General features: G+C 51.5%; 52 protein-coding genes and 3 tRNA genes (2 of these 55 cut by a window edge). 44 read left to right on the top strand and 11 right to left on the bottom strand.

From position 1 onward, the window contains the following. Positions 1-84: the 3' portion of an ACT domain-containing protein gene (locus CCUR_RS05780; RefSeq protein ID WP_015778712.1), read on the top strand. Its footprint begins 186 nt before the window's first position; 84 of the gene's 270 nt are visible here — the last part of the coding sequence; its start codon lies beyond the left edge, outside the window; it ends in the stop codon at positions 82-84. A 277-nt stretch (positions 85-361) separates the two neighbouring features. Here CCUR_RS05780 and CCUR_RS07710 read toward each other — a convergent pair whose 3' ends face one another. Together CCUR_RS07710 and CCUR_RS07300 are read right to left on the bottom strand one after the other, a co-directional pair. Beyond that, positions 362-484 (bottom strand): kinase/pyrophosphorylase, encoded by a 123-nt coding sequence (locus tag CCUR_RS07710; protein WP_169302068.1) that lies wholly within the window; start codon positions 482-484, stop codon positions 362-364. Beyond that, positions 462-986: a hypothetical protein gene (locus CCUR_RS07300; RefSeq protein ID WP_015778711.1), complete on the bottom strand. Its 525-nt coding sequence runs from the start codon at positions 984-986 to the stop codon at positions 462-464. The genes CCUR_RS07710 and CCUR_RS07300 overlap by 23 nt, the downstream gene beginning before the upstream one ends. Positions 987-1302: 316 nt before the next feature. Between CCUR_RS07300 and CCUR_RS05770 the strand changes: the two genes are divergently transcribed. The 14 genes from CCUR_RS05770 to cydB all read left to right on the top strand — a co-directional run bounded on the left by CCUR_RS05770 (position 1303) and on the right by cydB (position 14453). Beyond that, positions 1303-2517 (top strand): peptidylprolyl isomerase, encoded by a 1215-nt coding sequence (locus CCUR_RS05770; protein WP_015778710.1) that lies wholly within the window; start codon positions 1303-1305, stop codon positions 2515-2517. 264 nt (positions 2518-2781) lie between these two features. Then, positions 2782-2873 (top strand) — tRNA-Ser (locus CCUR_RS05765). Between the two features lie 103 nt (positions 2874-2976). Next, positions 2977-3069, top strand: a tRNA-Ser gene (locus CCUR_RS05760). Between the two features lie 354 nt (positions 3070-3423). Beyond that, positions 3424-3957 carry a hypothetical protein gene (locus tag CCUR_RS05750; protein ID WP_015778709.1) on the top strand — a complete coding sequence of 178 codons (534 nt, stop codon included), beginning with the start codon at positions 3424-3426 and terminating at the stop codon, positions 3955-3957. Between the two features lie 249 nt (positions 3958-4206). Then, entirely contained in the window at positions 4207-4500 is a 294-nt protein-coding gene (rpsF, locus tag CCUR_RS05745; RefSeq protein WP_015778708.1) for a 30S ribosomal protein S6, read from the top strand. Between the two features lie 62 nt (positions 4501-4562). Next, a complete protein-coding gene (locus CCUR_RS05740) occupies positions 4563-5006 on the top strand; it encodes a single-stranded DNA-binding protein (protein ID WP_015778707.1) in 444 nt (147 codons plus the stop codon). A 19-nt stretch (positions 5007-5025) separates the two neighbouring features. Next, positions 5026-5289 carry a 30S ribosomal protein S18 gene (rpsR, locus tag CCUR_RS05735; protein WP_015778706.1) on the top strand — a complete coding sequence of 88 codons (264 nt, stop codon included), beginning with the start codon at positions 5026-5028 and terminating at the stop codon, positions 5287-5289. Positions 5290-5305: 16 nt separating this feature from the next. After that, complete coding sequence (gene rplI / locus CCUR_RS05730) at positions 5306-5881, top strand: 50S ribosomal protein L9 (RefSeq protein WP_015778705.1); 576 nt, start codon at positions 5306-5308, stop codon at positions 5879-5881. A 99-nt stretch (positions 5882-5980) separates the two neighbouring features. Next, positions 5981-7402 (top strand): replicative DNA helicase, encoded by a 1422-nt coding sequence (dnaB, locus tag CCUR_RS05725; protein ID WP_015778704.1) that lies wholly within the window; start codon positions 5981-5983, stop codon positions 7400-7402. A gap of 173 nt (positions 7403-7575) precedes the next feature. Then, positions 7576-8880: an adenylosuccinate synthase gene (locus CCUR_RS05720; protein WP_015778703.1), complete on the top strand. Its 1305-nt coding sequence runs from the start codon at positions 7576-7578 to the stop codon at positions 8878-8880. Between the two features lie 48 nt (positions 8881-8928). Further along, positions 8929-10221: a phosphoribosylamine--glycine ligase gene (gene purD / locus CCUR_RS05715; protein ID WP_015778702.1), complete on the top strand. Its 1293-nt coding sequence runs from the start codon at positions 8929-8931 to the stop codon at positions 10219-10221. A gap of 25 nt (positions 10222-10246) precedes the next feature. Then, positions 10247-11554 (top strand): coproporphyrinogen III oxidase family protein, encoded by a 1308-nt coding sequence (locus CCUR_RS05710; RefSeq protein ID WP_015778701.1) that lies wholly within the window; start codon positions 10247-10249, stop codon positions 11552-11554. Between the two features lie 458 nt (positions 11555-12012). Continuing rightward, positions 12013-13425: a cytochrome ubiquinol oxidase subunit I gene (locus tag CCUR_RS05705; RefSeq protein WP_041225281.1), complete on the top strand. Its 1413-nt coding sequence runs from the start codon at positions 12013-12015 to the stop codon at positions 13423-13425. A 2-nt stretch (positions 13426-13427) separates the two neighbouring features. Next, the gene (gene cydB, locus CCUR_RS05700; protein WP_015778699.1) at positions 13428-14453 is read left to right on the top strand and encodes a cytochrome d ubiquinol oxidase subunit II; all 1026 of its coding nucleotides are present in this window, start codon (positions 13428-13430) and stop codon (positions 14451-14453) included. Here the strand turns inward: cydB and CCUR_RS05695 are convergent. Further along, positions 14383-14850 carry a hypothetical protein gene (locus tag CCUR_RS05695; protein WP_041225277.1) on the bottom strand — a complete coding sequence of 156 codons (468 nt, stop codon included), beginning with the start codon at positions 14848-14850 and terminating at the stop codon, positions 14383-14385. The genes cydB and CCUR_RS05695 overlap by 71 nt on opposite strands. A gap of 143 nt (positions 14851-14993) precedes the next feature. Here CCUR_RS05695 and CCUR_RS05690 point away from each other — a divergent pair, with 143 nt between their 5' ends. Further along, positions 14994-15791, top strand: a complete 798-nt coding sequence (locus CCUR_RS05690; protein ID WP_041225641.1) for an ABC transporter ATP-binding protein — start codon at positions 14994-14996, stop codon at positions 15789-15791. A 139-nt stretch (positions 15792-15930) separates the two neighbouring features. Here CCUR_RS05690 and CCUR_RS05685 read toward each other — a convergent pair whose 3' ends face one another. The 3 genes from CCUR_RS05685 to CCUR_RS05675 all read right to left on the bottom strand — a co-directional run bounded on the left by CCUR_RS05685 (position 15931) and on the right by CCUR_RS05675 (position 19382). After that, the gene (locus CCUR_RS05685) at positions 15931-17409 is read right to left on the bottom strand and encodes a DUF1846 domain-containing protein (RefSeq protein WP_015778696.1); all 1479 of its coding nucleotides are present in this window, start codon (positions 17407-17409) and stop codon (positions 15931-15933) included. 288 nt (positions 17410-17697) lie between these two features. Continuing rightward, positions 17698-18636, bottom strand: a complete 939-nt coding sequence (locus CCUR_RS05680) for a nucleotidyl transferase AbiEii/AbiGii toxin family protein (protein ID WP_015778695.1) — start codon at positions 18634-18636, stop codon at positions 17698-17700. Continuing rightward, the gene (locus CCUR_RS05675; RefSeq protein WP_169302067.1) at positions 18618-19382 is read right to left on the bottom strand and encodes a type IV toxin-antitoxin system AbiEi family antitoxin domain-containing protein; all 765 of its coding nucleotides are present in this window, start codon (positions 19380-19382) and stop codon (positions 18618-18620) included. The genes CCUR_RS05680 and CCUR_RS05675 overlap by 19 nt, the downstream gene beginning before the upstream one ends. A 254-nt stretch (positions 19383-19636) precedes the next feature. Here CCUR_RS05675 and CCUR_RS05670 point away from each other — a divergent pair, with 254 nt between their 5' ends. Continuing rightward, complete coding sequence (locus tag CCUR_RS05670) at positions 19637-20146, top strand: flavodoxin family protein (protein WP_015778693.1); 510 nt, start codon at positions 19637-19639, stop codon at positions 20144-20146. 161 nt (positions 20147-20307) lie between these two features. Here the strand turns inward: CCUR_RS05670 and CCUR_RS07510 are convergent. From CCUR_RS07510 to selA, 3 genes are all read right to left on the bottom strand, one after another. Beyond that, positions 20308-20405, bottom strand: a tRNA-Sec gene (locus tag CCUR_RS07510). A gap of 61 nt (positions 20406-20466) precedes the next feature. Then, on the bottom strand, positions 20467-22509 hold the full coding sequence (selB, locus tag CCUR_RS05665; RefSeq protein ID WP_083771585.1) for a selenocysteine-specific translation elongation factor: 2043 nt from the start codon (positions 22507-22509) through the stop codon (positions 20467-20469). A 9-nt stretch (positions 22510-22518) separates the two neighbouring features. Then, on the bottom strand, positions 22519-24045 hold the full coding sequence (gene selA / locus CCUR_RS05660; RefSeq protein ID WP_015778691.1) for an L-seryl-tRNA(Sec) selenium transferase: 1527 nt from the start codon (positions 24043-24045) through the stop codon (positions 22519-22521). 112 nt (positions 24046-24157) lie between these two features. On the opposite strand from selA, the gene CCUR_RS07295 reads away from it, so the two are divergent. From CCUR_RS07295 to CCUR_RS05610, 9 genes are all read left to right on the top strand, one after another. Next, a complete protein-coding gene (locus CCUR_RS07295) occupies positions 24158-25600 on the top strand; it encodes a glycosyltransferase family 4 protein (protein WP_015778690.1) in 1443 nt (480 codons plus the stop codon). A 326-nt stretch (positions 25601-25926) separates the two neighbouring features. Continuing rightward, positions 25927-27207: a double-cubane-cluster-containing anaerobic reductase gene (locus CCUR_RS05640; RefSeq protein WP_015778688.1), complete on the top strand. Its 1281-nt coding sequence runs from the start codon at positions 25927-25929 to the stop codon at positions 27205-27207. Between the two features lie 32 nt (positions 27208-27239). After that, complete coding sequence (locus CCUR_RS05635; protein ID WP_083771611.1) at positions 27240-27566, top strand: putative Se/S carrier protein; 327 nt, start codon at positions 27240-27242, stop codon at positions 27564-27566. A gap of 142 nt (positions 27567-27708) precedes the next feature. Further along, positions 27709-28320 carry a sulfurtransferase-like selenium metabolism protein YedF gene (gene yedF / locus CCUR_RS05630; RefSeq protein WP_015778686.1) on the top strand — a complete coding sequence of 204 codons (612 nt, stop codon included), beginning with the start codon at positions 27709-27711 and terminating at the stop codon, positions 28318-28320. A 21-nt stretch (positions 28321-28341) separates the two neighbouring features. Further along, positions 28342-28473 (top strand): hypothetical protein, encoded by a 132-nt coding sequence (locus CCUR_RS07675; RefSeq protein ID WP_280985055.1) that lies wholly within the window; start codon positions 28342-28344, stop codon positions 28471-28473. After that, positions 28422-29501 carry an aminotransferase class V-fold PLP-dependent enzyme gene (locus tag CCUR_RS05625; RefSeq protein ID WP_342606833.1) on the top strand — a complete coding sequence of 360 codons (1080 nt, stop codon included), beginning with the start codon at positions 28422-28424 and terminating at the stop codon, positions 29499-29501. Before CCUR_RS07675 ends, CCUR_RS05625 begins: the two co-directional genes overlap by 52 nt. Beyond that, a complete protein-coding gene (locus CCUR_RS05620; protein ID WP_015778685.1) occupies positions 29498-29737 on the top strand; it encodes a putative Se/S carrier protein in 240 nt (79 codons plus the stop codon). Before CCUR_RS05625 ends, CCUR_RS05620 begins: the two co-directional genes overlap by 4 nt. A 118-nt stretch (positions 29738-29855) precedes the next feature. Next, positions 29856-30599, top strand: coding sequence for an acyl-CoA dehydratase activase (locus CCUR_RS05615; RefSeq protein WP_015778684.1), 744 nt, complete (start codon positions 29856-29858; stop codon positions 30597-30599). 217 nt (positions 30600-30816) lie between these two features. Further along, positions 30817-31410 (top strand): helix-turn-helix transcriptional regulator, encoded by a 594-nt coding sequence (locus tag CCUR_RS05610; RefSeq protein WP_015778683.1) that lies wholly within the window; start codon positions 30817-30819, stop codon positions 31408-31410. A 170-nt stretch (positions 31411-31580) separates the two neighbouring features. On the opposite strand, the gene selD is transcribed toward CCUR_RS05610, so the two are convergent. Then, positions 31581-32636, bottom strand: coding sequence for a selenide, water dikinase SelD (gene selD / locus CCUR_RS05605; protein WP_083771584.1), 1056 nt, complete (start codon positions 32634-32636; stop codon positions 31581-31583). A 426-nt stretch (positions 32637-33062) separates the two neighbouring features. Here selD and CCUR_RS05595 point away from each other — a divergent pair, with 426 nt between their 5' ends. From CCUR_RS05595 to CCUR_RS05550, 10 genes are all read left to right on the top strand, one after another. After that, complete coding sequence (locus CCUR_RS05595) at positions 33063-36239, top strand: molybdopterin-dependent oxidoreductase (RefSeq protein WP_015778681.1); 3177 nt, start codon at positions 33063-33065, stop codon at positions 36237-36239. A gap of 16 nt (positions 36240-36255) precedes the next feature. Further along, the gene (locus CCUR_RS05590) at positions 36256-37155 is read left to right on the top strand and encodes a 4Fe-4S dicluster domain-containing protein (RefSeq protein ID WP_015778680.1); all 900 of its coding nucleotides are present in this window, start codon (positions 36256-36258) and stop codon (positions 37153-37155) included. Further along, the gene (locus tag CCUR_RS05585; RefSeq protein ID WP_015778679.1) at positions 37155-37865 is read left to right on the top strand and encodes a cytochrome b/b6 domain-containing protein; all 711 of its coding nucleotides are present in this window, start codon (positions 37155-37157) and stop codon (positions 37863-37865) included. The genes CCUR_RS05590 and CCUR_RS05585 overlap by 1 nt, the downstream gene beginning before the upstream one ends. 2 nt (positions 37866-37867) lie before the next feature. Further along, positions 37868-38785: a formate dehydrogenase accessory protein FdhE gene (locus tag CCUR_RS05580; RefSeq protein WP_015778678.1), complete on the top strand. Its 918-nt coding sequence runs from the start codon at positions 37868-37870 to the stop codon at positions 38783-38785. 95 nt (positions 38786-38880) lie between these two features. After that, positions 38881-39753: a formate dehydrogenase accessory sulfurtransferase FdhD gene (fdhD, locus tag CCUR_RS05575; protein WP_015778677.1), complete on the top strand. Its 873-nt coding sequence runs from the start codon at positions 38881-38883 to the stop codon at positions 39751-39753. Between the two features lie 270 nt (positions 39754-40023). Then, positions 40024-40335, top strand: coding sequence for a metal-sensing transcriptional repressor (locus CCUR_RS05570; protein WP_015778676.1), 312 nt, complete (start codon positions 40024-40026; stop codon positions 40333-40335). A 9-nt stretch (positions 40336-40344) separates the two neighbouring features. Beyond that, on the top strand, positions 40345-43122 hold the full coding sequence (locus CCUR_RS05565; protein ID WP_015778675.1) for a heavy metal translocating P-type ATPase: 2778 nt from the start codon (positions 40345-40347) through the stop codon (positions 43120-43122). Positions 43123-43172: 50 nt separating this feature from the next. After that, on the top strand, positions 43173-43496 hold the full coding sequence (locus tag CCUR_RS05560) for a YhdT family protein (protein WP_015778674.1): 324 nt from the start codon (positions 43173-43175) through the stop codon (positions 43494-43496). Continuing rightward, on the top strand, positions 43489-45111 hold the full coding sequence (gene panF, locus CCUR_RS05555) for a sodium/pantothenate symporter (RefSeq protein WP_015778673.1): 1623 nt from the start codon (positions 43489-43491) through the stop codon (positions 45109-45111). The genes CCUR_RS05560 and panF overlap by 8 nt, the downstream gene beginning before the upstream one ends. Before the next feature lie 65 nt (positions 45112-45176). Beyond that, the gene (locus tag CCUR_RS05550) at positions 45177-46154 is read left to right on the top strand and encodes a DMT family transporter (RefSeq protein WP_015778672.1); all 978 of its coding nucleotides are present in this window, start codon (positions 45177-45179) and stop codon (positions 46152-46154) included. A 71-nt stretch (positions 46155-46225) separates the two neighbouring features. Here CCUR_RS05550 and CCUR_RS05545 read toward each other — a convergent pair whose 3' ends face one another. Then, positions 46226-47305, bottom strand: coding sequence for a 3-oxoacyl-ACP synthase III family protein (locus tag CCUR_RS05545; protein WP_015778671.1), 1080 nt, complete (start codon positions 47303-47305; stop codon positions 46226-46228). A gap of 157 nt (positions 47306-47462) precedes the next feature. On the opposite strand from CCUR_RS05545, the gene CCUR_RS05540 reads away from it, so the two are divergent. The 8 genes from CCUR_RS05540 to CCUR_RS05500 form a co-directional block, all read left to right on the top strand. Further along, complete coding sequence (locus CCUR_RS05540) at positions 47463-47948, top strand: MarR family winged helix-turn-helix transcriptional regulator (protein ID WP_015778670.1); 486 nt, start codon at positions 47463-47465, stop codon at positions 47946-47948. A 239-nt stretch (positions 47949-48187) separates the two neighbouring features. Beyond that, positions 48188-49159 carry a nitronate monooxygenase gene (locus CCUR_RS05530; RefSeq protein WP_015778668.1) on the top strand — a complete coding sequence of 324 codons (972 nt, stop codon included), beginning with the start codon at positions 48188-48190 and terminating at the stop codon, positions 49157-49159. A 55-nt stretch (positions 49160-49214) separates the two neighbouring features. Continuing rightward, positions 49215-50270, top strand: a complete 1056-nt coding sequence (locus CCUR_RS05525; protein ID WP_143711818.1) for an ACP S-malonyltransferase — start codon at positions 49215-49217, stop codon at positions 50268-50270. 19 nt (positions 50271-50289) lie between these two features. Beyond that, a complete protein-coding gene (fabG, locus tag CCUR_RS05520; RefSeq protein WP_015778666.1) occupies positions 50290-51057 on the top strand; it encodes a 3-oxoacyl-[acyl-carrier-protein] reductase in 768 nt (255 codons plus the stop codon). Next, a complete protein-coding gene (gene fabF, locus CCUR_RS05515; protein ID WP_015778665.1) occupies positions 51054-52325 on the top strand; it encodes a beta-ketoacyl-ACP synthase II in 1272 nt (423 codons plus the stop codon). Before fabG ends, fabF begins: the two co-directional genes overlap by 4 nt. Positions 52326-52333: 8 nt before the next feature. Next, a complete protein-coding gene (fabZ, locus tag CCUR_RS05510; protein WP_015778664.1) occupies positions 52334-52774 on the top strand; it encodes a 3-hydroxyacyl-ACP dehydratase FabZ in 441 nt (146 codons plus the stop codon). A gap of 120 nt (positions 52775-52894) precedes the next feature. Beyond that, positions 52895-55564 (top strand): acetyl-CoA carboxylase carboxyl transferase subunit, encoded by a 2670-nt coding sequence (locus CCUR_RS05505; RefSeq protein WP_015778663.1) that lies wholly within the window; start codon positions 52895-52897, stop codon positions 55562-55564. Positions 55565-55767: 203 nt separating this feature from the next. After that, positions 55768-57671: the 5' portion of an MDR family MFS transporter gene (locus CCUR_RS05500; RefSeq protein ID WP_015778662.1), read on the top strand. It continues 19 nt past the right edge of the window; the window shows 1904 of its 1923 coding nt (coding positions 1-1904); its start codon is at positions 55768-55770; its stop codon lies off the right edge, out of view.

The following is a 57671-nucleotide window of genomic DNA, read 5'->3' as shown; positions in this document are numbered from 1 at the left end:
AAGCTTGCCGAGGTAGCCGAAACGCTTGGTGTTCAATTAACCTTGCAGCGTCAGGATGTATTCGACTACATGTTCTCCATTTAAAAAAGCAGGGTATTTCTGCAGTTCAAACGCTTATAAGGCGAGGTAGGAAGAAAGAAATCTCAGTATTGTTATATTATTCTTTACTAAGAATAATATAACTCTTATAGTGAAGTCACTCTTCCGAAAGCTTTATGCTTTCCTCGTCTGACGCGGATGTCACCCTCCTCCAACGGTGGCATCCGCATTTCTGTAATAGAGCGGTCTTAAAGGCTTTATGACTAAGCCTGAAATCCTTAAACCACAACCCGTTTTATCCCGATTTGAGAGTTCTTGCGATCTATATCACTCCTTCGCGATGTAGCACGATGTCGGCAAGGGGAAGATCTTGCGGGTTGCGGCCGTCATCGTGAGCAATCGTGTACTCGATCTTAAAGTTCTTATCGTTTTGCCGAGTTTTCAATCCCAGAGAATGTTGGCAGTGTTTTCAAGAGCGCCCAGGCGTGCTGCTTACCTGCTTCGGTTGTCACCAGGGTATTGAAATCGTCGAATACCCGTGTCTCGCGTCCTGCAATTCGTCCGCTGTAACTGATGGCTTTCGTCTGTGAAGAAACATTCGTGTCGTATGCTGCACCGATACTGTTAGCGGCTCGTACATCTGTCGCTATAAGACAGAGTGGATCAAGGCCTTCAATAATTCGCTGTACGTTTTGATGGTCAGTTTGATTGGTTTGACTGGGCGTTTCTTCATTTGGTGAGGCAGGAAGCGTAAGGAATGTAGCACCATTGTTTCCATAGCCAAGCGCATCGGCTGTTTTCTGTAATGCATCATGCGCGATAGCAGAAATTTCTTGGGTACTCACTACCAGAAAGAGCGATTCGAGGCTTCCCGACAGATGATCATCCAACTCACGCGTCATCAGCGCACGTGAGTAGGCGTACGGATTGTGATTCTGGTTACTCATACACCCATTGTAGAGGAATTAACGGGCGGTGGGGCGTTAGAGCATGCGCGCAGGATTTTCTCTGGGAACTAGAATCAGGTTTAGAGCCGTTTAGCATTACGACACGTGTATGGAGACTTCCTTGGCATTTGGATACTTATTTGGCGTCCTTAGCCACAAAGCGGGAAGATTTTGGGATATCTAATACACAGGCAGCTTTCTCATAGTATTTGTCGCTGTTGATATGTGTCACACATGAACATCTTGTGCAATGCAAATCGCCTGTGTAGGGTTATGGGAAAATACCGCTATTCGATTAAAACGAAGGATGGTTTACATGAGATCTCATCGCATTATGCGTCTAGTGGTAACGGGCGCTCTTTCGGCAGCATGCATGCTTGGCATAGTGGCTTGCTCATCTTCTTCGTCCACTGCTTCTTCTGGAGTGGCTGCTACCGTCAATGGGACGGAAATATCCGAACAGACCGTTACCGATTTTGTTCAGAATTTCCGTGAAACACAGGGTCTCACCGATGAAGATACTTGGGGTAAATGGATGGCAAAATCGTCAATGACCCCCTCTCAGGTGCGCGATCAGATTATTGATTATTTTGTTGGCATCGACCTAACTCGTCAGGCTGCCGAAGAAAACGGCGTGTCGGTGAGCGATGAAGACGTCGATGCCCAAGTTGCTTCTATGAAGGCAAACTATTCCGACGATGATGCCTGGCAAAGCGCTCTCAAACAGGCGGGCACAACCGAAGAAGGTTATCGTGATAGCGTGCACAATGCGATGCTTGAGAATGCTCTGAAAGAAAAGGTAACTGCGGAAAGCACAGCTGGTGCAAGCGATGAAGAATTGCTTACGTATGCGCAGCAGTATGCGCGCTCGTTTAGCGGGGCGAAGAAATCTTCGCACATCTTATTCGCAAGTGACGACTCTGATACTGCCCAGAAGGTACTCGACCAGATTAACTCGGGACAGATTTCCTTCGAGGATGCCGCTAAAGAATATTCAATCGATACTGTCTCTGCTCAAGATGGCGGTAACGTGGGTTGGGATTTGCTGAATCGCTTTGTTCAGCCGTATACCGATGCGCTTACCAATCTTGATAAGGGCCAGGTAAGCGGCTTAGTAATGAGCGATTATGGCATTCACATTATCAAGTGCACCGATGTATATGAGGCGCCTGACGAGGTCACCGAAATCGATCAGGTTCCCGTTGAATTGATTGATTATATTCGTAAGATGGTTGAGTCGAACAACGAGACTCAGGCGTATAAGCAGTGGATGGCAGATTATAAAGAAAAGGCCACTATCGAAAAGACAGACATGCCGAGCGGTCTGCCGTACGATGTAGATATGTCCAAGTATCCCGCTTCTGATAGCACCACGTTGATGCCAGGCAATGGAACTTCCAGCTCTGGTGATCAGTCGTCGAGCCAATCAACCGATGGCGCTTCTTCTACTGACGATACAACGGGTACACAGGGTGAAGCTTCGAGCAGTTCATCTTCATCTGCGGATGCGAGTACGTCTAGCACTAACTAGCACTAACGAATCTTCGTTAGAGGATTTTTGTCCAGGTGCTGCCTTGTCGTTGCTCCCGTTGAGGACTTCTGATCAAACCCGGATAACGGGTAGCTTAGGCGTATTCGTTCCGTGGCGGTCAGAGGTTGACTGAGGCTGAAACGTACGAGGGCTTTTAGGTTGGAAACCCAAGGTGTGCTTCCCGTAAGGTAAGTTGCGTGCGTGGCGGCGAATGGAGTATACTGCCGTTTCGCTGCCACGCTTCTGCGCAGCATTTGGCTTGATGGAGAGATGTCCGAGCTGGTCGAAGGAGCACGATTGGAAATCGTGTATGCCCCAAAAGGGTATCTGGGGTTCGAATCCCCATCTCTCCGCCAGATCTTTTCCGCTTGCGTGCGGTTCAAAAGCAAAGCTTTGGTTTTGCGTTATAGAAGCCAGTAATCCGGCAATGCGACTACCGATGGGTGGTCGCCCACCCACGGAGGGGTGGCAGAGTGGTTGAATGCGGCGGTCTCGAAAACCGTTTTGCCCGTAATCCGGGTAACGAGGGTTCGAATCCCTCCTCCTCCGCCAGATAGTAACAAGCCGTTAATCTGTTTTTGCAGGTCAACGGCTTGTATTGATTTTATCTATTAGACGTGGTGTCTAACATCTCTATATGTCTTGATATATTTTTATATGAATTTGGACACAAATTGGACACCCGAATTAATGAGAGTTCGAGAAGCGAAACGGATTCGAACCCTGAGAAGGACGAACAAGCCACACGGCTTGTTCGTCGCGAGCAATGCGAGCGGGAGTTCTGCGAAGCAGAACGCGAATCTTACGACTCGAAGACATACCCCGTCATTGTCATAAAACATAGGCAGTATACTCTTTTTGAAGGATATTGCCGGACGAAGCTCCGGATGAATGAAAGGAACCACTATGGTTGATCGTGTTGTTGAAGGCGATCTGAACGACATTCCTGATATCGATGAACGCCTGCAAGCGGTGCTTCTGACCGCGCTAAAAGAAGCGAAGCAAAAACTTGAAGCGGGTGAGGAAGTTGTTCCTTTTACGGCATTGGCTGTGAAAGATAATCTGTTTTTAGAAACGCACCCAGGTGATAGTTCAGAAGAATACTATGCCGCTGCCCGTCATACCGTGCAGCATGTGCGCGGTGCTGATGCCTATGCGTTTTGCTACGACGGCTATGTCGAAACCGACGAGGGTACCGAAGATGTACTTATCGCTGAAGGCGGTTTGTCTGGGGAAGACGAAGGTGTTGCTATCGGTTTCTTCTATCAGATGCCCGAAGACGAAGCGGGTATTCCCGTGGTTAACGACGAACCCATCTATATCGGGCCGGCGCCGAATTTCATGGCATTTTTAGTCGATAGCAATGAGGATGACACGGGTGAAGATGACCCAGATACCTTTGACGACTTCGATGATGAAGTTGAATCGAGTAGGGAATAGTTTGGTCGGCAAATAGTCATCTTTTCGCCAGATTGAGACCAACTTTTTAGTTGTTTTGCGCCAGCTGTGATATCCATAATGGACAAGAGAATGGATGGGAACAGCAACTAGGGCGCAGCTTGCGCGTTTTATGGAACAGGGCAGGTTGTCTTGTTGCCAAGGCGTGCGTTTGCTAAGCTAGCTCACGCTATTCCTGCTTCGGGATTCGCTTTCATCTCCCGAAGCCGTCAGTCCAAAGGAGGTGACTTGATGAAGGCTTATGAGTTGCTGTATTTCGTCGCTCCGTCGATCGACGAGGAAACCCGTACCGCTGTCTCCACACGCATCAACACGGTTATTACTGATGACAAAGGTGTTGTCGATAATGTTGAGCAATGGGGTAAGCGCAAGCTGGCGTACGAGATCGAAGGCCTGAACGAAGGCGATTACACGCTCGTCGACTTCCATGCTGATCCCAATTCCATCGCTGAGCTCGATCGCGTTCTGCGTATTACTGACGCGGTCAAGCGTCATATGATCGTTCGTCGCACCGACCGCGACTAAACGATTGCTGGGAATCGGGTGCTTTATGTAAGATGCCCGATACGGAAGACAAGGAAGAGACCATGAGCATTAACCGAGTTGTTATTACCGGTAACCTCACACGCGAACCTGAACTGCGTCAGACTGCGGGCGGCCTGCCCGTGCTGGGATTCGGCGTGGCGGTTAACGACCGTCGCCGCAATCAGCAGACAGGTGAATGGGAGGATTATCCTAACTTCATCGACTGCACCATGTTCGGCGCTCGCGCTCAGAGCGTGGCAAATTTTCTGCACAAGGGCAGCAAAGTGGCCATTGAGGGTAAACTTCGCTGGAGCCAGTGGGAACGTGACGGACAGAAGCGCAGCAAGATCGAGGTCATCGTTGACGAGATAGAGTTCCTGTCTCCACGCGATGGCGGTGCCACTGGTAACGGCGGTTACAATTCGGCTCCGCAAATGCAGGCGGCTCAGTCGCAGCCTGCCCCAGCGGTGAATGCCTCGGTCTATGACGAAGACATCCCATTCTAGGGATTTGAAAGAGGTTTTCATGTCTGAATACGTAAAGCAGCCTCGTCGTAAGTACTGCCAATTCTGCAAAGAAGGCACCGAGTACATCGACTACAAAGACACTCAGATGCTGCGCAAGTATGTAACCGATCGAGGCAAAATCAAGCCTCGTCGCGTAACCGGTGCGTGTACTCAGCACCAGCGCGATATTGCCAACGCCGTAAAACGTGCCCGCGAGATGGCTCTTATGCCGTACTCCGTGCCGTCTATCAGCGGCCGTGGCGACCGCCGCAATCGCGGTTAGTTGAAAGGATTGCCACATGAAGATTATTTTGCTTCAAGAAGTGAAGGGGAAGGGCGTTGAAGGCGACGTTATCGACGTAGCTGATGGATTCGCTAACAATTATCTGCTTCCTCAGAAGATGGCCGTTAAGGCCACAGCGGGCAACCTCAAGCAGCTCGAGCAGCGTCGTCATATTATCGAAAAGCGCGAAGCTGATCGTACGGCTGCTGCAGCTGAGATGAAGAGCAAGCTTGATGGCTTGCGGCTTACTATCGACGCTCGTGTTGGCGAAGGTGGTCAGCTGTTCGGCTCGGTTACTTCTCAGATGATTGTTGATGCCCTGCGTGAGCAGGCTGGCATCGAGGTTGACCGTCGCCTCGTTGAGGTGCACAAGGCTATTAAGACCGTGGGCGAGCATCATGCTGTTGTATCGCTCCATGGCGATGCCAAGGCCGATTTGGTTTTGCTGGTTGGCGATGCTGAAGCTGTCGTAGAAGAGACTGCTGAAGAAGCTGCTGCAGAACCGCAGGGTGCAACTGAAGTTGCAGAAGAATCTACCGAGGCTGAGGTCTCAGGCGAAGATTCTGCTGACGACAATGAGTCTGCTGAGTAGCGAACACTGCTAAAATTATGAGCGCAGGTTTGTCTGCGCAGAACAGCCTCCGTAGCGGTATGCTGCGGAGGCTGATTTCGTCCCAAGGGAGTTCTGATAATGCCGCAGTTCAACACAGGGGAAAACGGGAATACGCTGCGCGACCCGAAGACGTCTGCTCAAGCGTCGAACAAACAGATACCTCATAACATCGAGGCAGAGCGGTCAGTTCTTGCTGCCTGTATGCTTAATCAGGATGCCATTGACGAAGTAGCAGCGAAGCTGGTTCCTGAGAACTTCTTTCGTCCGGCACATCAGATTATTTTTAGGAGCATGCTCGATTTGCATGCACGCAGTTTGCCTATCGATCAGATTTCGTTGGCTGAAAATCTGCGAGCAGTTGGACAGCTTGAAGCTATTGGCGACAAATCTTATTTGGTAGAACTTGCCGACAATACCTTTGCCCTGACCAACTGGATAACTCATGCCGATATTGTCAAGCGCACCTCTATTCTGCGCGATCTTATTTATGCTTCAGCGCAGATTACTGCCTTGGCGTACGATGCGCCCGATAGCTTAGCTGAAGTGGTGGAGACTGCCGAAAAAACCCTGTTTAGAGTAACTGAACAGCGTGTCTCTGCATCGTTTACCTCCATTACTGATCTATTAACTAATGCATTTGACGAAATCACAAAGCTGGCAGAGCAAAAGAATCACATGGCGGGTGTGCCCACTGGTTTTGCTGATGTCGATAACTTATTCCATGGTCTGCGTCCAGGTGACTTGGTAATTCTTGCCGCACGTCCTGGTGTCGGTAAGACATCGTTCGCTTTGAACTTAGCCGTAAATGCAGCGAAGGCGGGGTATCCCACAACCTTTTTCTCACTGGAAATGAGTTCGCTGCAACTGGTGCAACGTATCCTTTGCTCCGAAGCGCGCATTAGCCTTGAAAAGGTGCGTGGCGGCTTTTTGGGTGAAGCAGATTGGCAGGCTTTGGCAGATGCTATTACCAACTTGGCCAATACCGAACTTTTTATCGATGATACGCCGTCGCTTTCCATTCTTGAGGCGCGCGCTAAAGCACGTCGTGAATTGCGTGGTAGAGAAAACGGCCTGATCATCGTTGACTATTTACAGCTTATGCAGCCGGCACAAACACGCCGAGACGGTAATCGTGCGGTAGAAGTTGGCGAAATATCCCGTGGATTGAAGGTGCTCGCCAAAGAAATGGGCATGCCGGTTATCGCCCTATCGCAGTTGTCTCGTGCGATTGAGCAGCGCGGCAAAAGCAAGCGCCCGATGCTTTCTGACCTGCGTGAGTCTGGGTCTATCGAGCAAGACGCTGACATTGTCATGTTTATTGATCGCAGCATGGATGAACTTGAGGCTGAAAGCGACGAACGTCCCGACTTGGGTACCGCCAATCTTATTGTTGCGAAACACCGTAATGGCGCGACACGTGACATTACGCTGTCGTGGACACCTGAAAATACGACCTTCGGGGATTACTTTGATGATTCCCGCTATGCCGGCGCTTTTTAACTGATACCGACAAGTGGGTCATAAGGAAGTCATTTCGATTCTCTTTCTTATGCAGGATATGTTCAGCTGCATAGGCAGCGGGGCACTGTAATATAATTGGTTGTTCACGGGCGCGCTGCAGGCCTTTGGGCTGTAATGGTAGCCGCCAGATGCATTCGAAAGGAAGGCAGCGCATGCCAAGCACTGTGCTTGTCGGTGCCCAATGGGGCGATGAAGGCAAAGGAAAAATTACCGATCTGATTGCGCGTGACTACGATTACGTTGTGCGCTATCAAGGTGGTAACAATGCAGGTCACACTGTTATTCATGGAGATAAGAAGCTCGCGCTTCATTTAATTCCCTCGGGCGTGATGTACGAAACCATCACTCCTGTTATCGGAAACGGTGTCGTGGTCGATCCACGGGTGCTTGTTGATGAAATGGCCAAGCTTGAAGCGCAGGGTATCTCGTGTGAGCGACTGGTCATCAGCTGCGATGCGCATGTGATTATGCCCTATCACATCGATTTGGATGGGGCGAGCGAACGCCGCTTGGGTAGTAATGAAATTGGAACGACTCGGCGTGGTATCGGGCCAGCCTATCAGGATAAAGCGGCACGTATCGGCATTCGTATTCAGGATTTGCTCGACGAGCATATTTTCCGCCAGAAGCTTCAAACGGCACTCGAAACAAAAAATCAGATCCTCGAAAAGGTATATGGCCTTGCGCCCTATACGGTCGACCAGATTTGCGAGGAATATCTGCCTTACGCCGACATCATTCGTCCTCATATGGATGAAACGGCCAATGTGCTAAACACTGCTTTGCGTGCGGGAAGGAACATTCTGTTCGAAGGGGCACAGGCCACGCTTCTCGACATCGACCATGGTACGTATCCCTTCGTTACCAGTTCGTCGTGCTGCGCTGGTGGTGCGTGCATTGGTACAGGTGTGGGGCCGAAGGCAATCGATAAGGTCATTGGCATCTCGAAAGCGTATATAACGCGCGTGGGATCAGGACCGTTTCCCACCGAGCTATTCGATGAAGATGGTGACAAACTCTGCGAAATCGGCGGAGAGTTTGGCGTGACCACTGGACGCCGTCGCCGCTGTGGTTGGTTTGATGCTGTTATCGCGCGCTATGCAACCGATTGCAATAGCCTTACCGACATGGCATTAACCAAGCTTGACGTGCTGTCCTCTTTCGAGCGTATTAAAGTGTGCGTAGGTTATCGCGCTGACGGGAAAGTCTATGAGTATTTCCCGATGCAGCAAAGCGCGCTCTATCCTAAGCATGTTGAGCCTATTTACGAAGAACTGCCTGGTTGGCAAGGGCGCGATATTACTGGTTGTCGTTCGTTTGAAGAGCTTCCAGCAAACGCGCAGCGTTATGTTACCTACCTGGAAGAACTTTGTGGCGTTGCGATGAGCATCATTGCAGTTGGTCCCGATCGCGATCAGACGATTTTTCGCGGATGGGAATCGCCTACGGCGCAGTAACGAGAAGAGTAAGCCGAAGAAGTCAGACGTGGTAAGAAAGCAGGAAGCATGAATATTGCCGTATTGGGTTCAGGAGGTCGCGAGCACGCCATAGTTTGGGCACTTGCTGCTTCTGCCCGGTGCAATTCGTTGTATGCCATCCCCGGCAATGGGGGAAGTGAAGACGTCGCAGAAAATGTTTCTGGTCTTGATATTTGCGATGCGACCGCATTGGTTGGGTTTTGCCGTGACCATGCCATTGATCTAGTTGTTATTGGTCCAGAGGCGCCACTTGTTGCGGGTGTCGCTGATGTTTTGCGCGATGCGGGCGTGTTGGTGTTTGGACCCGACGCCTATGGTGCCCAGCTCGAAGGCAGCAAAGCTTTTAGCAAACGCTTTATGGAAGACAACAACATTCCAACAGCGGCTTATCGATCGTTTGATAACAAGAACGAAGCGCTTGCGTACGTACGCGAAATGGGCGCTCCCATCGTGGTAAAAGCCGACGGTCTCGCTGCTGGCAAGGGCGTTATCGTGGCTGACGATATCAAGACTGCCGAAGATGCGGTGGAAGAATGTTTCGCGGGGGCTTTTGGCGAAGCCGGCCAGCGGGTGGTTATTGAAGAGTGCTTATCTGGCCCTGAATGTTCGCTGCTTGCGTTTGTCTGTGGTGGACAGGCGCATTGCATGGTCACCGCGCAAGATCATAAGCGCGCCTTCGATGGCGATATGGGTCCTAATACGGGTGGTATGGGTGTGTATTCTCCCGTGCCATTTGTGACAGCCGACGACATGGCCGCAATGCGCCAGTCGATGGAGTTGGCTGCGGCAGCGTGTGCGCGTCCACCGTTTCCTCTGGATTATCGTGGCGTGCTGTATGGCGGATTTATGCTGACTGCTGCCGGTCCACGAATGCTTGAGTTTAATGCGCGCTTTGGTGATCCTGAAACGCAGGTTATCTTGCCGCGGCTTGAAACCGATCTTGTAGACATCATGGAAGCGGTGGCGAAGGGTAACCCCCACGCGATTGATCTTACCTGGTCGAATCAGCCGGCCGTGTGCGTGGTTCTGGCAAGCGAAGGTTATCCTGGCTCGTATGAAACGGGCAAGGTTATTCTTGGTGTCGACGACGCTGAAGCGCTTGAGGGCGTTCGCGTATTTCATGCTGGCACCAAGCGTAATACCGATGGGGAATTATTGACGGCAGGCGGTCGCGTACTCGACGTGGTGGCCTTAGGCGATACCCTTGAGGAAGCTCGTGCTCGTGCCTATGAAGCCTGTGAGCTTATCAATTTTGAGGGCAAACAATATCGCACTGATATCGGGGCTCAACTGACCGCCGATTGCATGCAATACAAGTAGCAATCAGAAAAGAAGCAACTAACTTATGTTTTCCGAACGTTTACTGTCACGGGTCGTTGGGGCCTGCACCGACAGTTATCTCAAACTTGAAACCTGTAACGACCAGCTTATGCCGCCGCCTGAGCCGGGTAAACATTACATGCTGTATATGCATGTTCCGTTTTGCGAGCGTCTGTGCCCCTACTGTTCGTTTAATCGCTTTCCGTTTTCTGAAGATCGTGCTCGTCCGTACTTCGATAGCTTGCGTCGCGAAATGCTCATGCTTGCCGAACTCGGATACGACTTCGATAGCCTCTATATTGGCGGTGGTACGCCGACGATTATGATTGACGAGTTGGTTCGTACCATCGATTTGGCGCGTAAGACATTTTCTATTAAAGAGGTTTCGAGCGAAACGAATCCGAACCACCTCATCGAACCGTATTTGGAACAGCTTGATGGTCGAGTGCAGCGCCTATCGGTTGGTGTGCAGAGCTTCGATAATGGCTTGCTTGACCAGATGGGCCGCCTGCAAAAATACGGCGATGCGGAAACAATCTTCGAACGCATTCGTACAGCTTCGCCCCATTTTTTGTCGATGAATGTGGACATGATCTTCAATTTCCCTGCTCAGACTGAAGACATACTGATTAACGATCTTGCTTGGGTGCTTGAAAGCGGGGCAACTCAGACAACGTTTTACCCGCTGATGGCTTCACCAGCGGTGGAATGCTCGCTGGCTGCGACGGTGGGGAAGGTTGACTACGCGCGCGAGGCCCATTTTTATGACATCATCTGGCGTACATTGCTTGATAACGGATTCACCCTTTCGAGTGCCTGGACGTTTGATAAATCAGCAAGTGGCATGATCGATGAATACGTGGTGGATTACGAGGAATACCCTGCTATCGGGTCGGGTGGCATTACCTATTTGGGGCACACGCTGTATGTGAATACCTTTTCGGTTAAGGAATATAACGAACGCATCGCGTCGGGTCGTATGTCTATGAGCGCGGCAACCCATTTTGATTTTCACCAGCGTATGCGTTATCGCTTCATGATGCAGTTATTTGGTTTGCGGCTCGATAAGCAACAGTTCAAGCGTGATTTTGGATGCTCGGTTGAGCGTGGCTTGCCGGGTGAGATGGCGTTTATGATCGCTGCGGGCGCTTTTGCAACAAACAATAGCGACGAGCTTACTCTTACTCCGAAAGGGCGCTATCTCATGGTTGCCATGATGCGTCAATTCTTTATTGGGGTGAATAACCTGCGTGACCAAGCACGTGCGGCACTGGTTGGTGAAGAGCACGAACTGCTCTTTGGCGAGGGTGGTGTCTACGCAGGTCGTAAATAGTGTCTGCAGATGAGTATTTACCAATTTGCTTGAGCGGAGTATGTCTACGCCGGCCGTAAGTAGGTTATGTGTTGGCGGTTCGCTAATCATGATTCACCAATCGTGACCGATCGTTGAAGTATTCAATCTGGCGCGTACTGCCTGCATTCACAACCAACTCGTTGAACATCTGCGGTTTAGCTTAAATCTAACTGGCGTCGGCCTCCTTCTGCTATTGCACGATATATTTCCTCTTGCAATAAAGATTTATACCTATGCGTGTAGGTTACATTTATCTGAGATATTACGCATAAAATATAGATATCATAGATCGGGTTGTTCAACAGCCCGATTTTTTGTTGACGCACTGAACTCTAATTGCTACATTGCTAGTATCAATTAAAGGGCGCAGGGGTGACCACGAGAAGGATGGCTCAAGGGGCGCACCTTTAATGCAATAGGGATATCAATACAAAGAGATGGGAGAAGGCATGCTCGATGTGGCAGTGTTGTCACGGTTTCAGTTTGCATTTACCGTGGCATATCACTTCTTGTTTGTGCCTCTGTCGATCGGCCTCGGCCTTATTATGGCGCTTGCGCAGACGCGCGCCTGGCGGTCGAAGTCGCCCGAAGATGAGGCTGCAGCACACTTTTGGGTGAAAGTTTTCACCGTTACATTTGCGGTAGGTGTCGCAACAGGCATCACGATGGAATTCGCCTTTGGTACCAACTGGGCTGATTATTCGCGCTTTGTAGGCGATATTTTTGGCGCTCCTTTAGCAGCCGAAGCGCTGTTTGCCTTCTTCTTGGAAAGCTCATTTTTGGGCGTGCTGTTGTTTGCGCGTAAGAAGGTTTCGCCTCGTTTTTACATGATAGCCTCGTGGTTGGTATGGGGTGGCTCGTGCTTAAGCGCGCTCTGGATTCTTATCGCCAATTCTTGGATGCAGACGCCTGCTGGCTATGAGATAGCTTCTGATGGGTCAAAGGCTCTACTGACCGATTTCTGGGCTGCCGCACTCAATCCCTCTATTGCAGCTCGATATACCCACACCGTTATTGCGCTCGTTATTATGGGTGCGTTTGTGGCTATTGCCATTGGTGCGTATCACGTGCGCAACAAAAATAAAGATTTCGGTAAAAAGACGATTGCTACGGCAACGGTGGTGGCTATTGTCGCGTGTGTTCTCATGATTCCTGCTATGCATCAACAAGCCGTGGTGGTGGCTGAACATCAGCCCGAAAAGCTGGCCGCTATGGAAGGCCAGTACGAAACAGGCGCTGCTGATATGTGGGTGTTCGGCTATGTTGATGAAGCCAACCAGACTGTTGTTGGCATTCAGGTGCCGATTAAAGGTGCAACATCGCTGTTGGCGTCGGGCGATACGTCCACGCCCTATATTGGTCTACATGAAGTTCAGCAGAAATACGGACAAACCGCACCTGTTCAAATAGTGTTTCAGTCCTATCACCTGATGGTGGCTATGTTTGGTGCTATTGCACTGTGGATTGTCTTTTCAGTTATTGTTACACGGCGCTTGCGAGCTGGACGGCCCGCAGGTCGGGGCTTAACAAAGGCTCTTATGTGGGGTCCCATTTTCCCGTTAATTGCTATTCAAGCAGGTTGGATTGTTACTGAGGTCGGTCGTCAGCCCTGGATTGTCTGGGAAGAACTGCGTACGGCTGATGCTATTTCGCAATCGGTTGATGCCGTACAGCTGCTAATTACTATTGCGCTGTTTGTCTTGGTATATGCGTTCATTCTGGTTATGTATTTGCGCATTGCCTTGCGCTTGATAAAGCAAGGACCTGCAGTAGATCAAACAGAGGATCAAGCGGCAGGGCACGCGGCGGAACAAACGACAGAACATGCGAAGATAGGGGAGGCGAAATAGCCATGACATTCCTGCAAATTCTTTGGTTCATTCTTATCTTCGTGCTAATCGCTGGCTATTTCGTGCTTGATGGGTTCGACTTGGGCGTGGGCAGCTTATACCCAGTGCTTGCAAAAAATAACAAGGAGCGGGCAGTCTTGCGTCGCGCTGTCGGACCAGTATGGGACGGCAACGAAGTGTGGCTGCTGACGGCTGGTGGTGCCTTATTTGCCGCCTTCGCTCCGGCGTACGCCACAACCTTTTCAGGGTTCTACCTTGCCATCATGCTTGTTTTATTTGGCCTAATTCTGCGTGCCGTATCGCTGGAAATGCATGCACACGACCCTGAATATGCTGAGGTATGGGACAAGGTATTTTTTGTTGGCAGTATTCTTCCGGCGCTTCTGTTTGGTGTCGCGGTTGGCAATGTGCTTGAAGGCATCCAGCTTAATACTCATGGAGATTATATTGGGGGCTTTTTCGCACTGTTGAACCCGTTTGCGCTGGTGTTTGGCTTGTTGGGTTTGGCCCAGTGTATGCTTCAAGGAGCCAGCTGGACGGCGGTCAAGGCGCTTCCTGGTGAATTACATGATCGCGCCGTTGTATTTCGTGGATGGCTGCAACGTATCGTGGCGGTACTCTTTGTTTTGGCGAGCGTTCTGTATTTTGTCTTGGTTGCTCCTACGGATCAGAGCACTATTCCCTTTGTCGTGCGAGCCGTGTTTGCGTTTGTCGTGGTAGCGGGTCTGGTAGCTTCCTTCCTTTTTGGCAAGAAGGAAGAAGAGGGAGATCTTCCCTCGTTTTTAGCGGTTAGTTGTGTTTGCCTTGGACTGGTGGGGCTTGCTGCAACAGGGTTATTCCCCAATATTGTGGCAGCTAGCGATCCAGCGCTGTCTATTTCGGTTGCAGCAGCGGCTTCAAGTGAGTATTCGCTTGCAGCCATGACGATTATTACCTGTATCGGTCTACCCTTGGTGCTTATGTATCATGTGGTGGTGTATCGCACGTTTGCTGGGAAGATTCGCGACGAAGATCTGGGTGAGTATTAGCGTTCTGTTCGATCTGGTTGAGCACAGCCTGATGTAGTGCTTCGACATCGCCGGCCATATCAAGCGAAAATTCAAAAAGCTTGCGTTCATCGCTGTATACCGAAATATCAGTACGGCGAAAGATTTTGAGGTAGGTGGCGTCTGAAAGGCTGCAGAGATGGCGTGCTCGACCAGAGATTCCGGTTCGATACACTTCGCCGTCGTCAACATCGAGTTGCCAGCGGGCATTATGAAGCAAAAACAGAAGCGAGGCAGCAAAGCAAGCAAGAATAAAAATAAGCCCAGCGACCTCGATACCAATACCGAGTTGCTGCATGAATGACGGCTGAGCGATAAGCGCTGCACTGTACGCAACAAGCAGCAGCGCATACACACCTGCGAGCAGCTTTTCCCGCATACAGGGCAAATCCCGCTCTTTCAGGTGTATATGGTAGGTCGGCGTTTTGGGCATCCGGAGTGCATCCAATTTCTTTTCGAGCTGCTGTGCGATGGCATGTCGTACACTGCATTGTACGAAACAGATACGGATTGGGCGGTGGCATGGCACAAATTCAACGGAACGCACCCCTTCTCGAGCTTGAAAATGCCACGGTGCGGCGCAGCGGGCGTGACATCCTTTCAATTGAAAAGTTGACGATTGAGCGTGGTGAACAGGTCGTGGTGCTCGGTCCGAATGGCGCCGGCAAGTCAACGCTCGTCAAATTGTTAACGCACGAGATACATCCGCTTTTTCGTGAAAAGCCACCCGTGCGGTTTTGTGGGAATCCGCGGCCGGTGACAGCCGATATTCGTCGCCTGGTTGGCGTGGTGTCTATGACAGCGCAGAGCCAGATAACGGTGCATTTGCCGGTTATCGAGATTGTGCTCGGCGGTCTATTTGGCAGTTTGGGGATTCCTGCGCGGTTTAAGCCAACGGAAGGTCAACGTGCAAAGGCGCACGAGTGTTTGTGCGAACTAGGCATTGAACAGCTCGAACAGCACGATATTCTCACCCTATCGACGGGGCAGGCGCGCCGCGTTTTAATTGCCCGCGCATTGGTGGGTGATCCATCGATTATGGTTCTCGATGAGCCTTCGTCGGGTCTCGACCCCGAAGGCGCCTGGCACGTGCGTCAATCGCTTGCAGCCATGGCACGTGCGGGACGTAGCATCATGCTGGTGACGCATTTGGTGGAAGATATACAGCCCGAAATGAATCGTGTCCTGTTGGTGAAGGATGGGCGACTTGTCGGCGATGGTGCGAAGGTTGACATGATTACCCAAGAATCACTTCAAACGCTCTTTGACGTTCCTTTGCAGGTGTTACGTACTGAAGATGGTATCTATCACGCCTGGTAGAGACGTTTACGTGCCAAGCAACGTTGATCAAAGTGCCACCTGTTTATTGGTTGTCTATGAGTCTGATGAATCCTTATAGAGAATAGCCGTTATAAGGGGCACCTTCTATAAGGCAGAGGTGTAAGCGCCTCTGCGCGGTTTACTTGTGATAGTAGCGGCGCTGTTCGTATTTTGGTTCGCAACACGCGTTAATGCCGAGTTTCTGATACAGGCGCGCATCGGTGTCAGAAATGATCACGCTAAAGAACGCATCGCATCCTTGCAGGTCGGGAATATGCTTAATAAGCTCGGCGGCCGTTGGATCGCTTGCGCTTGTTACCGAAAGAGCAAGTAGCGTTTCATCGGAATGCAAGCGCGGATTGCGGCTGTGGAGCGAATCGACTTTTAGATGACAGATGGGTGTGATGACATCGTCATTAATCACGTTAATATCCGGAATACCCGCTGCATACTTTAAGGCGTTCATTAAAAGTGATGAAGCGCAGCCAAGCAGGGTAGAAGTCTTGCCGGTAATAACAGTACCGTCAGGCATTTCAATAGCAGCAGCCGGCGCACCCGTTGTTTCTTCCTTAAGCAGGGCAGCACTGCGACACGGGGATTGCGACTGCGTGACCCCCACCTGGTTCATAAGCAGTTCCAGCTTGGCAATCTGTTCTTTTCCAACACCCGTTTTCTTTACTTCCACTGCTGTACGGAAGTAACGACGGATGATCTCCTGTTTGGCGGCTTCCTGGCACGCTTCATCATCGATAATCGCCTTGCCAGCCATATTGACGCCCATGTCGGTGGGGCTGGCGTACGGGCTTTCGCCAAGAATCTTGTCGAGCATGGCTTTAAGCACGGGGAATACTTCGATATCACGGTTGTAATTCACTGTGGTTTCGCCATGTGCTTCCAAATGGAATGGGTCGATGGCATTTGCATCGTCAAGGTCAACAGTGGCAGCCTCGTAAGCAATATTAACCGGATGGCGCAGTGGCAAATTCCACACCGGGAACGTCTCGTATTTAGCGTAGCCGGCCTTAATACCGCGCATGTTGTCTTGATAGAGCTGCGAAAGACAGGTAGCCATCTTGCCGCTGCCGGGTCCTGGAGCAGTTACTACTACAAGGGGGCGAGTGGTTTCGATGTAGTCGTTTTTGCCAAAGCCGTCTTCGGAAGCAATATGTTCGATATCAAAGGGGTATCCGGCAATTGGGTAGTGCAAATACGACGGAATACCGAGCTCTTTGAGGCGCTCATGGAAGATCGTTGCGTCAGGTTGGCCAGTAAAACGGGTGATAACCGCGCCCGACACGAGAAATCCCATGCCCCGAAAGATGTCCATCAGGCGTAGCAGATCTTCATCGTATGTGATGCCCAGATCGCTGCGGATTTTGCCCTTCTGAATATCGTTTGCGTTGATCGCAAGGATGATTTCAACATCGTCCTTCAAGCTTTGGAGCATGCGTATCTTGCTGTCGGGCGCAAACCCCGGGAGGACACGACTGGCATGATAGTCGTCGAACAATTTGCCGCCGAACTCGAGATACAATTTGCCGCCGAACTGATCGATACGCTCGCGGATATGCGAAGCTTGCAGGGCAATGTACTTCTCGTTGTCGAATCCGATACGCATGAAGCGCGCGACCTCCTTCAAAACGGTGCAACACCGCGCCGCGAACAGTAAGGGCTCTTCTTACTTTTAGGATGCCCTTGGAAACCGACAGCGATTATACCCGAGCACTCCTTGCCAATGCAGTCGGGGAATTGGTGTTTTGAGAAACCTTCAAAGGAACGGTCTGACCCTCAAGTTCCACCCTCAGCTGACTCTCAAACTTCAACTGCAGCTGGCTATAAAGCTGCGGCCTGAGTTGACACTTCCAGCATGTATCAATACAGGCTGCATTCAGTGCGGAATTATCGCTCACTCGTCATTTTGCTGCATCTTTTGAATGTTTTGCAATTTCCACTGAGCTTCGGGATTTACGAGCGCAGCGTGAGCCATTGATGTCTTACTGAAGAGCAAGGATGGATCAAACTGGCCGTGTGCAAAATACGTGAGATATTCGACTTCACTATCGTTTTTTGGCAGTACGTAAGCGGTTATGAACTCACGTGCTACGGTGACTAATTCCTCAAGGGTAGGCACCACTCCATCGCGTCTAAGCATGGGATAAAGCTGCCCTTTAAGCTCGATATACTTATCGGCAAAACGATCTGTTCGATTGCCGAATCCGTATGGGAATGTTGCAGACATCGATGCGTAGAACAGAATGATTTTATGTGCGATGACACGTTCTTTCTTACTGCGTTCGTCAAGTACGTGCTTAAGGTTAGCGATATCATAGAGATCTCGTACTTTCACACGGTCGAAGAATGCTTTGACCTTCCCACCGATTAATTCATTATCAGAGAAGACAGGCACAGTAAGTTCCGGTCTGATTTGAGAAACCTTATGCTCGATTGGAGTCAAAGGGGATCTGTTCATATAGATGCAGTCGATCTTGATATGATCTGCGCCCCATTGGGACCTGTAGTTAAGTATGAATGTCCTGCCAGCATGGCCGCCTTTCGCACCGGAAACGGTGTAGCCCTGTGATCTGGCAACTTCGTTGATGGATTGTTCAATAGTCGGTCTGTCAGCGAGCATTACATCTTTTTCTACCGAACCGATATATGAGAGATCAATGTCGACGGAAAGTCGAGGAATGTTGAGCATGAATAAGTTGATGGCAGTTCCGCCGTGGAGCGCAAGTTTATCTTTGAGCATCGAGTGTTCGTCAATTTCGGCAAGGAGATCAAGAAGTCGCTCGACTTTATCGAGCGTGCGTGGTGGGAACTTCCCTACAAGTGCGTTATCCATGATTCAACCTCCTCTTTATCTTCAGGCAATATGAGCTTCCATCGAGTGACCCATCCTGTTGACGACCTCTTAGTCATAGGCCCCAGACGATAAGGTCCCGACCCAAGCTTGCTTTCAAGTTGAGCGAGACTATTTTCACTTACGTGCCATTCATTTTTCTTTTCTGACAGTAGCCATCCAACTCGGGAGATTGCTGATACGCCTGCACTGACAGCAAGGTCAATTAGTTTTTCTACATCGAGGTATACAAAGGTAGTCAAGCTGCGTACTGCTTCCTCGACTCCTCCTGCCAAGATAGGTTTTTCCAGACAGTCAATAACTGTCTGCTGCTTGGTTGTGGCAAGATATGTGCTCGCAGATGACCGTATGATTTTTGATCTTGCATTTCCCACAGGACCACAGGGGCGGTAGGCGATACCACGGAAGTCGAATGGGGTCTTTACCGTGTTCGAACGAAAGTGACATACGAAGCCCTCGTTATGCGCAATGCCATGTGCTTCGAGAGCGGAATGATACGAAATAACTGCGCCAGCATCGAGCGCTGTGACTACCTCGAATTGGTCTATAGGAGCATCCTTGAATCGTCCATGGTTGGAGACAAGGAGTCCGCGGCGTACACGTTCTACCGTTTTGGATTTTACGGCAAGACGCAGCTGTTCTTCAGCCGCGGTCTTAGAATCCATAGCCTCAAGAAGGGTGGCAGTGGTGAACACATGGTGGCTATCTATGTAGTCAGAGAATTTCATACTGCTAATAATATCATAAAACCCCAATTTATAATTGGGGTATCCATTAATGATTAGCAGTAAATCCTATGGAAAAGTCTATAGAGTAGAGGGCACTGTATGTGCTTCGGTAATCTTTTAAGACAGTTGTTGCCCCGCGAATAGATCGAGGCGTAGTTAATTTCTTGACGGCGACGTAACGTCATCAGATAGGGTAGGAGCGTTTTGTTTATCAAAGCAAGGTGAGAGGGAATAATCTTGGAAGGATTAATGGCATGAACAGGTACCTGTCTTTTTCTGTGTCGTCGCGTACGGGCAATACGCGCAAAGTAGCCGAAGGGGTACGCGCGCAAGCTGAAGCGATGGGCTGGGGCATCCATGAAATTGCAAAAGGTGAAGATCCGGCTGACGAGGTCGTGATTATGTGTTTCTGGTGCTTCAAAAGCACCTTTGATCCATTGAGCTTGAAACGACTTGCGTCTTGTCAGGGCAAACGCATTCTTGCTATTGGTACGTTCGGCGGGTATCCGCAGAGTAATTACGGCGACAAAGTGCGTCGCAATGTCACAGCTGCTATAGAGCAGGAAAATGAATGCCTCGGCGTGTTTCTGTGTCAGGGCAAGGTTTCTATGGAAAACGTGGAAAAGCGGCGACAGTTGCCAGTCGACGATCCGCATTATCTTAATGATTGGGGTGTTGCTCGGCTGGTGGAAAGTCAGAAGCATCCCGATGAAACGGATGTTGTTTATGCAGCAGCTTACACGCACGACCATCTGCCGGCATAATCGTATTGATATGCAAATACTTCGGATGTATATCGGATGAAATTACCTACCGGGCAAAACTGTTCTAAAACCTGTACGAAAGTTTACGCCGAATTTGCGTCAGACGAATATCGGGTAAAACTGCGCGTCGGGTAAAACTGCCCACTCATTCAAAAGACAATTGGCGGAGACGTGTGCGAATCGAACACACCCAAGGCATTCTGCGTACCTCGCAACGGCTTTGAAGGCCGCGGGATCCACCAGGACTCCATCCGTCTCCGTATGTCAGTATCATCACGCTGCAAAAGCAGCCGTGATGACAACCCGTCAAAAGTACCACTTCACCGGCGAGGGCGCAATGAGCGCTTATCGCCTTCACGCACTGTGATACCTTGTGCGTCAAGATGTTCAAGCAAGGGAACCGCATATTTGCGGCTTGTTCCCAACGGTTCTTTTAATTCGGCTACCGTTCCTGCTCCGTGTTGAGAAATCCATTGCTGTACCAACGCAATCCGCTCGTCGAGGGTTGCGGCATCAAAGTAGAGATCGCGTGCGATGCGTATCGCCTTGCCGTTTGATTCAAGATGTGCCAAGGCCCGATGGGCAAGGGAAGCATCAAGATCGCAGCTTTCAAGAATGCGTTCAATAGGACGGGGAGTCATTCCTTCAGCGATGAGTGCTTGATGAATCTGTTCAGCCGCCCTCTCTTCAGCAGCGGCTGCACCTTGTTGTGAGGACGGATGTCCTACGACATTGCCAGTAATAACGGCGCTTTTTGCTTTGACCGCCCAGTTCAGAAGTGCCTCAAACCCTTCGTCTGAAATATGAGGTGCTATCTGTGCATGAAGAGCTTCTTTTGTGATGCCGCGCTCGTGTGGATGGTCGGCACAAAAGGCGATGAGTTCACGCTCGATAGCCGCTATTGCCTGCTGCTTTTTATTCTTTGCAATAAAGAGGGCGTCATCGGCCGGAAGCGGTACAGAAGAAGTTGGTGACTTGGTCGGCGCTGATGATTGCGAAGCTGCTGATCCACTATGCGAAGAAGTAAGGGCTCCTGCCTGTGTCAAATCAGCAAGATATTCAGCAGCCTGTGCGGGGGAAATACCAATAAGGCGTGCGACTTCGCTGGTATGGAGTGGGCCGGCAGCAAGAGAACATACGCGCTCAACCATTTGGCGTATATCACCAGTCTCTGATGCCTCGATCAGTTTCATTTCCTCGGCATCAAGCGTACTGCGCCTATGCGGATGAGCCAGAAGTACCTGGCCACCACCAGCAACGGAAACGGGGGAATACGTACGCAGTATGAAGCGATCACCCCAACTAATAGGGAGATCTTCTTCAAGGCGTATTTGTGCAAGTGCGCTTTGCCCACTGGCAATCTGTTCGATATCGTTACACAGAAGAACACGGGCCAAAACTTCACGGGTGCCATGGGCTAGATGCATGCGCGTCCCCGTTTTGAGCGGTTTTCCCGTTTTTGCAACGTCAAGGTAGGTGATGCGCGCATCGAAGCGATCGGTCATATGCAGGCAGCCCGGTGCAGCAAGAAAGTCGCCCAGATTGATTTCATCTTTTTTTATATTGCTGAGGTTTAAGGCCAGGCGCATACCGGCCGAAGCTTCGTCGCAGGTTTGTCCATGTACCTGCACCGATCGCACACGTGCAAGCTTTCCTGAAGGAAGTATCTCTAACGTGTCTTCAGGAGATACCGTTCCATCCCAGAGCGTACCGGTAATAACGGTGCCGGCACCTTTGATGGTAAACACACGATCGACAGGCAGTCGTGTGGTACTCCCTTGGTGCACCCGTTGGGTTTTTTCAGCTGCCTTCTGAAGAGCTGCACGGAGCTCGTCGAGTCCTTCACCGGTCTTGCTTGACACGGGTACGATAGGGCATCCGGCATACGAAGTACTTGCCAGCCAGGATTCGACTTCACCTTTCATGAAAGTGACCCATTCGGCATCAACCATATCGATTTTAGTTAACGCAACTATGCAGGTCCGCACACCAAGCGTTTGAAGTACGGCGACATGTTCAATGGTTTGCGGCATGATGCCATCATCGGCGGCAATAACAAGGAGTGCCACATCGATTCCGGATGCACCAGCAATCATCTGCTTGACAAAGCGCTCGTGACCAGGCACGTCAACCACACCCATCGATCGGCCGTCAGGCAAATCGATACGGGCAAACCCCAGCGTAATCGTGATGCCGCGGCGCTTTTCTTCGCTGAGGCGGTCGGGGTCGGTGCCGGTAAGGGCCTTGATCAGCGATGACTTACCATGGTCGATGTGCCCTGCCGTCCCCAGCACAAGATCATAAGAACCAGAGGCTTTAGTATGAGAGTCGGTGTTCGAGGTATCGGAGGTGGTGTGAGACATAGTGTGCTCCTAGAGCTGCTTGAAATACGACGTAAAGCCCTGTGCAATTTCACTGATTTCATCGTTAGTAAGAATAGTGCGAGCATCACAGAGCACTGCTTCTTTACTGATGCGCGTAATGATGGGCGTTGGGCAGTTCTTAACGAGGTGTTCCTGACAATCTTGAGCATTGCCCTTCAAAAAGTTCACCTCAACAGCAGTGGTGGGAATATCGCACATAGGCAGCGCGCCTCCGCCGGCACGGGAGATCTCAGAGACAACAGTGATACGGGCACACTCTTTATCAAGGGCTGCTTCGAGTGTCTTATGTAACGCTTCCGCACGCGGACGTACGTCATCGGCCGTTTCGGTGAGCATGCGCAGAGTAGGGATCTTCGCGGGAGCTTCATCTGGTTGTAGGTAAAGACGCAAGGTAGCCTCAAGAGCGGCTAGCGTCATTTTATCGAGGCGCAGCGCACGGGCAAGCGGGTTCTTCTTTAGACGATCGATAAGCTGTTTATTGCCTACAATAATGCCTGCTTGGGGCCCGCCGAGCAGCTTGTCGCCTGAGAATGAAACGAGGTCAGCGCCGTTTTCGATAGACTTTGCTACCGTGGGTTCCGCATAGGATCCAAATGCAGCAAGGTACGAGAAGGCACCTGATCCCTGGTCTTCGTAAACGAGCACCTGGGTGTTTGAGCTGGTCGCGTCGGAGGATAGCTGAGCCGTACTCGATAAGGGATCCATCGCGTTAGGTGTGTCGGTGCCTTGCTTGGCTTTTCGCCGTTTATTTTCGGCATCAGCGATCGTTCGCAAGCGAGCAACATCGACCTGTTCGGTGAAACCAATCAGGCGATAGTTTGATGGATGTACCTTCAGCAGCATGGCGGTATTGGGGGTGAGCGCCCGTTCGTAATCGGCCGGATGTGTCTTGTTGGTTGTGCCAACTTCAACCATGCGCGCATGCGAGAGGTTCATGATGTCGGGGATGCGGAAGCTTCCGCCAATTTCGATAAGTTCTCCTCTGCTGACTATGGCTTCATGTTCTGCAGCGAATTCAGAGAGTACCATCATAACGGCAGCGGCATTGTTGTTCACAGCGAGAGCAGCTTCAGCGCCTGTTAAGGCGCAGATAAGCGCCTCACAATGAGCATGACGGCTGCCGCGTGTCATGGCGGTCGTGTCATATTCAAGGGTGGAATATCCGCCGATGACTTCATTGACTGCAGCTACTGCTTCAGGAGCCAGCGGGCTGCGCCCAAGGTTAGTGTGAACGATGACACCGGTTGCATTAATAACGCGCCGCAGGGAAGGTTGCGTGAGTGCATGCGCCCGCAAAACAGCTCCCTGAGCAATGCGATCCGAATCGACGGTGTTTGCTGATCCGTCTAAGAGCCGTTTTCGCCAGGCATCCACTTCTGCGCGTGCGATATCAGCAAGCGCATGATGGGGTATGCGTTCGGCGAGCTTTTGGAGCGCCGGATGATTAAGAACCTCTTCGATTTGCGGAAGGTTCTTAAGAAGCTCGATACGACCATCTGCCGGCTTACTATTCATTAATCCATCCAATCAGCGTGCATTCCGCCCAACCTTGTTTCAGGGCGTCCGTTGATACCGTATCATTATCAGCACATTTGCCAAGCAGACAAGACGAAATGAAGGAGAGGGAATGAAGATTCTTCATGTGACAGCACAAAAACCTGATAGTACTGGCAGTGGTGTCTATCTGGCTGAAACAGTGGCCGCCTTCGCTCGTCTTGGGGTTGATCAAGCAGTTATTGCTGGTATTGCGCCGACTGATGAGGTTCACCTTCCCGCTGGTGTGTTATTCCGTCCGGTGATATTCGAGAGTTCTGAAGTTCCGTTCCCGGTGGTGGGAATGTCTGATGAAATGCCATATCGGGCAACACGATACCGCGATATGACAGCATCTATGGTTGCGCAATTTAAAACAGCATTCGATCGTGCCTTTGATGACGTGCTCTCTCAATTTAAGCCTGACTTGGTGATTTGCCATCATTTATATCTTGTGTGCGCCGTTGTGGCACAGCATCCATGGCAAGCGCCGATAACCGCAATAAGCCATAGTACGGATATTCGCCAGATGAAACAGATCCCCTTAGAACGAGATTTTATTCGGGCCGGTGTGCAGCGTCTTGATGTGATATTTGCCTTACACGGCGCACAGGCTGATGAAATCGTTTCGGTATATGGGGTGCCGCGTGAGCGCATTGCGGTGATAGGCACTGGTTACAATGCTGCGATCTTTAACCGTCGGGCAGGAAAATTCCTGCGAGAGACAACAAGACGGACTCCTTCTACCAATAGTGTGCTTGCCAGCAGTGAACCGATAAGCAATGCATCGCCAAGAAAAGCCTTGTCTATCAACAGGGAGCTTACGAGCAGTGAGCCTAGTAGTGGTGAGTCTACTAGCAGTGAGCCTACCAACGGTGAACTAGCGAACAGTACGCCGTCGAATATCATTCCGTTTTCCCGCGTTACCAATCGCGTATCTGCCATAAACGAAGCAGAGCGGGGCATGACAATCGCCTATGCGGGCAAGATTTGGGAGAAAAAGGGCGTCCGAAGTCTTCTGCGGGCGGTCGATTTGTTGCCAGAGATGTTGTCGGAGGATCCAGCGCATATTCATCTGAACCTTGCGGGTGGGTATAGTGACCGCACCGAATACGACAGCATTGTTAAGCAAGCACGTGATTGTGCGGTTGATGTTCATTTTGAAGGAAGGCTTTCGCAGCAAAATGTGGCGCGTCTCTATCGTCGTGCGCACGTCTTCGTGCTCCCTTCGTTTTTTGAAGGGTTACCGCTTGTGATTATTGAAGCGCTTGCGTGTGGATGTACGGTGGTTGCCACCGATCTGCCAGGCATTCGCGAATGGATTGAGGGAAATCTGCCGGATGCACCCATTATCTATGTGAAACCGCCACGCCTCGCGGACACCGATTCTGCGTTGCCTGAAGACCTTCCGGCATTCGAACGCCGCCTTGCCAAAGCACTTGCAGAAGCGCTGAAGATGCCGCCCACACAAATAGACACATCTGCCCTTTCATGGGATGGTCTTGTGCAGCGTCTGCTTGCTTCGGTTACGCGCTAATCGTCAACGTGTTATTATCAACTTCAATAGAAGTATCGGCTTTGGCGCACGTTTTTTCTGCATGGGTGCGCTTCTGCAAAAGCCTCTTCTGATATGGGATTTTGCTATTCTGCTTGCACGCAATCCCCATTTCATCCCTGAGTATCAGGGTATCTTTTTCGCATGCGTCCGCAGCGAAAACTATTGATTTCTGCATTATCAAAAGAGCGCTCCAGCGTCAGTACACCCGACAGGTAAGAGAAGCAGCACTGTCGGATGGCGATGCTGGAGGTGCGTAGGGTTAAGCGGCACGCGCGACCCACGCAGGTCCCAAGGAGGTAGGGATAATGGCAGAGGATCGTCATGCAATGTGGCAGGATTTGGGCATGGATTTGGCGACACACGATCAGTTGTGTGCCGTTTTGCCTCAGGCGTTTGGCGACGTCTTTCTTTCGCAGAAAAACCGTCCAGAGGGAATGGCATTTTGGGACATGGTAGTTGCCGACATTCACGGCATTCGTCCCGCCGAGCTAGTGGAAGCTCAGAAGAAAGGGCAGAAAGTATTCGGCACCTTTTGCACGTATGTGCCCGATGAAGTGGTTATTGCTTGCAATGGTATCGTGACGGGCTTGTGCGGCGGATCGCAATTCTGGGTGCCCGAAGGCGAGAAGTATCTTCCCGCTGATGTTTGTCCACTGATTAAAGCGTCGCTGGGCGCGCGTTTAGGAAAGACCTGTCCTTTCTTCCGTATAGCTGATGAATTTGTCGGGGAAACAACCTGCGACGGCAAAAAGAAGATGTATGAAATTCTCGCATCTGACGCACCGACGTATGTCATGCAAACACCCCAGATGAAACGCCCAAAGGACATTGACAGTTGGGCGGATGAAATTGCCTTGCTCGCTCGGAATGTCGAAGAAGTTACCGGCAATACACTCACGGCAGAAAAGCTCGCAACAGCGATAACAACCATTAACGCGCGGCGCCGTGCCCTGGCTCGGGTATACGAGACACGCAAGAATCCCGATATCATTCCCATTTCGGGCACCGACGCGCTGCTTATGATGCAAATTGCATTCTTTGATGACCCCATTCGCTGTACGGAAATGGCAAATAATCTTGCTGGCGAACTCGAACAACGACTGGCGGATGGCGTGAGCGTATTCCCTGCTGGCACAAAGCGTATTTTGCTTACTGGTACGCCGCTGGCCATTCCCAATTGGAAGCTGCATCATATTATTGAAACAAGTGGTGCTGCTATTGTGTGTGAAGAAAATTGCACGGGCACAAAGTTCTTTACCAATTTGGTTGATGAAAGTGCTTCCGATTTGCCGGGTCAGTTCCACGCACTTGCCGAGCGCTACATGAAAATCAACTGTGCTTGCTTTACACCAAACACAGCGCGCATTGAAGAAGTGCTTGACCTGGCGCGCGCCTATCAAGTGGATGGGGTTATCAACACGAATCTCAAGTTCTGTACAACGTTCAAGGTGGAAGCGCCCGCGCTTGAGTCGGCGCTTGAGGCGCAGGGCATCCCGGTGCTCGACATCGAAACCGATTACACCGATAACGATGTTGAACAGCTGCGTACGCGCGTACAGGCTTTTGTTGAAATGCTAGGGGAATAGACGGTATGGGGCAATCTGGCGAATGCGAACCTATGGCACACGCACCGGCTGTGCGGAGTACTGCGGCTGCGATTGAGCAGGTGCAGAAAAGCTACCCGGATTGCCCCGTAGATTGCTATCTTTTGTTTACGAGCAATTCTGATGCGATGAGTTTGTATGAATTGGCGCGCGAAAAGAAGATTGGTGTACGGGTGTCGCCAACTCCTCGTGCAGCGCGTGCGACCTGCGGTGTTTCCCTGTTGATTTCATGCGATGATGCCAGCACAATGGAAGAACTTGCTGCTGCGGCTGGCATTGTTCTTGAAGGAGTAGTGCCCCTACCACGGCAGATCGATGCCCATCGAGATCGGTATTGTTGACGCGGGTCGGTGTCGGCTTTTATTGACCAGCCGATAGTTGTAAATTGGTTCTACTAATAGCGATATTCGCACTAAGCGAACCTACATAGTACCTGCTGCAGGCCATTGTTTTACGCCGGTTGCAGGAACAAGGAAAGGATGAATGATGGATTTAATAATTGATGCACGAGGCGATGCGTGTCCTTTGCCGGTAGTGAAGGCGAAGCAGGCCCTGTCACAGGTGGACGAGGGAACGGTAACCGTTTTGGTCGATAACGAGACAGCCGTCGAAAACCTCGGCAATCTTGCGAAGTCGCTTAAGGCGGCCTCTGAACACGAAAGGACACCCGAGGGTGATTTTGCGGTGCGTATCATGAAGGATGGATCTTCGAATCTTTCGGATGTTTCCACAGAATCAGCTGGTGGCACCGCCAAGGTGGGGCCACGCGTTGTAGTGCTGTCCGCCAGCACCATGGGCACTGGTGACGATACATTAGGTGCGGCGCTGATGAAGGCATTTGTTTTTGCCTTGACCCAGCAAGATGTTCTACCTGATACCGTGTTGTGCTACAACGGCGGTGTGCATTTGACCTGCGAAGGGTCGGAATCGCTTGATGATTTGCGTGCCCTGGCTGCTGCTGGCGTCGAAGTGCTGAGTTGTGGTACGTGCCTCAACCATTTCGGTATAACGGATAAACTTGCCGTTGGCGAGGTAACAAATATGTATGTTATTGCCGAAAAGCAGCTGACGGCTGGCGTTATTGTACGCCCGTAGCGCTGGTATGGATAAAGCGAAATGATCTATTTCGATAATGCGGCGACCACCATGATTAAACCACCGACGGTAGCGCAGGCGGTCGCAGCAGCTATTGGTTCATTCGGGGGCGTTGGTCGCGGGCGCATGATGCATCCCTTTCGGCCGATCTGACGGTATTTCATGCGCGGAGCCAGATAGCACATCTGCTTGGCACGCCCGATGCAAAACTCGTAGCATTTAGCCTCAATGTAACTGAAGCACTCAACATAGTAATTACGGGGCTATTGCATGCAGGAGACCACGCCATTACAACGGCTGCCTCCCACAATTCGGTGTTGCGTCCACTCTATCGAGCGCAGGAAGAGCGGGGTGTTGCCCTTTCAATCGTGCCGGTGGCGCCCGATGCTTCGATTGATTATGAAGCGTTTGAACGCTCGTTTACTCCAGCTACGCGCGTGGTGGCGGTTACCCATGCATCAAATCTTACCGGTGACATCTACGATGTCGAACGCATGGCCCGTATTGCTCATCAACACAATGCGATTATTATTGTCGACGCTGCGCAAACGGCTGGGTCTCACACCATTGATATGCAGGCACAAGGCCTTGATATTGTGGCGTTTACCGGCCATAAGGGTCTCTATGGGCCACAGGGTACTGGCGGCCTAGCGCAACTGCGCGACTATGGTATTCTACCCTATTCAGTTGGCGGATCAGGTACGCACAGTTACGAGCATAATCATCCAGCATTTCTACCAGAACGCCTGGAAGCAGGTACTCCCAACGCACATGGTATTGCGGGTCTTTCTGCTGGTCTTGCCTATATCGAAGAGACAGGTGTTGAGGGAATTGGAGCCTTTACAGGCCAATTGGCCGATCGCTTCGAGGCAGGTGTGCGCACCATTGATAGGGTTACAGTCTATGGTGGGCAGGGTGGTATCGGACGCTGTGGCATTGTGGCGCTCAACATTGGAGATGTCGATTCAGCAGAAGTTGCGGATGTCTTAAACGTGGAATTTGGTATCTGCACCCGTGCCGGAGCACATTGCGCCCCGCTTATGCACGAAGCGCTTGGCACCGATCATCAAGGAGCAGTGCGTTTTAGCTTTTCTTCTTTCAACACTGCAGACGAAGTAGATGAAGGTATTCGTGCTGTTGCTGCGATTGCGCAAAGTTTGGCAGACGAGGGCAGACGATGAGAGAAAAAACGCTGAAAGTGGTATTCACTTTTGCTTCGGTGTCAGATGCGATGGCTGCCGAAGAAGCAGCACGTCGCGAAGGTATTCCTGGTCGTATTATTCCGCTGCCAACCCAGATAGCAGCTTCATGTGGGCTGTCGTGGGCAGCATCCGCAGCTGATCGTGCAACGGTTGAAGTGGGCTTTACGCAGGCAAAGGTAGCCTATGAAGGTGTGTATGAGGTGCCGCTTTACTAGGCCTATGTAACTGCTGAGGCAATGTACGCCTGCGATTACGGCGTGTCTATAAGGAGACTCATATGAACTTTGTTCATATGAGTTTTGCAGTTTATTTCTTTATTCAATGGGAGAAGTAATGGTTAAGGTTGGAATTGACATTGGCTCCACGGCAACGAAGGTAGCCGTTTTTGATGGTGACAGCCTGCTGTTAACGGATGTAATGCCCACAGGCTTTTCCAGTGTTGATGCGTCTGAGCGGGTGCAAAAGACGCTGCTTGAGCACGATATAGCACTTGATAAAGCGACGGTGATTGCGACAGGATATGGACGCGTTGCCGTGCCTTATGCAACTAAAACCGTCACCGAAATTACCTGCCATGCGCGGGGTGCAAATTTTCTCTTTGGTCCCGACGGCACCGTTATTGATGTTGGTGGCCAAGACACAAAGGTCATTCAGCTTGCCGGTGGTCGGGTGAAAAAGTTCGCCATGAACGACAAGTGTGCAGCAGGTACGGGTAAGTTCCTTGAAGTTATTGCCGATCGCATGGGTGTTTCTCAGCAGAAGCTTGCTGACTTGGCGCGTGCGGGTTCGCCGACGACAATTTCGAGCATGTGTACGGTATTTGCCGAATCTGAAGTTATCTCTTTGGTAGGACGGGGCGAACCGCTTGAAAATATAGCGAATGGGGTTATTGAATCAGTTGTGGGGCGCGTAGTGACGCTTGTGGGTCAGATGTTGGTTGAACCCTGTTTTCTTACGGGTGGGCTGTGTGAAAATAGCTATATTGTTGAGCGCCTCTCTGCTCATTTGAAGTGCCCTGTTACAACGGAGGCGCGTGCGCGCTTTGCGGGTGCGATTGGTGCTGCCCTCTCAGCGTAGCGAGTAATAGAAACGCGTCGAAGCCGCAATCCAAGATAATGGCAGGTTAAACTGCCTGTTGGTGGATGAAGCAGTGAAGCCAGTGGGTGCTTTTCTTTTCGCAACTATTGGTTGCGCTATCAATTGCAAGCTAGAATTGGTGGCGCTTATTGCTGAGACCAACGAGTATGCGAGATGCAGCTGCGGAATACGTACTATTACCAGAGAGGTTTCTTCTATGAAGATCGAAATAGCAAAAAGGCTTTATGAATATCGACGTGCTGCGGGACTTTCTCAAGAACAGGTTGCCGCAAAGATAGATGTGTCGCGTCAAGCAGTGTCGAAGTGGGAGTGCGCCGAAGCATCTCCTGATACTGATAACCTTATCGCGCTCGCCCTGCTGTATGGCATCACTGTGGACGAATTGCTCTTTGCTGACCCAGAAAAAGCTATTGGTGAAGCGCCCGTGTCCAAGGCTGCTGGTGTTGAAACAGCTGCGGATAATGCGGCACAGAGCGAACCTGCCGAAGACGCCGCCGAGCAGGGTGAAGACACCGCAGCGCAAAGCGAAAACGCCGCAGTTCAAGGCGAAGGTGATACTGTCTATTCAGATGAAGAAGAACAGACAACCTGGCAGCAATCAGGCGATTCTGAAAATGACTATGTCAGAGTGAGCCTTGGTGAGGGTGTCCATGTTCTCAACTCAAAGAAGGGCGAAAAGGTCCATGTTGGATGGGATGGCATCCATGTGGATAACGACAAAGAGCATGTCCATATTGATTTTGGCAATCTCGCCAAGATGATTCGCGAATTTCGCAAAGATCAGCGATAGCTATCTATTTCATTCCGAGTGTTTTGAAAAACTGATACGAGTCTGCACGTGCCATCGAGAGGCATTCACTTCGAACGTTTAAAAGGCAAGCAATAGTTGTAATGAACAGCGATTGCTTGCCTCGTTGTCTGCTTTATGTTTTGTCCTGCTAAGCAGTGAACACATTGCCGCTAAGCGATGAATACGTTACCCGCAGGGCCGTCGATCACTTCGCCGATGCGAGAGGCGTGGCGTTTTGTCTGCTCGAAGAAAGCAGCGTCGAACGCATCAGCATCAGCGGGGTCGACAGCCACCAGCAAACCACCTGATGTTTGTGGGTCGCAGAGCACCGCCATGCGATTGTCGTAGTCGTTGTCGTCGAGCGTGCCCTGTGGCACAAAGGGTTGTGCCCATTGGATAATCGAGAACGTTTTTCCTGGACGGCAATAGGCGCAAGCATAGTCAAATACCTTATCAAACAGGGGAAGGGCATCCCACTGCAAGCGTGCAGCACAACCTGATGCTTCGAGCATTTCGTGAAGGTGACCGGCTAACCCAAAGCCGGTCACATCGGTGGCCGCATGGGTACGTACGCGACGCATGGCTGCCGCACCATATTTGTTGAGCTCCATCATCGAATTGATGGCTTCCCGCATACTCTCGTCGGTTTCCAGCTTGGCACGAAATGCCGAGGTGAGAATGCCGGTACCAATTTTCTTGGTATAGAACAGCACATCGCCAGGACGGGCGCCGCCATTGCGAATAATGTGATCGGGGTGCACGACGCCAAAGACGGAAAGGCCATACTTCGGTTCTTCATCGTCGATGGAATGCCCACCTACGGTGAAAGCACCTGCTTCAGCCACTTTGTCAGATCCACCGCGCATAACTTCAGCCACGACATCGTTGCCGAGTTTGCAGGGGAAAGCGAGGATATTGAGCGCTGTTATCGGCGTTGCTCCCATGGCAAATACATCGGAAAGCGCGTTTGCGGCGGCAATGGCTCCAAACTCGTAGGGGTCATCAACAACCGGCGTGAAGAAATCAAGCGTCAGCACCGCAGCTTGATCGTCAGAGAGACGAAATACTGCCGCATCATCACTGGTGTCGAAGCCCAACAGTAAATTGGGGCTTTGAGCCGGCGCAATCTTTTTCATTATTTCCTGCAAGTCACCCGGACTCCATTTGGCTGCTCAACCGCCTTTAGACGTCATGCGAGTTAAGTGCACGCGTTCCTCTTCGCTCATCTATCCTCCTTTCCCCTGCTTGGCTGTTTGTTGAACTCTATCCAATTGCACTCTACTTGAATTTCTATGATACTGCGACCTTTCAGCTGCTGTAGTTGCGTGTCGTGGGCGCGTCGCTGGGATGTAGACCATTTTACACCGAGCATACATTTTCCCATGTCACAGGCATGTAGCACGTTTCGTGCGAGTATAAATGGCGCTTATCATCCTTTTGCTCAATACACAAAATCGCAAAAATCACCCGCTTGATGCTACGCATTTGGCCGAAATAGCGGGTTTTCCCCCTTGTTGAGCAAAACGCGTTTCGATGACACTACAGAAGGCTACTCAGCAAGGTGGAGGCCGGCGGCAACGCCGTGCATGCTTGGGTGGAAAAGGGGATTGTGACAAATTCCCATTAGACGAGAGAAAGAGGAAGTGATCCGCATGGACTTAACGCGGCGCGGGCTTTTTAAGGCAACGGCGCTGGCATTTGCCGGCTCGATGGCCTGGGAGCTATCCAATCAGTCGAAGGCGTTTGCATTCGATAATCAAAAGGAATGGAAGCTCGAAGACACCGAAGAGCGGACGAGTATCTGCTGTTACTGCGCGTGCGGCTGTGGTTTGGTTACCTCGGTGCGTGACGGTGAACTGGTCCATGTTGAAGGTGACCCGGATCACTTTGTAAACGAAGGTGGCCTTTGCCCCAAGGGTGCGGCTGAATTTCAAACGGAATATATCGTAAATCCCAAGACGGGCGCTCTCGAAGAAAACCCTGGCCGTGTTACTACTCCAAAAGTTCGTCGTCCGGGCGCAAGCGAGTGGGAAGACATTTCCTGGGACGAAGCGATCAATGAGATTGCGCGTCATATGAAAGACACGCGCGATGAAACCTTTGAAGAAGTCAACGAAGCAGGTGTGACGGTTAATCGCACACCAGCTATTGCCTGTTTAGGCGGGTCTTCAATGACCATCGAAGAAGAGTATTTCATCGTCAAGCTCTTCCGCGAATTAGGGGCCATCACCCTCGATAACCAGGCGCGCGTTTGACACAGCTCTACGGTTTCCGGTCTGGGACCAACGTTTGGTAGAGGTGCAATGACGGGACAGTGGGGCGATCTTGCCAACGCTGACGTGCTTCTTACGTGCGGCTGCAATAATGCCGAAAATCATCCCGCTTCAATGAAATGGGTCGATCGCGCTCGCGAAAACGGCGCAACATTTATTGTTGTTGATCCGCGTTTCACGCGTACGGCTGCGCTTGCTGACATCTATTGTCCTATTCGCCCTGGTACTGACATCGCTTTCTATGGCGGCATGATCAACTACATCTTTGAACATGATCGCTGGCAGCATGAGTACTGCCTTAATTACACGAACCTTTCTTACCTGATCAACCCTGATTTTACCTTTGATCCGGAAGAAGGTTTATTTAGCGGATTTAACGAAGAAACAAAGTCGTACGACAAGACTACCTGGTCGTATCAGGTTGAATCGGAAACCCAGTGGGATACGTCTGCGACTGGCGCGTATGCATGGACAACCGAAGAAGGCGTACCTGCTTTCACACCGCCTGTCCTAAAGACGCCGAAGAAGGACCCCACGCTTGAGGACCCCAACTGTGTGTATCAGATCATGCGCAATCATTACTCTCGCTATGACCTCGATACGGTATGCAGCGTCTGTGGCATGAATCGTGAAGCGCTTGAGCAGGTCTACGACATCTATACAAGCACCGGTGCAACCGATAAAGCGGGCACGATTCTGTATGCGCTCGGCCAGACACAGCACAGTACCGGCGTGGGCAATACCCGCAGTATGTCCATTATTCAGCTTCTGCTGGGCAACATTGGCGTGCCGGGCGGTCAGCTTGCCGCACTGCGTGGCGAACCCAACGTACAGGGGTGTACCGACATGTGCATCTCTCCTGGCGATATGACGGGCTATCTCAAGTGGCCTACCGATACAAGAGGTCGTACGATTGGTGAGTATTGTGCCAACGAAACGCCGAGCGATGGGTATTGGTCGAACACGCCGAAGTTCCTTGTGTCATATCTGAAGTCGTTCTTCGGCGACAATGCCACCGCCGATAACGATTACGGTTTCAATTGGCTTCCGAAGCTTGATAATGCGTCGAAGCGCTCGCTGCAGAATGCATTCCACCTGATCGAACAAGGTGTTATCAAGGGCTATATGTTCTTTGGTCAAAACCCCTTGCAGTCGCAGGCAAATGCAAGCTATCTGCGGCGCGTTACCGGCAATCTGGACTGGTTGGTCTTTGACGACATGTATATAACAGAGACCGCTGCGTTCTGGGATGCTCCGGACATCAGGGAAAATGCGGCTAACATTAAAACCGAATGCTACTTCCTTCCCATTGTGAGCTTGTTCGAAAAGCCTGGCACCGTTCTCAATTCAGGTCGTGTCATGCAGTGGCGTTACAAGGCGGTTGAGCCACGCGGCAATTCGAAGCCCGACATGGAAGTACTCATGTTGATTCATCAGAAGCTTCGCGAGCTCTACGAAAAGGAAGGTGGCGCGTTCCCGACGCCTATTCTGAATGCTAAGTGGGATTATGCTGGCGAAGACGGCAAGCCCGATATGCGCAAGATTGCCTGGGAGCTTAATGGCTATCGCACCGAGGGGGCGACGGAGGACTTCAAGAACAATACGCCTAAGCTGCTTGATGCATTTAGCAAGCTCAAGGCTGACGGTTCAACGGCGAGTGCTTGCTGGATCTATACCGGCTACTATGGCAACGCCGACGCTCCGTTGGATCCGTCGCAGCAAAACACAGGTCGTCGTGATAACACCGACGTTGGCGATCTGCACATCTTCCCCAAGTGGTCGTTTAGCTGGCCTGCGAACCGTCGTATTTTGTACAACCGTGCTTCGTGCGACATGAACGGTAAGCCCTGGCGTGCCGATAAGGCACCGGTGGAATGGGACGGTGAGAAGTGGATTTTGACTGATGTGGGCGACTTTGCAGCCAGCAAGGCGAACGCTGATGGCACTACCACACCGATTGCCCCAAACAATAAAGCCTTCTTTATGCGTTGGGAACAGAACGCCTGCCTGTTCAGCAATGTGATGAACGACATGCCTCTGCCTGAACATTATGAGCCGTTTGAGTCTCCCACGACCAATGTGCTTAATGGGTCTGACCATAATCCGGCGATTCTGTTTGCGGAGGATCCGTCTATCAGAGACACCAAGGGAAACGTTGAGAAGTACCCCTACGTGGCGACCACCTATTCATTGACTGAACAGTGGTCTACGGGTCAGGAAACGCATACGATTCCCGCGCTCAACGAAATGGTTCCCCACCAGTACTGCGAGATCCCGGCAGAACTCGCTGAAGAAAAAGGTATCAGCAACGGTGATGAGGTGCGCATCTTTAATAATCGCGGGTCCATCAAGGTTCACGCCATGGTCACCAAACGGGTGGCGCCGCTGAAGGTGCACGGCAAAACGCAGTACACCATCGGTATCGTGCATGACTGGGGTTACACAAACATCTTCACTCAGGGCGATATTACGAACGACTTGGTGCCCAATGTGGGCGACCCGAACAGTTTTATTCAAGAATCGAAGGCCTTCCTTGTTGGCCTCGAGAAAGCATAAGGAAGGGGGTTGAACTATGTCACAGGAAATGGCTATCTATTATGATGCATCGAAGTGTACTGCTTGCCGTGGGTGCCAAGCTGCGTGCAAAGTGTGGAACGAACTGCCTTCCCCCATTGATTTCAACGCGGGGGAATTCAAAGGTACGTTTCAAAATCCGTCTGATCTCAACCCTGATACGCGCTTGATTATCACCTTTGAAGAGCGCGCCCGCGAAAACGCGTATGGTGTCGACTGGGCCTTTGGCCGTCGTTCGTGCATGCACTGCACCGATGCAGCCTGCGTTAACGTTTGCCCCAGTGGCAGTTTGTATCACGACCCGGACGGTACGGGGCTTGTTATCTACGATGTGGATAAATGCATTGGGTGTCAGTATTGCCGCAGTGCATGCCCCTTTGATGTCCCGCGTCATACTGGCATTGGCGTTGTAGGTGGCGGTATCAAGATCAATAAGTGCACCGGATGCATCGATCGCGTGCGTCACGGCAGAGCACCAGCGTGTGTTTCTACCTGTCAGCCGAATGCCCTTGAGTGGGGTCCGCGCGACGAATTGATTGCTAAAGCACGCAAACGCGTTGAAGTGCTCCACGAAAAAGGGTTTAGCGATGCGCGTGTCTACGGCGCCGACGAATGTGGTGGCCTGCATGTCATCAACGTGCTCAAGTACGACTTGTCTATGTATCAGAACTTACCTGAAGGTGCTGCCCCCGATGGCTTAACAGAAGCCTTAGGTTACATGAAACCGCTGGCTGCTCTTGGTGCTGCCGGTATCGTTGGTGGCTTGGGCCTGTCGTTCTTGTTGGGCACGGGCTATAAGCGCGACAGAATGTACTACGATGAAGTAGATCATGATGTTATCGATGTCGATACCGATGAAGTTATCAAGCATATCGACAAAGAGGCAGGTGAGCGATAATGGCCGAGAAGACCGAAAAGAAGAACTATCCTGAGCGCGTCATACCGCGCCACTCGCTCCAGACACGTCTTACGCACGATATCGTGGCAGTTTCCTGCATCTGGCTGGTTATTTCTGGCCTGTTTGTGTTCGTTCCTCAGTTGGCAGCAGCGTTTCCTGCTGTGGCTCAGGGGATGCGTATTAGCCACCGGGTGGTGGGTGCCATCTTTATCTTGACACCCATTGTGAGTGCTTTTCTTGCACCGAAGGGCTTCAAAGAATTCTTAGGAAAGTACTTCACCAAATGGACGCGTGAAGACTTCGAATTCATGCTGAAGTTTGTCCCTTACATGCTTGGGCCAAAACGGGTTCACATGCCCGACCAAGACGAAGTAAAAAGTGGACAGCGTATTGCTGACGGCGCCATGATTCTATCGGGCATCTGCATTGCCGCTTCAGGCTTGGTTTTGTGGTTGGGAACGAGTGTGTTTAATGCCAACGGTACGGCCGAGATGATCATGCGTATGGTGCATGATATCTGCTTTATCATGTTTATCGTATTTGGTGTGGCCCACATCTATCTGGGTGCTGGCATCTTCCAACCCTACCGCGGGACAATTCGTCTTATGTGGGGCGATGGAAAAGTAAGCGAATCGAATGCTTTGTATCACTGGGGCTTTTGGGCTCGTAAGGAAATTGAAGAAGGCAACGTCGAAGAAGTGGAGAAGTAACGGTGGACTCCAAGCTGGTGCATGCTGCTGTTGCGGCGTATCAAGAGGAGGCAGATCCTGCTGAAACGTCGCGGCTGGCCTTTTTTGAAGGGCTTTTGGATATTCAGCAAGAACGTGCCGACTTTGTAGCCGCTCAAAATGGCTGGCATGCGCCAGAGGCAGCGCAGATTGTTGCGCTGTACCGTGCACCAGAAGGAGTTTTCTCGCAGGTGCCAGTGGCGCTTGATGCTGCAGACTTCGCACAAACGTGTCAACAGATTGCCAGCTATATGGCGGATCATGCGGGTCTTGATGACGCGGCAACTCGTGCCTTACAGGCATTTGACTGGAACGCTTTTTGTGCGCGCGTTGACCTTGTGCGCGCAGGCACAGATCCTGCCTCGTTTATCGAAGAGACACTTGCTCACATCGATAGCTTTGACGTCTCTGCCGATCTGCCCGCTAACGTGCTGATGATGGTGCCGGCGTTTGCCCTGCGTGCCCATTTGCAGCCCGCTGCTGAAGCGGCTGTTGCTGCCTATCAAGATGCTGACGATCACCATTCGTTCGAGCGATCCGTTGACTGCCCGGTCTGCGGATCGCCCGCAACGGCTTCGTGGGTAGGGGAGTCGGCCGCAAGCGACGGACGCGGCCGCATGCAGTACTGCGCGATGTGCGGTACCCAGTGGAATTTCGATCGTATTCGGTGCGGGAACTGCGGCACGCGCAGTACGAGTCATCTTCATTACTTCAATGTGGCAGGTGATCCTGCACATCGACTGCAGCGATGTGACGATTGTGGCGGCTACCAGCGGGTTGTGTTCCGCGAAGATATGAAAGTACAGCCCTTTGCCATGGAAGTAGAAGATGTTGTCATGGCGCGTTTGGATGAAATCGCTCACGATCCGCGCTTTCAAAACGCACCAACGTATGACGTGTAGCGCTTAAATTTTCTTTTCATCTTTCTTTCACCGTCTGGTCTTTCGAAAAAAGATTGCTAAGCTGGTAGGTGAAAGAGTTCGAGAAGAGGAACGTCATGCGTGTATTCGATGCCTCTCAACCGATAGAGGAAGAGAAGGTATACGACATCATTCGGCTGAATCCGTCCGGTCTTGCTGCTAGTCAAGCCACGGATGAAGCTGCCTGTACGGCATCTGTGGAAGAAGACTATCTGCAGACGGAAAACGCGGTGCGCGTGTATGTAAATGGTACGCTTACCATGACGCTGATGTGTTCAGCCGATCATGTGATTGAACTGGTTCTTGGACGCTTATTCACCGAGGGAATGATCGATAGCCTCGACGAAGTGGATGAGGTCTATCTCTGTGAGTACGCCACGCGTGCCATGGTGTATTTGCACGACCGTGAAACACCACGCCCACATCGGTCTCACGTGGATGTTGTGCCTTCATGCTGCACCTTTAATCGTACCCTCGATGATTCTTGGGTAAAGAATGAAGAGCTCAAGGAAGTGGTGCCAATTAAATGGTCCATTCCTTGGGTGTTTAAGATGGCGCATATCTTTGAAGCTGATACACCTATGCATAAGCGCACGTTTGGGGCGCACAGCTGCTATTTGGCGCTCGGAGAAGAAGTGCTCTATTGCTGCGAAGATTTAGGACGCCATAACGCATTCGATAAGGTGGTCGGTTGCGCCTTGCGTGATGGCGTTGACCTCGCGCATTGCACTATTTTTACCAGCGGACGTATTCCAACCGATATGGTGGTAAAAGCTATTCGTGCGGGCATCCCAACGCTGATCTCTAAGGCAGTGCCAACCGATTTAACAGTTGACATGGCTAGACGGTATCGTTTAACGCTTATTTGTTCGGCCCATTCCGATTCTCTGAAGGTATTTAGCGATCCGTTGGGCGTGGCTCAATCGTTCGTAAAAGTTTCTGCTGTTTGATGCTGTCACAGGTTTGCGACATCGGTTCCATCGGCATGCTCACTAACAATTTCTCTGCTGTTTAATGGTGTTCAACTCACCTTCGATGCTGAACGTTCAGGGTGGTAGGCAGTAATTGAGACGTCACGTGATACGGCGCGAGAGGTCTACTGATGTGCCAGTTTGCATATTTCCTCTCGTAGTTGACTATACCCCTAGGGGGTATATAATAGCCGCTGTAAAACAAGAACGAGTCAACTGGCTGAAATCAGTTAAAGGAAGCGCATACCTATGGCAGAACGAGAGTGTCCGCATTGTGCGCGGCAGAAGCACACGCCGCGCAGTCAAGACTTACAAGAAGACTTACAACGTCGTTTGAACCGCGCCATCGGGCAGTTGGGCGGTATCAAAACGATGATTGAAGAAAACCGCTACTGCGGCGATGTCCTGGTGCAGTTGTCTGCGACGCGTAGTGCTATTCAAAGCATAGAGCGTATTGTGCTGCAGAATCATTTAGAGACCTGCGTTGTTGAAGAGATCCGATCGGGCAACGACGAGATTGTTGATGAAGCAATGGATCTCATCAAACGTGTGGCAAAGTAGGGGGCCATCATGAAGAAGACATTCGATGTCACTGGTATGACATGTGCCGCCTGTTCGGCGCGGGTGACAAAAGCTACACAAGCAGTGCCCGGTGTAGATGAAGCGGTCGTGAACCTGCTGAAAAACAGTATGGAAGTAACCTACGATGGCAACGATGCAACACTTGCTGCCGTCAGCGCAGCGGTGGAAAAAGCAGGGTACGGTGCCACGGTGCGCGGTCAGGCTTCGTCCGAAGCGGCACCATCCCGCGGAAGCGCTTCTGACGCAGCGCAAAAAGAAGCTCGTCACGTGCGCATGCGCTTGATCGTCTCTATTTTATTTACGGTGCCGCTCTTCTATCTTTCAATGGGACATATGTTTAGCTGGCCAATTCCTGCAGCACTCGCTGGCCATGAAGGCATGATGTCATTAGCGCTGACCGAGCTTTTGTTAACTATTCCGGTGGTGTTTGTTAACTTCAAATTCTTCCGTGTGGGCTTTAAAACTCTTATACATCGTGCGCCAAATATGGATTCGCTTATTGCGCTTGGTTCGACGGCATCAATTATTTACGGTATTGCAGCGATGTATCGCATGAGCGCGGCACTGGGCGTGGGTGATGTGCAGGCTGCGCATACGGCGGGCATGGATTTATATTTTGAATCAGCCGTGATGATTCTCACGCTGATCACGCTCGGTAAGTTTTTTGAGGCGCGAGCAAAAGGTCGTACCACCGACGCGATTAACGGGTTACTTGACTTGGCACCGGCAACGGCTCTTCGTGTGCGCGATGGCCAAGAAGAGGAAATTCTGATTGAGCAGGTTGTTGTAGGCGACATACTGGCAGTACGTGCTGGTGCGGCTGTTCCCTGTGATGGCGTGGTGGTGGAAGGCACTGCTGCGGTCGATGAATCGGTTATCACAGGGGAAAGCTTGCCCGTAGAAAAGGAAGCAGGCGATACCGTAACTGGCGCGACGGTGAATCGCAGTGGCTGGTTCACCATGCGCGCAACGGCAGTTGGTGCCGATACGGCGCTGGCGCACATCGTAAAGCTTGTGGATGAAGCAACAAGTACCAAAGCCCCTATCGAACGTAAAGCTGACCAGATTGCAGGTATATTCGTGCCGGCTGTTATCGGTGTGGCCATCGTGGTATTTGCTATCTGGCTAGTGATTGGTGATTTTTCTGCAGCCGTATCGCATGCTATCTCGGTGCTCGTCATCTCGTGCCCATGTGCTTTGGGTCTTGCTACACCAACAGCCATTATGGTGGGTACGGGTCGTGGTGCACAGCAGGGAGTGCTCATCAAGAGTGCCGAAGCGCTGGAAAATGCGCACGACACACGTATTGTCGTGCTTGATAAGACCGGTACCATCACCGAAGGTGCACCGCGTGTGACTGATGCTCTTGTGTACGAACATGATGGCTGGACTGCCGTAGAAACAAACCAACTGACTGCCGACCAAACGCGCGTAGTGCAGGCTGCCCTTTCGCTTGAGGAGCGCAGCGAACATCCGCTGGCACGTGCCTTTGTTGACTATGCCACTGAAAGGGGTGTCGAAGCGCAGCCAGTGGAAGACTTTACAACGGTGGCAGGTCGTGGCGTAAAGGGTATAGTTGACGGCTCTTTCTGCGTTGCCGGTAACGAACGCCTGTTGCGTGAAACTGGCGTAACGGTCGATGCATTTGCCACTGAAACAAAGCGCCTTGCCGAAGAAGGTAAAACGCCGCTGATTGTGGCTCGCGACGGTAAAGCTGAACTGATAGTTGCTTGTGCCGATGTGGTTAAGCCGACAAGCAAGCACGCCATCGAACGCCTGCGTGCTATGGGCGTTAAAACGGTCATGCTTACCGGTGATGATGCGCGTACTGCCGCGGTGATACAACGCGAAGTCGGCACCGATGAGGCCATTGCCAGTGTGCTGCCCGAAGGCAAGGAAGAACGCGTTCGTGCGTTCTGCGCTGAAGGTAAGACGGCTATGGTGGGGGATGGCATCAATGATGCCCCTGCTCTTGCCCGTGCTGATGTTGGTATTGCTATTGGGGCGGGGACTGATGTTGCCATCGACGCCGCTGATATCGTGCTGATGCGCAGCGATCTTGAAGATGTGGCAACGTCGCTGGAACTTTCTCGTGCGACAATGCGCAATATTAAGCAGAACCTATTCTGGGCACTTATCTACAATGCAATCTGTATTCCCATAGCAGCAGGTGCGCTGTCTGCGTGGGGCATTGCGCTTAACCCTATGATCGCAGCTGCGTGTATGAGCTTCTCGAGTATCTGCGTGGTAACAAACGCTCTGCGCCTGCGCGGGTGGAAGCCATCGCTTGAGGCTGCCTCAGTTTCAGTGGACGCTGGTCAATTGAGCGCCGGACAACGGAACAGCGACCAGTTGGGTGATGACATTAAGGTAAACAGCAACATCAAACTGGAGGGCGATAACCGATCGAAGAATAACAGTCAGCCAGATGACGATAAGTCAAAAAGCACTGGTCAGTCTGGTGATAGCACATCAGATAGCGTGAGCCAATCGAATGGTGAAGGACAGACAACTCAAAACAATCCTGAAAACGAAGTAGATAGAAAGGAACCAACTATGAAGAAGACCCTTGCAGTAGACGGCATGATGTGCGAGCACTGTGTTGCTCATGTAACGAAAGCGCTTGAAGGCATTGAAGGAGTCAGTTCGGTAAAGGTAAGCCTTGCCGACAAAAATGCAGTGGTTGATCTTGCTCAAGAGGTACCCGATGCCGCACTTGTTGATGCGGTTGTTGACGCGGGATACGAAGCTTCGGTGGTTGCGTAGTACACTACCTCACGACTACAAATCTATTTTGTTTGCCGTAAAGGAGCACCATGGACTCGCCAGACCGCCTGACGTACAGGCAGAAGATGCAGCAGGCGAATCGCGAAGCAAAAGCAACTGTAGCAGCCCTAGTGGTAACTATTGCTGTTTGGATTGCTGATGGGTTTGGCTTGGCAGGTACCGGTATTGAAGTGTTCCACACGCCTCTTTGGGTTATTGGTGGCACTCTTGGAACCTGGATCTGCGCCATTGCGGTATCGGTGTTTCTTTCGCGGCGTGTTTTCGTTGACTTTTCCTTTGACGAGGAAGCGGATGATCAGATAAGCAGCGATACAACTGCTGCGGACAGTGGGAAGCAGATCGGTCATGAATAGTCTTGCTAGTCTGCTTCCCGTTATTGTATTTCTGGCAATCGCTCTGGCAATTGCCGTTGTGGCACGTCGTCGTGGCGAGCGTGCTTCTTCGGGCGGGTTTATCGCCGAATATTTTATTGGTAGTCGAAGCCTTGGTCCGTTTGTTTTGGCGATGACGACGATTGCCACATACGGGTCGGTTAGTTCATTTGTCGGCGGCCCCGGGCAGGCGTGGAATGTCGGACTCGGTTGGGTCTATATGGCAGCTGTGCAGGTGACCGCACTGTTTTTGCTCTATGGCATTATGGGTAAGAAGATGGCGCTTGTTTCACGCAAATTAGGAGCGGTTACCGTTGTTGATGTTATCCGTGCGCGCTATCACTCTAATCTGCTTGCGAATCTTTCGGCACTTATCATCGTTGTATTTTTTTCAGCGACGATGGTGGCTCAGTTCGTTGGTGGGGCAAAGCTATTTTCGGCAGTAACGGGCTATTCCTATGTCGCGGGCCTTTTGATTTTTGGGGGCGCTGTTGTTGTCTTCACCACCATTGGGGGGTTTCGCGGTGTGGCGTTTACCGATGCACTGTGCGGCATTGCGATGCTCGTAGGAATCGTGGTTCTTGCTGCGGGAATACTGACGGCTGGCGGTGGCTATACCGCTATTATGGATACTATTCAGGCGAACCATCCTGAAATGATGAAACCCTTTGCCGACGGCAAAATGCCACTTTCTCTATATTTTACGCAGTGGCTGCTTGTGGGCATATTTACGTTTTGTTTGCCGCAATCGGTGGTGCGGTGCATGGGCTACAAAGATACGCGGGCACTACGTCACGCGATGACATCGGGCACAGTTATTATCGGCGCTATGATGATTGGGGTAACAGCATTAGGTACCCTGTCGGCTGGCGTATTAACAGGTGATTTGGCCGAGTATGGTGGCAGCGTGGATAACATTATTCCACAGACGATTATTCGCTGTCTTCCGACGTGGCTGGCGGGTATTGCCATTGTTGGCCCGATTGCCGCTTCCATATCAACCGTTTCTTCGCTGCTCATTGCTTCTTCTTCTGCCTTCATTAAAGATTTATGGATGCATCGCGCCCAACAGATGGGCCGATCGATTCCTGATACAACACTTGCACGGGCAAGCCAGTGCATCACGCTGGCTTTGGGTGCAATAGTTTTTGTTCTGGCAATTGTTCCGCCCGATGTAATCTGGAAGATCAATATGTTCGCATTTGGCGGTCTCGAAACGGCGTTCTGCTGGGTGCTTTTAGGGGCGCTGTTTTGGCGACGGGCTACCAAGCAAGGGGCTCTTGCTTCGATGATAGGTGGAACGCTCGCTTACTGCGTCTGCATGGCTGCTGGGTTTAAAGTAGCTGGTTTACATCAGATTGTTATTGGGCTTTCCGTAGCGTTTGTGCTGATGGTAGGGGTTTCTCTGCTGACTTCTTCGCGTGCTCGCGCGCATGAAAATACTCTTCAGCGTACGACTTCCCATACAGTGCCTCGCAAAATCCCCGATAAGAGATCCGATACAGCATCTGCTCAAGCATCCGGTACAAAGCCAACCCAGGTGCCCGATTCTGTGCAGGAGATCTTTTTCCCCGATAAGCCGGCGGTTCTGCGATAATCTAGCGACGCATTACACGCAGCATGTGTCTACATGTCGTACGGCGTTCAGTTGGAGGAACAGCAATGCAGGAAAAGCCGCAACGATTTGCGCAGGGCGTTATAGCAGCCCTATTAGGTGCAACACTCTGGGGCTTTTCAGGTTCATGTGCCGAATTTCTACTTTCGTCATACGAGATATCGTCGATTTTTATCACGATGGTTCGTATGCTGGGCGCAAGCGTACTTTTTATCGGCTATACCATGATTACCCAGCGCGGCGCAATCAGACGTATTCTGTCCGATAAGCGCACGGTGGGCTCGCTGCTGGTATTTGGATGCATCGGCTTGTATCTCGATCAGATAACCTATGTTATTGCTATTGGGTATACGAATGCTGGTACCGCTACGGTGCTCGCAAATGTTGGCCTTATCCTTATCATGCTCGTTACCTGCTTCACGGCACGTCGTCTGCCCTATGCGGGGGAATTTCTTGGTGTGATATGCGCTTTTGCTGCCGTCATGTTGATTGCTACTAAGGGTGATTTTGGCACGCTCAATCTTCCAGCGGAAGGGCTGTTTTGGGGCATGATGAATGCGGCTTCTCTCGCGCTCTATGTTATGCAGCCGCGCAAGCTTTTTGCGCAGTGGGGGAGTTTGCCTATTACTGGTCTCGGTATGCTGTTTGGTGGTTTTGCTGCCATGGCTGTTTGGGTCGTGTCGATTGTGCTCGCCATGTTGGGTATTGGCCCGCAAACGGGGGATATGGCCTTAGGGGCTCTTATGCCGGTGCTCGATGCAAATGGCATTGGCATGCTGGTGGTCATCGTGGTTATTGGAATGTTTGCCGCATTTGGTTTGTACCTACATGGCGTTTCGGTAGTTGGCAGCATGCGCGGTGGCTTACTTGGTGCGATCGAGCCGGTTTCCGCGACGCTGTTTTCAGCACTCTGGCTTGGTACCGCCTTTACGGGCGCTGATTGGGTGGGTCTGGTGCTGATGGTTATTACTATTTTCTTGGTAACGATTCAACGGGGGATGAAAACCGCCGCCGCGCAGGGCTAATACAGCTTAGACAGTGGTCGTTTATACGATTTACCAGCTGTTTTCTACCGACATTTATTATAGGTTTGCTCTTACGCTTCGAACAAAACGGCGCCCGAAGTAAGCCCGCCGCCAAAGCCAACCATGATTACGGTATCGCCCGTATGAATACGCCCCGCTTGGTACGCATCCGCCAAAGCCATAAGAGCGCTCGCTGCACTCGTGTTGGCGGTTTCGGCGATTGAGATTTGGAAGAGGTCCTCAGCTACGTTGAGCTTGCGAGCGGCATAGCGAATGATGCGCTCATTAGCCTGATGAGGGACGATACAGCTTACTTCGTCGAGGGAAACCCCCGCGCGCTCAAGCACTGCTTCAATCGCTTCGATAATGGCGGCAGTGGCAAACTTGAATACCTTTTGCCCCTCCATCGTAATGAACGGGTTGTGCTGTGAGGTACTTGTGTTTAAAGGGGGATCAACTGCAGGGCCTGTACCAAAGGGGAACGTTGAAAGATCAAACATGCTTGCACGGTTGAGGGTGCGATCGACATCGTCGGTATTTTTCAAAAACGAACTGCGCACGCCGCGTTTCTGTTCGTTCCATTCCAACATAACGGCCCCTGCGCCATCGCCAAAGAGCACACACGTTGAACGGTCGGTCCAGTTGACGATGCGCGAAAGGCGTTCAACGCCAATAACAAGCGCGCGCCGGATAGGATTTGACGTGCCGGGGGTAATCGTTGATGCCAGCATCATGCTTTGGGCAACGGTAATGCCGTATGTACAGCCTGAACAGGCAGCATTTAAGTCAAAAGCAATAGCGTGCATGGCGCCCAAGCGTTCTTTCAGAAGAGCAGCTTGGCTAGGAATGGTGGTATCAGGAGTGATGGTCATGCAGATGATAAGGTCGATCGTGCGCGGATCTGTGTGCTGCAAGGTCCAGCCGCTACTGTCGCTACTGCCATTTCCATTGCTGTTGCCTTCACCCATCGCTCTGCGCGCAGCCGCTTCTCCAAGATCGGTTGCTGTTTCCGAAAGAGCAATGCGGCGCGACTTAATGCCCGTGCGTTGGGATATCCATTCGTCATCGGTATCCACAATATGCGACATATCATCATTGGTTACCCGAAGGGCAGGCACAGCCCGACCCGAACCGATGACAGTGCAACCCATATGCTTCTCCTTTAACGATCCGTATGCAGGATGACGGCAATGAACATGTCGTCTATAATTCGTTAGACTATCAAAGGGAATATATCCAGCTCGGTCTTGCCGAGCGAACACATCCGACTTCCATGATACCCCTTATGATGCCGAAAGGAGCGCGTCCATGCCAACTGGTAATGATGCTGTGCCTACTGTGCCCCATGCGCCCTTGATTGATCAGGGTCTTGATCTTGATGATCTGTTAAGTGGGACTTTTCAGTCAATTCTACGTATCGAAGAGCAGTCGCTTGATAACAAGTTTACGCGCGGACTTACTATTACCGATGTACATACTATTGTGGCAATTGGCCTGCACGAACAAAATCCTATGAATGTTGCTGCAACGCGGCTTGGGGTAACCATGGCAACGCTTACGACGGCAGTAAATAAGTTAGAGCGACTAGGTTTTGTTCGGCGTACACGCTCCGACGAAGACCGCCGCAAGGTACTTTTATCGCTTACCTGTGCTGGACGGAAGGTCTACCGGGTGCATCGAATCTTTCACGAAAAAATGGTGGATGCGGCATTGTCCGAACTTTCCGAAGGTGAAGAACGCGTGCTTGCTGTAGCGCTTATGAAAGTCAAAGCATTTTTTGAGGAACGCGCATAAATGCACGCGTACTACCTTGCTGGTTTGATAGGTGCTGGTACTCCCTGTACGCCGTCTGTTTGGGCCATCGCGTTCTCGTGGAGAGGGTTGCAAGAGGGCGGGCCGAACCCTATCATCACTAAAAGTTTGAATATCAAACAATTTGTAAGAGTAAGTAATTTTGCCTGCTGCATCACGCATACCAAGAAGATGGCCAGGCACATCGAAAAGATGAACGGGCTCACAGGGAAGGAACTGCCGTGGAAACGAGGGTAACCGAGCTTTTGGGTATTGAAGCCCCCATCATCCAAGGAGCTATGGCACGCATTGCTGATGCCAGTCTTGCTGGTGCGGTCAGCGAAGCAGGTGGCCTGGGCATTATTGCATGCGGTGGCGCGCCGCTTGATTGGGTTGAAGAACAGGTAATGCGCGCCCGTGCCATCACGTCTAAACCAATTGGCGCAAATGTGATGCTCATGGATCCAAATGCTGCCGATTTGGCGCGTCTGTTGTGCGATTTGCACATTGACGTTGTTACAACGGGGGCGGGCAGCCCGGCAAACTACATGGAAATGTGGAAAGAAGCGGGCATCAAGGTGATTCCCGTTGTGGCTTCTACAGCATTGGCCCGACGCATGGAGCGCTTGGGAGCCGATGCGGTGGTAGCGGAAGGCACGGAATCGGGTGGCCATGTCGGCGAGCTAACCACGATGGCGTTGATTCCGGCAGTCTGCCAAGAAGTTTCTATTCCTGTGATCGGTGCTGGTGGCATCGCTGACGGGCGTGGCATGCTTGCAGCTTTCGCCTTGGGTGCCGAAGCTGTGCAATGTGGTACGCGTTTTCTGACGGTCGACGAATGTACGGTGGCTGATGCCTATAAGGAAAAAATCCTCGGTGCAAAAGATTCTGACACCTGTGTCACCGGGCGTGGAACGGGGCATCCCGTACGGTGTTTGAAGAATCGTTTTGCACGACAGGTGCGCAAGCTTGAGGCAACTCCCTCTGCTGGTGATGAACTTGAGCATATGTATGTGGGCAGTCTGCGCCGCGCTGTTTCGGGTGATGTGGAAGAAGGTTCCATTATGGCTGGTCAAGTTGCCGGTTTGGTGAGTGAACGCTTGACAGCACATGCTGTTATTACGTCCATGCTTGCCGAAGCCGAAGCGCTGGCGGCCACTCCGCTTGCGGGCCTTGCAGAGCTTAATGCTCACCGAGGGCGCCTTCTTCAGTAGTCTTTCAGTACGACACTGAGCCATAAAGAAGCTTGCATGATCAAAAGGAACGTATATGTCCACTGAAGCGTCTTCTCCAGCTATACCTACTTCTACAACTACGCCTATAACGACCTCGTCTTCTACAACTTTGCCTTCTGCCGCTATGCCCCTTGCATCCATTGCAGCGACGGCGCCGGTTTTTCTGTGCTCAGGGCAGGGTTCGCAACAACCTGGCATGGGTATCAGTGCGCTGCAGATTCCCGCCGTCGCTGAAACCTTTGAATGTGCGTCGGATGTATTTGGCTGTGATATGAAGCAACTGGTATCAGATGCTCCTGCGGAGGTTCTTAACGATACCCGCAATGCGCAGGCAGCTATTACCACCTTGTCAATTGCGCTTGGTCGCGCGCTTATATCCGCTGGGGTGCAGCCTGCCGCAATACTGGGGTTTTCGCTCGGTCAGATGAGTGCTCTTGCCTTATCAGGCATGGTGTCCGATACGGAGGCTTTTCGTATCGTGCGCGAGCGCGCGGCGATAATGGCACGCGTTGCAGCTGAGCGCCCTGGTGCTATGAGTGCGCTCTTGAAGGCCGACCACGACAGTGTACGTGCGGTATGTAACGGGTGTGCACAAGGTCAGGTATTGGTGCCGGCGAACTTCAACTGTCCTGGTCAAATTGTTATTTCAGGAGAAGTTGACGCGGTGTCGCGCGCCGAGGAAGCCTGGGCTGCGCAAGGCAAACGTTTTTCTCGTCTTGCCACAGCGGGTGCATTCCACAGTCCCTTGATGCAGCCTGCCGCCTATGAGTTCGATTCATTCTTGTCTAACGTTACCTTTGCCGAGGCACGAATTCCTCTTATCTGCAATACCGACGCGCGGCCACTTTCTGCGTCTGCCGCTCGGGCACATTTGGCAGATCACCTAACGCATCCGGTGCTGTTTGAGAAGAGCGTTGCATACCTTGAATCGCTGGGAGCACGTACGTTTGTCGAAGTTGGTTTTGGTGGCGTGTTGAGTGGTCTTGTGCGGCGTATCGATAAAGAAGCGACACGGCTGTGCGTGCAAGATGAAGAGAGCTTTATGCAATGCGTTGAGGCGTATGCTGGAGCTGATCTTAATGCCCTTTAGCTTTACAGAAAGGAAGAGCATGCAGGATATCAATTCATCCGAACTCGAACGCTGTGCCGTGGTGACCGGTTCGAGTCGGGGTATTGGAAAAGCCATTGCCGAACGCCTGGCGCAAGATGGTTGCAATATCATCGTCAACTGCTCGCATGAAGGGGGACTTCCCGCTGCGCAGCAGACGGCAGATAATCTTGCGCATGACTATGGCGTGCAAGCAATTGCTATTGCAGCTGATGTGTCGCGTGAAGATGAAGCAAAGCGCCTGATCGATGGAGCCATATCTGCATTTGGCCGCGTCGACATACTGGTAAACAATGCGGGCATCACGCGCGATGGCCTGATTATGCGCATGAAAGAAGCCGACTTCGACGCTGTCATTAACGTGAATCTAAAAGGCACGTTTAACTGCTGCAAAGCAGTAGCAAAGCCATTTATGAAGCAACGACATGGCCGTATTATCAACATGAGTAGTGTGGTAGGCGTGCATGGTAATGCGGGGCAGGCGAATTACGCTGCCTCAAAAGCGGGGGTGATTGGCCTGACACTGGCTCTTTCGCGCGAACTTGCAAGCCGGGGTGTTACGGTGAACGCTATTGCGCCGGGCTTCATTGAAACCGATATGACCGCTGCACTTTCCGAAGCTCAGCGTACTTCAATTGCCGAACGTATTGGTGCGGGTCGTTTGGGTTTGCCTGATGACGTTGCAAATCTTGCTCGTTTCCTCGCAAGTGACGAAGCTTCGTATATCACCGGGCAGGTTATCTGCGTAGATGGAGGTATTTCCTTATGAGTGAACAGCTGAATACACGCCGCGCTGATGGCGCACATCGGGTGGCAATTACCGGTATGGGTGCGATTACGCCCGCTGGTATTGGTATCGAAGTTCTCTGGGACGCTGTTGTGGGGAAGCGCTGCTGTATCGCGCCGATTGAACGATTTGATACGGCAGAGTTCGATGTACACATCGCTGGCGAAATAAAGAATTTCGATGCGCTCGAGCATGGCTTAACCAAGAAAGAGTCGCGTCGTCTCGGTCGCTTTGTGCAATACGCCTTTGTCGCATCAGACGAGGCAATTGCGCAGGCTGGTCTGTCTATGGCAGACGAAGATCCCGCGCGTGTTGCGGTTGTCTTTGGCACTGGTATCGGTGGTATCGACGAGCTAAAAAACGGCTTTGACACCTTGCACGATAAGGGTCCCAAGCGCGTAAGTCCTCTTTTCATTCCCACCATGATTGGCAATATTGCAGCGGGTAATCTCGCGATCCGCTATGGCATGAAGGGGGAGTGTCTCGATATCGCTACGGCCTGTGCAACGGGCACTCACTGCATTGGTTCGGCTGTGCGCAGTATTCGTCACGGGTATGCTGATGTGGCCTTAGCTGGTGGTACCGAAGAATCAATTAACCCTATTTGCATTGCTGGCTTTAGTAACTTAGGTGCGCTTTCCAAATCGGACGATCCTACCGCCGCTTCGTTGCCGTTCGACGCGCGTCGCGGTGGATTCGTCGCTGGCGAAGGAGCCGGCGCTCTCGTACTTGAGTCGTTCGAACATGCCATGGCGCGGGGGGCTCAGATACTGGCTGAAATAACAGGTTTTGGGTCGACGGGCGATGCCTATCACATGACAGCACCTGATCCATCAGCTGAAGGTATTTGTCGGGCTATGGCAGACGCACTCGCCGAAGGCGGATTTAACCCTTCAGATTTGGGCCACCTCAATGCTCATGGCACCGGCACGCAAGCGAACGATGCAACGGAATCTGCTGCGCTGCACGCGCTAGCGGATGGGGATGCCGCTGAAATTCCGGTCGTATCTATAAAGGGAACTACCGGGCATATGCTTGGTGCAGCGGGCGCAGCGGAGGCCATCGTATGCGCCTTATCGGTGATGCGTGACACCGTTCCGCCGACAACGGGCTTTGCCGAGCCGGCAGAGGATTGCCCTGTGCGGGTGCTGACCGAAGCGCTGACAAACTATCCTCAAAAGGTCGCCTTATCCACAAATCTTGGTTTTGGCGGCCACAATGCAGCGCTGGCTATTGCGCCTGTTCGTTAGGAGGAAGCGTGGAATTCACCTATCCCTGTGGCAGAGAAGTTGTCGAAGCAGTGTTGCCTCATCGTGACCCGTTTGTCTGGGTCACACGCGTTATTTCGTGCGATCCGGGGTCACGCGTTGTTGCTGAACTTGATGTCGACCCAAACTTACCAGTGTTCAAAGGGCATTTCCCAGGGCATCCGGTGTTGCCCGGCGTTATCTTAATGGAAGCGCTCGCGCAGGCGGCTTCCTTCTGTCTGCTTGTCGACCGGGGTGAAGAAGGCCATCTTGGCTTTTTAACCGGCATTGATAAGGCGCGATTCCGTCATCAGGTGTCGCCTGGTGATACCGTGCGCCTCGAAGCGACTATCGTCAAATCGTCGACGCGGTTGTGCGTGGCCGAGGTGACGGCAAAGGTGGGCGATGCCGTTTGCGCCACCGCTACACAGAAGTACGTGTTAGCTAAATAGCGTTTGAGAGAGTGTTTCAGCTTGGTTGGTAACCGAACATTCTGAAAGAGCGTTAAACCCACTGCGTTTGAGAGAGTGCTTCGGTTTTGGCAGTCCAATTCAGTAGCCCAGCCTGGGTAGATGCGGGTGCGCGCGGCTGATAAAGGTTCACGAAAGGCCTTAACAGGACCTCAGAAAGGCGGCATTGTCGTGGAGAAGGAATATTACACATACGGCAGCGATGAAACACGCGATGCCAAAGGGATTCAAGCGACATCATCTGATCAGATAGCAGATGAAACTACCACTTCAACAGATACAACGAGTGCCGTTTCCTATCGACTTGAGCGCATCGCTGAAGAAGCACTGCAGAAGGTTCTTTCGGGAACAGACAGCTCTGCTGCACCGAATGCAACAAGTGCGGCAGCGCTCGAAGAATATACGGCCGTTCCTTCGTCCGCGCGACCTCATGACGACAGGACTGCGCTTGTCCGCGCACTCGTTATGTCGCAAGGGAAGAATCTACGCACGCTGGCAACTGCTGTTTGTGAAGCCGGCATGACGCCGGTAACACCGTTTACTGACGATCGTAAACCCGTTCCATTTTCTCGCATTCCTGGTCAGACGGTGCGTTTGGGCGAACATTATGGCGATGCATTGTTTTCAAACGCGCATGCGGTGCTTGCGGCCGCTGAAGAGGCTTCAGTGCAGGTTATTTTGCTTGATGGAGTATCAAGTGCGCTTTCATCAGTCGATTCCTTTCTTGCTCGCGCACAAAACAGGGGCATTGCGGTTTATAGAGCTATTGATTCTGAGCATCCTCTTTTGGGGTGGCAGCGCTGTAGTACCACCCGACAGCTTTCAGAAGCAGACGAATGGGTCACGTGTCGACACTGTGGTCTGACGTTCGATAAAAAAGGCGTGGCAAAGCGTCATTACACCTGTCCGGCTTGTGGCGGATATTTTCGTATGTCGTCTGACGAGCGTATTAACGACCTGCTTGATATGGGCACTTTTATCGAATGGGATGCCTGCTTGCCGGAGACAGATCCGCTTGATTTTCCCGGTTACGAAGAGAAGTTAACAACACAGCGAGAAAAGACCGGTCTTCAGGAAGCAGTGCGTACTGGCCGTGGTGCTATTGCAGGGATTTCTTTAGCCATTGGTGTTATGGAGGCCGGGTTCTTCATGGGCTCGATGGGCTCGGTGGTTGGTGAAAAAGTTGCCCGTCTCTTTGATCGTGCAACTGAAGCAGGGCTGCCGGTGGTTGTTTTTACCGCTTCGGGTGGCGCTCGTATGCAAGAAGGACTTATCTCGCTTATGCAGATGGCAAAGGTGTCATGTGCTGTTGAGCGTCATGCACAGGCCGGCTTGCCTTATATTTCGGTGGTCACCGATCCGACCACTGGGGGAGTAACGGCTTCATTTGCTACGCAGGCCGATATTATCTTGATCGAGCCACGTGCGTTGTTGGGGTTTGCTGGTAAGCGTGTTATTCGCGACACCATTCGCCAAGAGCTTCCCGAAGGGTTTCAAACAGCTGAATTTGCCCTAGAACATGGATTGGTTGATGCCATTATTGCACGCGATGAACTGCGTGCGACTCTTGCTCATTTGCTTGCGGTGCATCTTGCAACACAATCGCGTCCAGTGCGTGAAGGCAGTACAGAAACGATTGTTAACTACCAAGCTGTTTGCCGTGCGCTTACTTCGGGGCACAATACCTACAACCATGTGACGTACGGCCGCTTGCCTCTCACCGACGCTCAACCGGATGAAGAGGGGGCGCTTTCGTCGCTTATTGGTATGGTCAAACAGGTTGTTCAGGCGCATACCGATCCTGTTCGTACCTTGCGACAAACGCTCGAACAAGGATCATATGAAACTGAAGACGGTTCTTCGTTAGCCATGCAGTCAACTGTTGATGAGGCCGAGAGCATCAGCTCAGATGCTGCAGCAAGCGAAAGTTCTCATCAGGCAGATGTTGCAGAGGCAAAGCCAGCAGCAAATGATGCGCTTAGCTCAGGTTCAGGAAATGCGTGGCAGAGTGTACAGCTGGCTCGTAATGTGCATCGTCCCTGTTCAAGCTATTATATTAACCAGATATTCGACGGCTTTATCGAATTGCATGGCGACCGTTCATTTGCTGACGATGGTGCCATCATCGCTGGGGTGGGCTGGCTTGGTAATCAAGCGGTTACCGTGATTGCCCAAGAAAAGGGCGCCGACCTGAAAGAGCGTATTCGGCGCAATTTTGGTTGCCCGCAGCCAGAAGGATATCGCAAGAGTTTGCGGCTGATGCGTCAAGCTGAAAAGTTCAATCGGCCCATCGTGTGTCTTGTGGATACGCAAGGGGCATTTTGTGGGGCCGATTCAGAAGAACGCGGTCAGGGTAATGCTATCGCGGATAACCTTGTAGCTATGGCTGGCCTGCGCGTTCCGGTTGTATCGGTGCTTTGCGGTGAAGGTGGATCGGGTGGTGCACTTGCTCTGGCAGTAGCTAATAAGGTGGGAATGCAAGAGCACGCCGTGTATTCGGTACTTTCGCCTGAAGGGTTTGCTTCCATTCTGTGGAAAGACCGCTCGCGAGCGCCTGAAGCAGCTGAAGTTATGCGCATGAATGCTAATCAGGTGTACGAAATGCACGTGGCTGATGAAGTAGTTTCAGAGGGAAGTGGCCCAGCTCACGAGAATCCTGAGCAGGCGGCTGATAATTTGCGCGCTTTCTTAACGCGCAGCCTTGCTGCTTTGCGCAACGTGTCGGCCGAAGACCTCGTTCGTCAACGTCACGAGCGTTTCGCTCAGTACTAAAATGCACGCATTGCTTGGCACTCAGCACGCATTAATATGACGAAACCATAACGCTAGGATATGCAATATTCGCGGCGGCAACTGGATTGCGTTACAGTGTCCTCTGAGTTCATGTGCGGGTTATCTTCTCGCTATACCAAAGAACAATAGAACGACGAAACGCAGAAGCGTCTGCAACAAGCTCTGAAAGGGCGGATATTTGTATGGATTTAACGCGGCAACAGAAAATGATGGTGGCAGTCATCCTTTCGGGAGCGCTTTTGGTTGTGCTCAACATGACGATGCTTTCGCCGGCTCTGCCTCACATCATGCGCGATACCGGCGTTGATGCCACAACGGTTCAGTGGTTAACGAGTGGTTATGCCCTGGTGGAAGCGGTCGTTATTCCGCTGAATGCCTTTTTTATTGGGCGTTTTTCTTCTCGTCGGCTGTTTATGGCTGGCATTGCGTGGTTCTCGGTTGCGGCTGTAGTGGCAGCGGTGGCACCAAACTTCTGGGTGATTCTTTTAGCGCGTGTCATGATGGCTATGGCAACCGGCATTATTATGCCGATGTCGTTTACGCTGGTGCTGTTAGTATTTCCGCGCGAAAACCGCGGAGCAGCTATGGGAGTTATCGGCCTTATCATCAGCTTTGCGCCAGCAATTGGGCCGTCGCTTTCTGGTTTGCTTGTTGACTCTGTTGGCTGGCGGATGTTGTTTGTGATCGTGGCCGTGCTTGGTGCCATTGTTGTTCTATTTGCATCGTTTTCTCTGCACATTCCTACCAACTTTGAACGTGTTCCGTTTGACAAACCTTCGGTTGTTCTCTTGCTTGTGGGCATGCTCAGTCTGCTGACGGGTATTTCGCTTTCCACTTCGGCAGATACATGGATGATTCCCGCTGCTTTAATTGCGGTAGGCATCGTGCTTTTGGCGGTATTTGCGCGCCGACAGACAAAGCTCGAGGTACCTCTACTGCGCATCCAGGTACTGAAAGAACGGCGTTTTCGCACGGTTGTTATTCTTATTGCCATACTTGAGGCGGCTCTAGTTGGATCTGAAGTGGTCTTGCCGCTTTACGTGCAGCAGGTTATGGGTGAAACTGCGACTGTTTCCGGTTTGCTTATGCTGCCTGGTGCGCTGCTTGGTGCTGTTTGTGGATTGGCAGCTGGTCGACTTTTCGATAAGCGCGGCGTGCGCGGACTAGCGGTATTTGGCGCTCTGTTTTTAACCGCTGCTGCAATCGGCTTGACAATGTTCTCGATGAGCATGCCGATCCTGATAGTCACCGTGGTGTATACCGCTATGTCTATTGGTATCCAGTTTCTTATTACACCGCTCAATACGTGGGGCATCAATTCACTCGACAATAGTGTGGTACAGCATGGCAATGCTCTTTCGTCCACTATGAATCAGGTGGGCGCTTCGTTTGGTACTGCCTTTATTGTGAGTTTGACAGCCCTTTCGAGCGTGTTTGCGCCGCAGGGGGTCGATGAAACTACGACAACATTTGTGGGGGTGCATATCGCCTTTATTGGCATGTGCGTGCTGCTGCTTATTGTGTCGGTAGGTATCCTGCTGTTTGTGCGTGACCGTCCCGGCGAAGATACAAGTGCTGTATCGCAGCCAGTTGACACTGTTGGACAAGCTGATTTGATCCCTGGCCTTGAGCGCCCCTGGTTGGTTTCTGATGTGATGAATGCGCAGTCACCATATGTAACCGTGGGGAGCAGCGTGCGCGAGGCAATTGATGCCATGCGTGCTAACGACACGAATGGGGTACCGATTGTAGATGACGATAAGCGAGTTGTTGGCTTTTTGTCCGATGGCGATGTACTCAAGTATTTAATAAAACAAGATGCATGCTACACCGACGGTACTAACTACTTTACGATGATGGAATCGGATGGGTTTCTTGATCGAATGAAAGAACTCGTTAGCCTTGATGTCATGCGTATTGCCACGAAGAATGTGGTGACGGTGGATTCAGATGGCGATCCTGAAGATGTATTCAAGGCACTTTCCACAAAGCGCATTAAAAAGGTTCCGGTTACACGCGATGGCAAACTAGTTGGATGTTTGTCGCGTCGTAATATCATCAATGCGCTTGCACGTATAGAAGAGGT

This window comes from Cryptobacterium curtum DSM 15641 (genome assembly GCF_000023845.1).
Lineage (GTDB): Bacteria > Actinomycetota > Coriobacteriia > Coriobacteriales > Eggerthellaceae > Cryptobacterium > Cryptobacterium curtum.
This window is presented reverse-complemented; position numbering and strand designations above follow the sequence as displayed.

Coding starts and splice junctions, on each gene's coding strand:
- CCUR_RS05565 (WP_015778675.1), top strand. CDS start 40,345: ATGAAGAAGACATTCGATGTCACTGGTATGACATGTGCCGCCTGTTCG.
- CCUR_RS05635 (WP_083771611.1), top strand. CDS start 27,240: ATGGCACACGCACCGGCTGTGCGGAGTACTGCGGCTGCGATTGAGCAG.
- CCUR_RS05740 (WP_015778707.1), top strand. CDS start 4,563: ATGAGCATTAACCGAGTTGTTATTACCGGTAACCTCACACGCGAACCT.
- selA (WP_015778691.1), bottom strand. CDS start 24,045: ATGAATAGTAAGCCGGCAGATGGTCGTATCGAGCTTCTTAAGAACCTT.
- CCUR_RS05680 (WP_015778695.1), bottom strand. CDS start 18,636: ATGGATAACGCACTTGTAGGGAAGTTCCCACCACGCACGCTCGATAAA.
- CCUR_RS07675 (WP_280985055.1), top strand. CDS start 28,342: ATGATCTATTTCGATAATGCGGCGACCACCATGATTAAACCACCGACG.
- CCUR_RS05705 (WP_041225281.1), top strand. CDS start 12,013: ATGGGAGAAGGCATGCTCGATGTGGCAGTGTTGTCACGGTTTCAGTTT.
- CCUR_RS05675 (WP_169302067.1), bottom strand. CDS start 19,382: ATGAAATTCTCTGACTACATAGATAGCCACCATGTGTTCACCACTGCC.
- CCUR_RS05695 (WP_041225277.1), bottom strand. CDS start 14,850: ATGCGGGAAAAGCTGCTCGCAGGTGTGTATGCGCTGCTGCTTGTTGCG.
- fdhD (WP_015778677.1), top strand. CDS start 38,881: ATGCGTGTATTCGATGCCTCTCAACCGATAGAGGAAGAGAAGGTATAC.
- CCUR_RS05505 (WP_015778663.1), top strand. CDS start 52,895: ATGCGGGTGCGCGCGGCTGATAAAGGTTCACGAAAGGCCTTAACAGGA.
- CCUR_RS05690 (WP_041225641.1), top strand. CDS start 14,994: ATGGCACAAATTCAACGGAACGCACCCCTTCTCGAGCTTGAAAATGCC.
- CCUR_RS05545 (WP_015778671.1), bottom strand. CDS start 47,305: ATGGGTTGCACTGTCATCGGTTCGGGTCGGGCTGTGCCTGCCCTTCGG.
- CCUR_RS05590 (WP_015778680.1), top strand. CDS start 36,256: ATGTCACAGGAAATGGCTATCTATTATGATGCATCGAAGTGTACTGCT.
- CCUR_RS07295 (WP_015778690.1), top strand. CDS start 24,158: ATGAAGATTCTTCATGTGACAGCACAAAAACCTGATAGTACTGGCAGT.
- CCUR_RS05560 (WP_015778674.1), top strand. CDS start 43,173: ATGGACTCGCCAGACCGCCTGACGTACAGGCAGAAGATGCAGCAGGCG.
- CCUR_RS05620 (WP_015778685.1), top strand. CDS start 29,498: ATGAGAGAAAAAACGCTGAAAGTGGTATTCACTTTTGCTTCGGTGTCA.
- dnaB (WP_015778704.1), top strand. CDS start 5,981: ATGCCGCAGTTCAACACAGGGGAAAACGGGAATACGCTGCGCGACCCG.
- CCUR_RS07300 (WP_015778711.1), bottom strand. CDS start 986: ATGAGTAACCAGAATCACAATCCGTACGCCTACTCACGTGCGCTGATG.
- rplI (WP_015778705.1), top strand. CDS start 5,306: ATGAAGATTATTTTGCTTCAAGAAGTGAAGGGGAAGGGCGTTGAAGGC.
- yedF (WP_015778686.1), top strand. CDS start 27,709: ATGATGGATTTAATAATTGATGCACGAGGCGATGCGTGTCCTTTGCCG.
- CCUR_RS05720 (WP_015778703.1), top strand. CDS start 7,576: ATGCCAAGCACTGTGCTTGTCGGTGCCCAATGGGGCGATGAAGGCAAA.
- CCUR_RS05570 (WP_015778676.1), top strand. CDS start 40,024: ATGGCAGAACGAGAGTGTCCGCATTGTGCGCGGCAGAAGCACACGCCG.
- CCUR_RS05585 (WP_015778679.1), top strand. CDS start 37,155: ATGGCCGAGAAGACCGAAAAGAAGAACTATCCTGAGCGCGTCATACCG.
- CCUR_RS05640 (WP_015778688.1), top strand. CDS start 25,927: ATGGCAGAGGATCGTCATGCAATGTGGCAGGATTTGGGCATGGATTTG.
- selB (WP_083771585.1), bottom strand. CDS start 22,509: ATGTCTCACACCACCTCCGATACCTCGAACACCGACTCTCATACTAAA.
- panF (WP_015778673.1), top strand. CDS start 43,489: ATGAATAGTCTTGCTAGTCTGCTTCCCGTTATTGTATTTCTGGCAATC.
- CCUR_RS05525 (WP_143711818.1), top strand. CDS start 49,215: ATGTCCACTGAAGCGTCTTCTCCAGCTATACCTACTTCTACAACTACG.
- CCUR_RS05540 (WP_015778670.1), top strand. CDS start 47,463: ATGCCAACTGGTAATGATGCTGTGCCTACTGTGCCCCATGCGCCCTTG.
- CCUR_RS05610 (WP_015778683.1), top strand. CDS start 30,817: ATGAAGATCGAAATAGCAAAAAGGCTTTATGAATATCGACGTGCTGCG.
- CCUR_RS05710 (WP_015778701.1), top strand. CDS start 10,247: ATGTTTTCCGAACGTTTACTGTCACGGGTCGTTGGGGCCTGCACCGAC.
- CCUR_RS05770 (WP_015778710.1), top strand. CDS start 1,303: ATGAGATCTCATCGCATTATGCGTCTAGTGGTAACGGGCGCTCTTTCG.
- CCUR_RS05615 (WP_015778684.1), top strand. CDS start 29,856: ATGGTTAAGGTTGGAATTGACATTGGCTCCACGGCAACGAAGGTAGCC.
- rpsF (WP_015778708.1), top strand. CDS start 4,207: ATGAAGGCTTATGAGTTGCTGTATTTCGTCGCTCCGTCGATCGACGAG.
- fabG (WP_015778666.1), top strand. CDS start 50,290: ATGCAGGATATCAATTCATCCGAACTCGAACGCTGTGCCGTGGTGACC.
- cydB (WP_015778699.1), top strand. CDS start 13,428: ATGACATTCCTGCAAATTCTTTGGTTCATTCTTATCTTCGTGCTAATC.
- purD (WP_015778702.1), top strand. CDS start 8,929: ATGAATATTGCCGTATTGGGTTCAGGAGGTCGCGAGCACGCCATAGTT.
- CCUR_RS05670 (WP_015778693.1), top strand. CDS start 19,637: ATGAACAGGTACCTGTCTTTTTCTGTGTCGTCGCGTACGGGCAATACG.
- CCUR_RS05685 (WP_015778696.1), bottom strand. CDS start 17,409: ATGCGTATCGGATTCGACAACGAGAAGTACATTGCCCTGCAAGCTTCG.
- rpsR (WP_015778706.1), top strand. CDS start 5,026: ATGTCTGAATACGTAAAGCAGCCTCGTCGTAAGTACTGCCAATTCTGC.
- fabF (WP_015778665.1), top strand. CDS start 51,054: ATGAGTGAACAGCTGAATACACGCCGCGCTGATGGCGCACATCGGGTG.
- CCUR_RS05750 (WP_015778709.1), top strand. CDS start 3,424: ATGGTTGATCGTGTTGTTGAAGGCGATCTGAACGACATTCCTGATATC.
- CCUR_RS05550 (WP_015778672.1), top strand. CDS start 45,177: ATGCAGGAAAAGCCGCAACGATTTGCGCAGGGCGTTATAGCAGCCCTA.